50 protein-coding genes and 1 tRNA gene (1 of these 51 only partly in view) are annotated in these 56,490 nt (G+C 63.6%); 15 read left to right on the forward strand and 36 right to left on the reverse strand.

From position 1 onward, the window contains the following. Positions 1 to 704: 704 nt before the first annotated feature. From AC1RWL_RS13145 to AC1RWL_RS13160, 4 genes are all read right to left on the reverse strand, one after another. Positions 705 to 1,205 carry a TIGR00645 family protein gene (locus tag AC1RWL_RS13145; protein WP_069059874.1) on the reverse strand — a complete coding sequence of 167 codons (501 nt, stop codon included), beginning with the start codon at positions 1,203 to 1,205 and terminating at the stop codon, positions 705 to 707. 130 nt (positions 1,206 to 1,335) lie between these two features. Further along, positions 1,336 to 1,500, reverse strand: a complete 165-nt coding sequence (locus AC1RWL_RS13150; RefSeq protein ID WP_023514833.1) for a DUF1328 domain-containing protein — start codon at positions 1,498 to 1,500, stop codon at positions 1,336 to 1,338. 219 nt (positions 1,501 to 1,719) lie between these two features. Then, a complete protein-coding gene (locus AC1RWL_RS13155) occupies positions 1,720 to 1,917 on the reverse strand; it encodes a CsbD family protein (RefSeq protein WP_435267665.1) in 198 nt (65 codons plus the stop codon). Positions 1,918 to 1,999: 82 nt separating this feature from the next. Continuing rightward, complete coding sequence (locus AC1RWL_RS13160; protein ID WP_493094962.1) at positions 2,000 to 2,332, reverse strand: hypothetical protein; 333 nt, start codon at positions 2,330 to 2,332, stop codon at positions 2,000 to 2,002. Positions 2,333 to 2,511: 179 nt separating this feature from the next. Here AC1RWL_RS13160 and AC1RWL_RS13165 point away from each other — a divergent pair, with 179 nt between their 5' ends. Together AC1RWL_RS13165 and AC1RWL_RS13170 are read left to right on the forward strand one after the other, a co-directional pair. Continuing rightward, positions 2,512 to 2,667, forward strand: a complete 156-nt coding sequence (locus AC1RWL_RS13165) for a DUF3309 family protein (protein ID WP_256120656.1) — start codon at positions 2,512 to 2,514, stop codon at positions 2,665 to 2,667. 28 nt (positions 2,668 to 2,695) lie between these two features. After that, a complete protein-coding gene (locus AC1RWL_RS13170) occupies positions 2,696 to 2,956 on the forward strand; it encodes a YMGG-like glycine zipper-containing protein (protein WP_256120657.1) in 261 nt (86 codons plus the stop codon). A gap of 80 nt (positions 2,957 to 3,036) precedes the next feature. Here the strand turns inward: AC1RWL_RS13170 and AC1RWL_RS13175 are convergent, their stop codons facing one another. Beyond that, complete coding sequence (locus tag AC1RWL_RS13175) at positions 3,037 to 3,234, reverse strand: NepR family anti-sigma factor (RefSeq protein ID WP_439630149.1); 198 nt, start codon at positions 3,232 to 3,234, stop codon at positions 3,037 to 3,039. Between the two features lie 149 nt (positions 3,235 to 3,383). Between AC1RWL_RS13175 and AC1RWL_RS13180 the strand changes: the two genes are divergently transcribed. Further along, positions 3,384 to 4,184: a response regulator gene (locus AC1RWL_RS13180; protein ID WP_439615066.1), complete on the forward strand. Its 801-nt coding sequence runs from the start codon at positions 3,384 to 3,386 to the stop codon at positions 4,182 to 4,184. Between the two features lie 66 nt (positions 4,185 to 4,250). Here AC1RWL_RS13180 and AC1RWL_RS13185 read toward each other — a convergent pair whose 3' ends face one another. From AC1RWL_RS13185 to AC1RWL_RS13215, 7 genes are all read right to left on the reverse strand, one after another. Beyond that, positions 4,251 to 4,595, reverse strand: a complete 345-nt coding sequence (locus AC1RWL_RS13185; protein WP_256120660.1) for a RidA family protein — start codon at positions 4,593 to 4,595, stop codon at positions 4,251 to 4,253. A 106-nt stretch (positions 4,596 to 4,701) separates the two neighbouring features. Next, positions 4,702 to 5,190, reverse strand: coding sequence for a gluconokinase (locus tag AC1RWL_RS13190; protein ID WP_493095302.1), 489 nt, complete (start codon positions 5,188 to 5,190; stop codon positions 4,702 to 4,704). Positions 5,191 to 5,223: 33 nt separating this feature from the next. After that, positions 5,224 to 6,054, reverse strand: a complete 831-nt coding sequence (locus AC1RWL_RS13195) for a dipeptide ABC transporter ATP-binding protein (RefSeq protein ID WP_256120661.1) — start codon at positions 6,052 to 6,054, stop codon at positions 5,224 to 5,226. Next, positions 6,051 to 6,905, reverse strand: a complete 855-nt coding sequence (locus AC1RWL_RS13200; RefSeq protein WP_256120662.1) for an ABC transporter ATP-binding protein — start codon at positions 6,903 to 6,905, stop codon at positions 6,051 to 6,053. Before AC1RWL_RS13200 ends, AC1RWL_RS13195 begins: the two co-directional genes overlap by 4 nt. Then, complete coding sequence (locus tag AC1RWL_RS13205; protein ID WP_256120663.1) at positions 6,905 to 7,813, reverse strand: ABC transporter permease subunit; 909 nt, start codon at positions 7,811 to 7,813, stop codon at positions 6,905 to 6,907. Before AC1RWL_RS13205 ends, AC1RWL_RS13200 begins: the two co-directional genes overlap by 1 nt. A gap of 11 nt (positions 7,814 to 7,824) precedes the next feature. After that, positions 7,825 to 8,829, reverse strand: a complete 1,005-nt coding sequence (locus AC1RWL_RS13210) for an ABC transporter permease subunit (RefSeq protein ID WP_256120664.1) — start codon at positions 8,827 to 8,829, stop codon at positions 7,825 to 7,827. A gap of 102 nt (positions 8,830 to 8,931) precedes the next feature. Beyond that, entirely contained in the window at positions 8,932 to 10,527 is a 1,596-nt protein-coding gene (locus AC1RWL_RS13215; RefSeq protein ID WP_256120665.1) for an ABC transporter substrate-binding protein, read from the reverse strand. Positions 10,528 to 11,027: 500 nt separating this feature from the next. On the opposite strand from AC1RWL_RS13215, the gene AC1RWL_RS13220 reads away from it, so the two are divergent. Further along, on the forward strand, positions 11,028 to 11,735 hold the full coding sequence (locus AC1RWL_RS13220) for a helix-turn-helix transcriptional regulator (protein ID WP_256120666.1): 708 nt from the start codon (positions 11,028 to 11,030) through the stop codon (positions 11,733 to 11,735). Positions 11,736 to 11,868: 133 nt separating this feature from the next. Beyond that, positions 11,869 to 12,276, forward strand: coding sequence for a response regulator (locus AC1RWL_RS13225; protein WP_256120667.1), 408 nt, complete (start codon positions 11,869 to 11,871; stop codon positions 12,274 to 12,276). 30 nt (positions 12,277 to 12,306) lie between these two features. Here the strand turns inward: AC1RWL_RS13225 and rirA are convergent, their stop codons facing one another. Further along, on the reverse strand, positions 12,307 to 12,768 hold the full coding sequence (gene rirA / locus AC1RWL_RS13230; protein WP_256120668.1) for an iron-responsive transcriptional regulator RirA: 462 nt from the start codon (positions 12,766 to 12,768) through the stop codon (positions 12,307 to 12,309). A 197-nt stretch (positions 12,769 to 12,965) separates the two neighbouring features. Between rirA and AC1RWL_RS13235 the strand changes: the two genes are divergently transcribed. After that, the gene (locus AC1RWL_RS13235; RefSeq protein WP_439615062.1) at positions 12,966 to 14,009 is read left to right on the forward strand and encodes a Fe(3+) ABC transporter substrate-binding protein; all 1,044 of its coding nucleotides are present in this window, start codon (positions 12,966 to 12,968) and stop codon (positions 14,007 to 14,009) included. Positions 14,010 to 14,073: 64 nt separating this feature from the next. Here the strand turns inward: AC1RWL_RS13235 and AC1RWL_RS13240 are convergent, their stop codons facing one another. From AC1RWL_RS13240 to AC1RWL_RS13255, 4 genes are all read right to left on the reverse strand, one after another. Continuing rightward, entirely contained in the window at positions 14,074 to 14,544 is a 471-nt protein-coding gene (locus tag AC1RWL_RS13240; RefSeq protein ID WP_493094963.1) for a GNAT family N-acetyltransferase, read from the reverse strand. Positions 14,545 to 14,782: 238 nt separating this feature from the next. Then, positions 14,783 to 15,859, reverse strand: coding sequence for a M48 family metallopeptidase (locus tag AC1RWL_RS13245; RefSeq protein ID WP_493094964.1), 1,077 nt, complete (start codon positions 15,857 to 15,859; stop codon positions 14,783 to 14,785). Beyond that, entirely contained in the window at positions 15,849 to 16,940 is a 1,092-nt protein-coding gene (locus tag AC1RWL_RS13250; protein ID WP_435267660.1) for a YjgN family protein, read from the reverse strand. Before AC1RWL_RS13250 ends, AC1RWL_RS13245 begins: the two co-directional genes overlap by 11 nt. Positions 16,941 to 17,083: 143 nt before the next feature. Further along, positions 17,084 to 18,580: a CoA-acylating methylmalonate-semialdehyde dehydrogenase gene (locus AC1RWL_RS13255; protein WP_130516252.1), complete on the reverse strand. Its 1,497-nt coding sequence runs from the start codon at positions 18,578 to 18,580 to the stop codon at positions 17,084 to 17,086. A gap of 105 nt (positions 18,581 to 18,685) precedes the next feature. Here AC1RWL_RS13255 and AC1RWL_RS13260 point away from each other — a divergent pair, with 105 nt between their 5' ends. Beyond that, positions 18,686 to 19,567 (forward strand): LysR family transcriptional regulator, encoded by an 882-nt coding sequence (locus tag AC1RWL_RS13260; RefSeq protein WP_493094966.1) that lies wholly within the window; start codon positions 18,686 to 18,688, stop codon positions 19,565 to 19,567. Positions 19,568 to 19,570: 3 nt separating this feature from the next. On the opposite strand, the gene bcsN is transcribed toward AC1RWL_RS13260, so the two are convergent. The 8 genes from bcsN to AC1RWL_RS13300 all read right to left on the reverse strand — a co-directional run bounded on the left by bcsN (position 19,571) and on the right by AC1RWL_RS13300 (position 29,489). Then, on the reverse strand, positions 19,571 to 20,491 hold the full coding sequence (gene bcsN / locus AC1RWL_RS13265) for a cellulose biosynthesis protein BcsN (RefSeq protein ID WP_493094967.1): 921 nt from the start codon (positions 20,489 to 20,491) through the stop codon (positions 19,571 to 19,573). 7 nt (positions 20,492 to 20,498) lie between these two features. Then, on the reverse strand, positions 20,499 to 22,442 hold the full coding sequence (locus tag AC1RWL_RS13270; protein WP_493094968.1) for a bacterial transcriptional activator domain-containing protein: 1,944 nt from the start codon (positions 22,440 to 22,442) through the stop codon (positions 20,499 to 20,501). After that, positions 22,439 to 24,784 (reverse strand): cellulose biosynthesis cyclic di-GMP-binding regulatory protein BcsB, encoded by a 2,346-nt coding sequence (locus tag AC1RWL_RS13275; protein WP_493094969.1) that lies wholly within the window; start codon positions 24,782 to 24,784, stop codon positions 22,439 to 22,441. The genes AC1RWL_RS13270 and AC1RWL_RS13275 overlap by 4 nt, the downstream gene beginning before the upstream one ends. Next, complete coding sequence (gene bcsA / locus AC1RWL_RS13280; RefSeq protein WP_493094970.1) at positions 24,777 to 27,038, reverse strand: UDP-forming cellulose synthase catalytic subunit; 2,262 nt, start codon at positions 27,036 to 27,038, stop codon at positions 24,777 to 24,779. The genes AC1RWL_RS13275 and bcsA overlap by 8 nt, the downstream gene beginning before the upstream one ends. Before the next feature lie 155 nt (positions 27,039 to 27,193). Next, positions 27,194 to 28,120: a DMT family transporter gene (locus AC1RWL_RS13285; RefSeq protein WP_493094971.1), complete on the reverse strand. Its 927-nt coding sequence runs from the start codon at positions 28,118 to 28,120 to the stop codon at positions 27,194 to 27,196. After that, the gene (locus tag AC1RWL_RS13290) at positions 28,117 to 28,692 is read right to left on the reverse strand and encodes a TetR/AcrR family transcriptional regulator (protein ID WP_493094972.1); all 576 of its coding nucleotides are present in this window, start codon (positions 28,690 to 28,692) and stop codon (positions 28,117 to 28,119) included. Before AC1RWL_RS13290 ends, AC1RWL_RS13285 begins: the two co-directional genes overlap by 4 nt. A gap of 123 nt (positions 28,693 to 28,815) precedes the next feature. Beyond that, positions 28,816 to 28,892, reverse strand: a tRNA-His gene (locus AC1RWL_RS13295). 147 nt (positions 28,893 to 29,039) lie between these two features. Next, the gene (locus AC1RWL_RS13300) at positions 29,040 to 29,489 is read right to left on the reverse strand and encodes a phasin (RefSeq protein WP_256120680.1); all 450 of its coding nucleotides are present in this window, start codon (positions 29,487 to 29,489) and stop codon (positions 29,040 to 29,042) included. A gap of 243 nt (positions 29,490 to 29,732) precedes the next feature. Between AC1RWL_RS13300 and AC1RWL_RS13305 the strand changes: the two genes are divergently transcribed. Then, entirely contained in the window at positions 29,733 to 33,323 is a 3,591-nt protein-coding gene (locus AC1RWL_RS13305) for an ATP-binding protein (protein WP_493094973.1), read from the forward strand. Between the two features lie 181 nt (positions 33,324 to 33,504). Then, the gene (locus tag AC1RWL_RS13310; protein WP_493095303.1) at positions 33,505 to 35,082 is read left to right on the forward strand and encodes an ABC transporter permease; all 1,578 of its coding nucleotides are present in this window, start codon (positions 33,505 to 33,507) and stop codon (positions 35,080 to 35,082) included. Positions 35,083 to 35,331: 249 nt separating this feature from the next. Here AC1RWL_RS13310 and AC1RWL_RS13315 read toward each other — a convergent pair whose 3' ends face one another. Beyond that, complete coding sequence (locus AC1RWL_RS13315; RefSeq protein ID WP_493094974.1) at positions 35,332 to 37,281, reverse strand: acetoacetate--CoA ligase; 1,950 nt, start codon at positions 37,279 to 37,281, stop codon at positions 35,332 to 35,334. A 185-nt stretch (positions 37,282 to 37,466) separates the two neighbouring features. On the opposite strand from AC1RWL_RS13315, the gene AC1RWL_RS13320 reads away from it, so the two are divergent. Continuing rightward, positions 37,467 to 39,302, forward strand: a complete 1,836-nt coding sequence (locus AC1RWL_RS13320; protein WP_435267588.1) for an AsmA family protein — start codon at positions 37,467 to 37,469, stop codon at positions 39,300 to 39,302. 3 nt (positions 39,303 to 39,305) lie between these two features. Here the strand turns inward: AC1RWL_RS13320 and AC1RWL_RS13325 are convergent, their stop codons facing one another. From AC1RWL_RS13325 to AC1RWL_RS13345, 5 genes are all read right to left on the reverse strand, one after another. Further along, positions 39,306 to 40,124: an ABC transporter permease gene (locus AC1RWL_RS13325; RefSeq protein WP_256120684.1), complete on the reverse strand. Its 819-nt coding sequence runs from the start codon at positions 40,122 to 40,124 to the stop codon at positions 39,306 to 39,308. A gap of 3 nt (positions 40,125 to 40,127) precedes the next feature. Beyond that, complete coding sequence (locus AC1RWL_RS13330; RefSeq protein WP_435267587.1) at positions 40,128 to 41,039, reverse strand: ABC transporter permease subunit; 912 nt, start codon at positions 41,037 to 41,039, stop codon at positions 40,128 to 40,130. Between the two features lie 3 nt (positions 41,040 to 41,042). Further along, entirely contained in the window at positions 41,043 to 42,185 is a 1,143-nt protein-coding gene (locus tag AC1RWL_RS13335) for an ABC transporter ATP-binding protein (protein ID WP_256120686.1), read from the reverse strand. Positions 42,186 to 42,265: 80 nt separating this feature from the next. After that, a complete protein-coding gene (locus AC1RWL_RS13340) occupies positions 42,266 to 43,375 on the reverse strand; it encodes a polyamine ABC transporter substrate-binding protein (RefSeq protein ID WP_305112861.1) in 1,110 nt (369 codons plus the stop codon). A 169-nt stretch (positions 43,376 to 43,544) separates the two neighbouring features. After that, complete coding sequence (locus tag AC1RWL_RS13345; RefSeq protein ID WP_493094975.1) at positions 43,545 to 44,960, reverse strand: helix-turn-helix domain-containing protein; 1,416 nt, start codon at positions 44,958 to 44,960, stop codon at positions 43,545 to 43,547. Positions 44,961 to 45,179: 219 nt separating this feature from the next. Between AC1RWL_RS13345 and aceA the strand changes: the two genes are divergently transcribed. Beyond that, on the forward strand, positions 45,180 to 46,469 hold the full coding sequence (aceA, locus tag AC1RWL_RS13350; RefSeq protein WP_023516666.1) for an isocitrate lyase: 1,290 nt from the start codon (positions 45,180 to 45,182) through the stop codon (positions 46,467 to 46,469). A gap of 100 nt (positions 46,470 to 46,569) precedes the next feature. Next, a complete protein-coding gene (locus tag AC1RWL_RS13355) occupies positions 46,570 to 46,809 on the forward strand; it encodes an SMc00767 family acetate metabolism repressor (protein ID WP_319318536.1) in 240 nt (79 codons plus the stop codon). A 57-nt stretch (positions 46,810 to 46,866) separates the two neighbouring features. Here AC1RWL_RS13355 and AC1RWL_RS13360 read toward each other — a convergent pair whose 3' ends face one another. Continuing rightward, positions 46,867 to 47,739 (reverse strand): LysR family transcriptional regulator, encoded by an 873-nt coding sequence (locus AC1RWL_RS13360; RefSeq protein ID WP_493094976.1) that lies wholly within the window; start codon positions 47,737 to 47,739, stop codon positions 46,867 to 46,869. Between the two features lie 163 nt (positions 47,740 to 47,902). On the opposite strand from AC1RWL_RS13360, the gene AC1RWL_RS13365 reads away from it, so the two are divergent. Continuing rightward, the gene (locus AC1RWL_RS13365) at positions 47,903 to 48,070 is read left to right on the forward strand and encodes a hypothetical protein (protein ID WP_435267582.1); all 168 of its coding nucleotides are present in this window, start codon (positions 47,903 to 47,905) and stop codon (positions 48,068 to 48,070) included. 33 nt (positions 48,071 to 48,103) lie between these two features. On the opposite strand, the gene AC1RWL_RS13370 is transcribed toward AC1RWL_RS13365, so the two are convergent. The 4 genes from AC1RWL_RS13370 to AC1RWL_RS13385 all read right to left on the reverse strand — a co-directional run bounded on the left by AC1RWL_RS13370 (position 48,104) and on the right by AC1RWL_RS13385 (position 54,339). Continuing rightward, positions 48,104 to 49,951, reverse strand: coding sequence for a methyl-accepting chemotaxis protein (locus AC1RWL_RS13370; RefSeq protein ID WP_493094977.1), 1,848 nt, complete (start codon positions 49,949 to 49,951; stop codon positions 48,104 to 48,106). Between the two features lie 145 nt (positions 49,952 to 50,096). Continuing rightward, positions 50,097 to 52,625, reverse strand: a complete 2,529-nt coding sequence (locus AC1RWL_RS13375) for a methyl-accepting chemotaxis protein (protein WP_435267580.1) — start codon at positions 52,623 to 52,625, stop codon at positions 50,097 to 50,099. A 230-nt stretch (positions 52,626 to 52,855) separates the two neighbouring features. Next, positions 52,856 to 52,993 carry a hypothetical protein gene (locus AC1RWL_RS13380; protein WP_256120694.1) on the reverse strand — a complete coding sequence of 46 codons (138 nt, stop codon included), beginning with the start codon at positions 52,991 to 52,993 and terminating at the stop codon, positions 52,856 to 52,858. 164 nt (positions 52,994 to 53,157) lie between these two features. Beyond that, on the reverse strand, positions 53,158 to 54,339 hold the full coding sequence (locus AC1RWL_RS13385; protein WP_493094978.1) for a BaiN/RdsA family NAD(P)/FAD-dependent oxidoreductase: 1,182 nt from the start codon (positions 54,337 to 54,339) through the stop codon (positions 53,158 to 53,160). A gap of 167 nt (positions 54,340 to 54,506) precedes the next feature. Here AC1RWL_RS13385 and AC1RWL_RS13390 point away from each other — a divergent pair, with 167 nt between their 5' ends. Further along, positions 54,507 to 55,946, forward strand: a complete 1,440-nt coding sequence (locus AC1RWL_RS13390) for a glutamine synthetase family protein (RefSeq protein WP_256120696.1) — start codon at positions 54,507 to 54,509, stop codon at positions 55,944 to 55,946. Positions 55,947 to 56,043: 97 nt separating this feature from the next. Then, positions 56,044 to 56,490 carry the 5' end (the start) of an NAD(P)/FAD-dependent oxidoreductase gene (locus AC1RWL_RS13395; protein ID WP_493094979.1) on the forward strand. It continues 840 nt past the right edge of the window, so 447 of the gene's 1,287 nt are visible here — the first part of the coding sequence; it begins with the start codon at positions 56,044 to 56,046; the stop codon falls past the right edge of the window.

Below are 56,490 nucleotides of genomic sequence, written 5' to 3' on the forward strand. Positions count from 1 at the left end.
GAGAATTCAATCATTGGCATATAGTCAACGTTCTGAATCGACGAGAACTTCACACCTGTTCACTCAAGGCCAACCTTGCGATCAACCCGAGGAACCAGTGTAACGTCTCTTAGATAAAACGTGACCGCCAAAGTCTCTTTCCAAGACAGACCCTGAAGCCTGTCCGCGGACCCGCCGACCACGTTTCTCTTTCTTCTCTATTCAATTGTCAAAAAACCGACGGTCAAACCGTCCCAGTCTCAGTATCCAGTCTTACCCGAAGCAGCAAAATCCCCGAACCAGGTTCGGCTCAATTCTCACCAGCTCCGTCAGGAAACCTTGGAGCGAGTTCGTCGGCCGCCAGAAGCGCCGCCGCTCTCGTTCGATGAGCGGGTTATAAGCCCACCCACATGAGATCGTCAACAGCTCAAAACAAGAAAAATCAAAAAAGTTATAACGCATTGAAAATATAGGTGTTTCTCGGTTTGTAGAGGCTGAAAGGCCCTCGAAGACCCCTCGCAAAGCCCAAATCACTGCGGAAAACTTTGTCCAGATGGTCAAACAGAGGGGTGAGAGGCCGATATTGCGCCGCGGTACCTCAAAGGCACCCGGTGCATAAGGAGAATGTCGGGGAAAGCTCGACGGTTTCGCTTGACTTCGCGCCAAAAGAAAAGGGCGCCGGCGGATATCCGCGGCGCCCTCCCCTACCGGTCTTGGCAAGGCTTTCAGCCCTTCAGCTTGGACATGATCTGTTCGAGGAAACCGAGCAGCACGGCTGACACCACGAAGGCGAGGTGAATGAAGGTCAGCCACATCAGCTTGGTGTCCGTATATTGCTGCACATTGAGGAAGACCTGCAGCAAGTGGATCGACGAGATCGCGACGATGGAGGATGCGACCTTGATCTTCAGGCTTCCGGAATCGAGCTTGCCGAGGAAGGAGACATCCGCCTCCGCCTCGTCGAAGCGGCTGACGAAGTTCTCGTAGCCGGCGATCATCACCATCAGGATCAGGCTTGCGACGAGCGCTGCATCGATCAGTCCGAGCATGGCGAGGATCATCTCCGCATCGTCGAAGACGAAGACGTTCATCGCAACCTTGCCGAACTTGTAAAGGAACGACACCGCATAGACGGCAAGGGCGGCGACGAGGCCGAGATAGAAGACCACCAGGATCCAGCGGCTCGACAGGATGATGCGTTCAACCAGCAGTTCGAGGGATTTCATAAATTGGGCTCCAAGGATTCGGCATGATTAAGCGCTGATTAACCAATGCTCCAAAGCCTCGCAAGGCCTGCGCGGTAGACGCAAAAAGGGCGGCGTCCGCAAACGCCGCCCTTTCAAGGACACATCATCCTCATGCCCGACGGAACAAGCCCGCAATCAGCGACAGGACCAGAAGGGCCAAGAAGACGAAGAACAGGATCTGCGCAATACCGGCGGATGCACCGGCAATACCACCAAAGCCGAGCAGGCCGGCGACGAGCGCAATCACGAGAAAGACTACAGCATAATAGAGCATTTTGAACTCCTTCCTTGTATTGCTTGAAGAACGGCGGACGGTGGGAAAGGTTCCCGGACGTTTTATGGAATAAAACTGTTTTGTAACGACCGACTTTTCCATAAAACGATGCCGCCGCAGCCTTTCGGCTGCGGCGGCATGAGCGGTGACCGATGTGGTCGCGGACATCTACTTTGCGCAATTCTTGCCAAATCGTTTCCGATTCAGGCGGTCATGGCATTAGTGACGCTGCGCCCAATCGTCGATCTGCCGCTCGGCCTCCTCCTTGGCGAGGCCGTAGCGCTGCTGGATCTTGCCCGAAAGCTCGACCCGGCGGCCCTTGATGACATCGAGATCGTCATCCGTAAGCTTGCCCCATTGGGTCTGGGCCTTGCCCTTGTATTCGGTCCACTTGCCTTCGATGATATCCCAGTTCATGTCGCTGTCCTTTCAGTTCCTTGGAACGCCGTGGCGTCGACGAGAGGAAAACCGTTCAGCCTGAAAAAGGTTCCCGATTTGCTCAATGCATGACGGGACGACCGTCTGTTTTGGTGTTTTCGGCAACGATGACGCCCTCTGCCGGCGGGCTTACCTGGCGCACGTCGACCTCGAGACCTTGTCGGGTCATGCTCCAGCTGATCTCGACGTCTTCTTCGATCCAGGCCGGATCAATTGCCGCGCATTGGGCATGCACGATGCGCCTGCTGGCACCGGCGCCACCGAGCGCCGATGGCAGCGCGCTCTGACATTCTTCCATGGATTCGAACGCCACCTGGGGCGCTTGCAGTTCTTCACAGGCGAGGCTGCCATGGCTGCAGCCGACCAAAAGCATGATTGCGGCTATATGTTCCATTTCATGTCTCCATCACCTTCGGGCCAGACCCGTCGTGTCGGACAAAACAACGGACGCACAGGCCGGAAAGTTCCGGGCCGCCCTCATGACCTCGCTGTCACATTTTCGGGAACAAAATCCGTTGCGGCCCGTTGTCGGCCCATCGCTCGATAGCGAAGTGGACGTGAAAGGAAGCGCAGATGCTCAGCACCATACTCCTCGTGATTTTGATTTTGCTTCTGGTCGGCGCATTGCCGAACTGGGGATACAGCCGCAGCTGGGGTTATGGCCCGTCCGGCGGTCTGGGCCTGATCGTCCTTATCCTTCTCATCCTCGTCCTTATGGGACGTATCTGATCCCACAACCATTCCAGGAGCCGCAACAATGAAGAACACCATCATCGCGCTTGCCCTCGTCGCCTCCACCATCACCCTCACCGCCTGCACCCAGACTGAACGCGGCACCGCGATTGGTGCTGGCACGGGTGCCATTATCGGCGGCGTCGTGACCGGCCGTGCCGGCGGCGCGCTTGCAGGTGCTGCCATTGGTGGCGTGGCGGGCTATCTCGTCGCCCGCTCTGACCGCAATGGCTACTGCATCTATCGCGACCGCTACGGCCGCCGCTACGAAGCACGTTGCCGCTGACAGGCAGCCGGTCGATCGAAACGCGAAACGGGCCTCTCGGCCCGTTTCTTGATGTCATGAACTGGAATGGATGGATGCGTTCAGGAACCGCTCTTGGCCTTTTCCTCGGCCTCGTCGAGTTTTCCCAAAAGGTCCAGAATGCGATCGGGCACAGGCTCCGTCTCGATGACGTCGTAGAAGGATTTCAGCTTGCGGCCGATCGGACCGTTCGGGTCGAACGCAGCCTTGTGAGGCGCATCCCGACCAACGCGTTTCTTTTCCTTGCTGGGCTCGATCATGGTCTTGTTTCCATCGCGTGCTGCCCGCTATCTTCCTTTTGCCCAAGATACCAAATAGCAAGTTTGACTTAGCATGCTACCAATAGGTTTCCGCATAGTGAACTCTAGCGGAAACGGTTCCGATGCGGAACATATTCAGGGAGAACTAAATGTCACTTTCCACCCGTATCGCACCGCATCTCGCCTATCTGAGGCGGTTTTCCCGTGCCGTAACGGGCTCCCAGACGTCCGGCGACGCCTATGTCGCCGCCATGCTCGAAGCGCTCGTCGCCGATATCTCGCTTTATCCGGAGGGTCGCAACGACCGTCTGGCGCTCTATCGGCTCTATTGCACGCTGTTCGAGAACCTCGACGTGACGCTGCCGGCCAACACGTCGCCCTTCGGCTGGGAGCGGCAGGCCGCCGCAAACCTCGCCAACCTGCCGCCGGCCGAACGCAAGGCCTTCCTGCTGGTGTCCGTCGAGGGTTTTGATTTTTCCGAAGGCGCCGACATTCTCGATGTTTCCGAAGAGCGCTTCGGCGAATTGCTTGACGAAGCCTCGCGCGACATCTCCAGCCAGGTCGCGACCGACATCATGATCATCGAGGACGAGCCGCTGATCGCCATGGACATCGAGGATATGGTGAAGGGTCTCGGCCACAATGTAACGGGCATCGCGCGCACGCATTCCGAGGCGGTCGAGCTCTATCACCGCACCTCGCCGCGCATGGTGCTCGCCGATATCCAGCTTGCCGATGGCTCCTCCGGCATCGACGCGGTCAACGACATCCTGAAGAACAGCACGATCCCGGTGATCTTCATCACCGCCTTCCCGGAACGGCTCTTGACCGGCGAGAAGCCGGAGCCGGCCTTCCTCGTCACCAAGCCGTTCAACCCCGACATGGTGAAGGCGCTGATCAGCCAGGCGCTGTTCTTCGACGAACAGGCGCGGCTGTCCAAATCGGCCTGATAGGCGAAATGGCAACAAAAAGGCCCGCGCAAGCGGGCCTTTTCCGTTTCAGCCGTACGCCGCTGATCAGAGCGCGGCGACGACGATGACTTCGACCAGGTAATCCGGCGTGGCGAGCTTGGATTCGCCGGTGGCGCGGGCGGGCGTGTGGCCCTGCGGCGCCCAGGTGTCCCAGACGGCGTTCATCTTGGAAAAATCGGCCATGTCGGCAAGCCAGACCTGGGCGGAGAGGATGCGGGTCTTGTCCGTGCCGGCGAGCGCCAGCAGACGGTCGACTTCGGCCAGCGCCTGCTTGGTCTGCTCGGTGACATCGGAACCCGCCTCGCCGACCTGACCGGCCAGGTAGACGGTTCCATTGTGCACGACGGCCTGGCTCATGCGCGGGCCGGTTTCAAAGCGTTTGATGTCCATGTGTCGTTCCTGTCAGGTCTAGAAAATCTCCCGCGAAAGCGGTGTGCCGTCTATACGGGGCCACGCCCGGCGACGCCAGTGGCAGGCCGGCAAATTCCGTCGAAGGCTAGCGGAGCGCGGCCAATCCGGCGAACGCATCCGCGACGATCGCCTCGACGGCGGCATCGATATCGACGGTGACGACGCCGGGTTCGCCGGAGGGGTCCTCCAGCGTGGCGAGCTGGCTGTCGAGCAGGCTGACGGGCATGAAATGATCGCGCCGCGCCGCCATGCGGGTCATCAGCAGATCGCGGCTGCCCTTGAGGAAGACGAAGGCGAGCGTGCCGCCGGCGGCCTGGCGCAGGCGGTCGCGATAGGCTTTCTTGAGAGCCGAGCAGGAAACCACGACACTCTTGCCGCCGTTCAGGGTCTCGGCCATGGCGCGGCCGATCGTGTCGAGCCAGGGCCAGCGGTCCTCGTCGTCGAGCGGAATGCCCTTGGACATCTTTTCGACATTGGCGGCGGGGTGCAGGCTGTCGCCCTCGATGAAGGCGGCGGGAAGCGCTGCGGCAAGGCCCTCGGCGACCGAGGTCTTGCCGCAACCGGAAACGCCCATGACGACGATCGCGCGTGTCACGAGCGTTGGTCCTCAGGCCGCGCGCTTGCGGCGTTCGATGCGGGCGCGGATGGCGTCCACGTCGACCCGCGGCGTCGCGGCGAACAGGGTTTTCGTATAGGCGTGCTGCGGGTCCTCGAAGACCTGGTCGCGGCTGCCATATTCCACCGCTTCGCCGAAATACATCACCATCACGTCGTCCGCGATGTGGCGCACGACCGAAAGGTCGTGGCTGATGAAGACGTAGGTGAGGTGAAACTCGTCCTGAAGGTCGGCGAGCAGGTTCAGCACCTGGGCCTGCACCGACAGGTCGAGTGCGGAGACCGGCTCGTCGAGCACCAGCAGGCGTGGATTGAGCATCAGCGCGCGGGCGATCGCCACGCGCTGGCGCTGGCCGCCGGAGAACATGTGCGGGTATCGCCCGTAATGTTTCTCCTCCAGGCCCACCTTCTTGAGGATCGCCATGGCGCGGTCGCGCCGCTCGCCCGCGGGGATCTTGGTGTTGATGACCAGCGGTTCTGTCAGGATGTCGCCGATCTTCTTGCGCGGGTTCAGCGAACCATAGGGGTTCTGGAAGACGATCTGCACCTTGCTGCGCATTTCGGAGGTCAGCGGCTCGCTGGCGATATCGACCTTGCGGCCGTCGATCAGCATTTCGCCCTCGGTGATCGGGTCGATCATCGTGACCATGCGGGCGACCGTGGACTTGCCGCAGCCGCTTTCGCCGACGATAGCGAGCGTCTTGCCCTCTTCGACGTTGAAGCTCACGCCCTTGACGGCGTGAACAGTCTTGGCCGGTTTGAACAGGCCGCCGGGGATGTGATAGTCGCGCTTCAGGTTGCGCGCTTCGAGAACAGGGGTCATCGCAAAGCTCCCGCAAAAATCTCGGCGTCGGTCAGCTTTTCCGTGATCGTCGGCAGGCGTCCACCCACCGCGTTTTCCGGAAGCGCGGACAGCAGCGCCTTGGTGTAGACGCTCTTCGGATTTTCGAAGAGCGACAGCACATCGGCCGATTCGATCTGGCGGCCCTTGTATTGCACGATGACGCGATCTGCCGTTTCGGCCACGACCCCCATGTCATGGGTGATGATGATGAGGCCCATGCCGTATTCAGCCTGGAGCTTCATCAGGAGGTCGAGGATCTGCTTCTGAATCGTCACGTCGAGCGCGGTCGTCGGCTCGTCGGCGATCAGGAGCTTCGGATTGCAGGCAAGGGCCGTGGCGATCATCACACGCTGGCACTGGCCGCCCGACATCTGGTGCGGGAAGTGGCCGAGGCGTTCTTCCGGGGTCGGAATGCCGACCGACTGGAAGAGCTCGATTGCGCGATCGCGGCGCGCCTTGCGGCCGAGATCGGTGTGGACGCGCAGCACCTCCTCGATCTGGAAGCCGACCGTGAAACACGGATTGAGGCTGGCGATCGGTTCCTGGAAGATCATGGCGATGTCCTTGCCGATGATCTTGCGCCGGTCGCTGTCGGACATGGCCTGCATGTCGCGACCGTTGAAGGTGAGCACGTCGGCCGTCACCTTCGCCGTCCAGGGCAGAAGCCCCATGGCGGCGAGCATGGAGACCGACTTGCCGGAACCCGATTCGCCGACGATGGCGAGCACTTCGCCCTCGTCGACCTTGAGCGAGACCCCATCCACGGCGCGGAAGGGACCGGAGGCCGTCTGGAATTCGACGGTGAGGTTTTTGACTTCGAGAAGCGGCATCACGACCTCTTCAGCTTGGGATCGAGGGCGTCGCGCAGGCCGTCACCCATCAGGTTGATGGCCAGCACGGTGATGAGGATGGCAAGGCCGGGGAAGGTCACGACCCACCAGGCGCGCTGGATGAATTCGCGCGCTTCGGCAAGCATCGTGCCCCATTCCGGCGTCGGCGGCTGGGCGCCCATGCCGAGGAAGCCGAGTGCGGCCGCATCGAGGATCGCCGCCGAGAAGGCGAGCGTCGCCTGCACGATGAGCGGTGCGAGGCAGTTCGGCAGGATGGTCAGGAACATCAGGCGCAGCGTGCCGGCACCCGCAACCTGCGAGCCGACGACATAGTCCTTGGTCTTTTCCGTCATGACGGCCGCGCGCGTCAGGCGCACGAAATGCGGCTGGTTGACGAGCGAGATGGCGATCATCGCGTTGAGCAGGCCCGGCCCCAGAACGGCCACCAGCACGAGGGCCAGCAGCAGCGAGGGGAAGGCCAGGATGATGTCCATGATGCGCATGATGAAGGTGTCGACCTTGCCGCGGAAATAACCCGCGATGAGACCGATCAGCACGCCTGAGACCACCGACAGCGTCACGACGACGAGGCCGATGAAGAGCGAGAAGCGCGCGCCATAGATGAGGCGCGAGAGGATGTCGCGGCCGACGGCGTCGGTGCCGAGAATGTGCCCCCACATGCCGCCCTCCTGGAAGACCGGCGGCAGGAGAAGCAGTTCGCGGTTCTGGCTGCTCGGGGCGTGCGGCGCGACGAAGGGCGCGAAGACCGCCACGAACAGGATGATCACGAAGAACACGAGGCCGATGACGGCGCCCTTGTTGCGCGAGAAATAGAACCAGAATTCGGAGAGGCCCGACGGCGGCTTGCCGCCCGTCTTGACTTCCGTGGTGGTTGGAACAGCACTCATGAGATCGCCTCCTAATGCCGGATTCGCGGGTTGACCCAGCCGTAAAGCAGGTCGACCACGAGATTGACGATCATGATGACGGCGGCGATCAGCATCAGGCCACCCTGCACCACGGCATAGTCGCGCTTGAAGACGCTGTCGACCATCCACTTGCCGATGCCCGGCCAGGAGAAGATCGTCTCGGTGAGGATGGCGCCCGCGAGCAGCACGCCGACCTGAAGGCCGATCGTGGTGATGACGGGGATCATCGCGTTGCGCAGCGCATGCACGCCGATGACGCGGAACGGCGAGAGGCCCTTGGCGCGGGCGGTGCGGACATAGTCCTCACCCAGCACTTCGAGCATGGCCGAACGGGTCTGGCGCGCGATGACGGCGAGCGGGATCGTCGCGAGCACGACGGTCGGCAGGATCAGGTAACTGAGCGCCGACTTGAACGCGCCCGCCTGCCCCGAGATCAGGCTGTCGATCAGCATGAAGCCGGTGACCTGCGGGAAGAAGTACATCAGCGAGATGCGTCCCGAGACCGGCGTCCAGCCGAGATAGCCGGAGAAGAAGATGATGAGCAGCAGCCCCCACCAGAAGATCGGCATCGAATAGCCGACGAGGGCGACGCCCATCAGCGACTGGTCGAGCCAGGTTCCCCGTTTCACCGCGGCGAGCACGCCGGCGGGAATGCCGAGCGCGATGGCGACGATGATGGCGCAGAGCGAGAGCTCCAGCGTTGCCGGGAAGAGGTTGACGAAATCGTCGAGCACCGGGCGCTTGGTGACGATGGACGAACCGAAGTCGCCCGTCAGAAGACCGCCGAGATAATCGAAATACTGGATGTACATCGGCCGGTCGAGGCCGAGCTGGTGCATGAGCTCGGTATGCCGTTCCGGAGACATGACGCGTTCGCCCGACATCAGCATGACCGGATCGCCCGGCAGAAGTCGAATGAAGGAGAACGCGATGAGCGATACCCCGAGGAACGTGGGTATCAGGACGGCGAGCCGTCCGAAGATAAAGCGAAACATGGGAGCCAATCCCTTCTTTTTTGTGAAAAACCGGCGGCTCGAATGTCTTCGAGCCGCCGGCCAATGCACGCTCTTTGCGGCGTGCCTTTTTCGTAGCCGATATTACTCGGCGATGTCCACGCCTTCGAACACGAAGTCACCGAGCGGCGACTGTACGAAGCCCGAGACCTTCTTGCTCATCGGAACGACGGCAAGCGAGTGGTCGAGGGTGTTCCAGGGTGCTTCGCGCTTGAAGATGACCTGGGCCTCTTCATAGAGCTTCGTGCGCTCTGCAACGTCGGCGGTTTCCTTCGCCTTCGTCATCAGGTCGTCGAATTCCTTGTTGCACCACTGCGCACGGTTGTTGCCGCCGACAGCGTCGCAGCCGAGCAGGGTGTCGAGGAAGTTGTCCGGGTCGCCGTTGTCGCCGGTCCAGCCGAGGATGGCCGCGCCGTCGCGGTCCTTGGCGGACGAGAGCTTCAGGTATTCGGCCCATTCGTAGGAGACGATCTCGACTTCGACGCCGATCTTGGCGAGGTCGGCCTGCATCAGTTCAGCTGCACGGCGGGCGTTCAGCATGTAGGGACGCGCGACGGGCATGGCCCAGATCTTCATCTTGAGGCCCGAAACGCCAGCGTCTTCGAGCATCTTCTTGGCGGCTTCCGGATCGAACGCGTCATCGACGACGGCGTCGTTATACGACCACATCGTCGGCGGGATCGGGTTCTTGGCAACCGTTGCCGCGCCCTGGAAGACGGCATCGACGATGGCCTGGCGGTTGATCGCCATGTTGAGGGCCTTGCGGACCTCGACCTTGTCGAAGGGTGCAACCAGCGTGTTGTAGGCGAGGTAGGCGACGTTGAGGCCGGCCTGCTCGGAGATATGCAGGTTCGGATCAGCCTTCAGCTCGGCCACGTCAGCCGCGTTCGGGTAGGACATCAGGTGGCATTCGCCGGCCTTCAGCTTCTGCGCGCGAACGGCTGCATCGGTGGTGATCGCGAAGACCAGGTCGTCGATCTTCTGCTTGCCGCCCCAGTAATCCGGGTTGGCCTTGTAGCGGATCGCCGCATCCGGCTGGTAGGCGACGAAGGTGAACGGACCGGTGCCGAGCGGCTGCTGGTTCATCAGCTCCATCTTGCCGTCAGCCTGCAGCTTGTCGGCATATTCCTTGGAGACGATCGAGATGAAGGGCATGCCGAGGTTCGCCAGCAACGGCGCTTCGGGACGCTTCAGCGTGATCTTGACCGTCAGGTCGTCGACCTTCTCGATCTTGTCGAGAACATCCGGCAGACCCATGCCGGAGAAGTATTCCCAGGACGCGCCCGGAACGTACTTGTTCCACGGGTTGTCGGCCTTGTACTGGCGCTCGAAGGAGAAGATGACGTCGTCTGCATTCAGCTCACGCGTCGGCGTGAAATACTCGGTCGTCTGGAACTTGACGCCCTTGCGGAGCTTGAAGGTGTATTCCTTGCCGTCTGCCGAAATTTCCCAGCTCTCAGCCAGCGCGGGTTCGAGTTCCGTCGTGCCGCGCTTGAATTCCACCAGACGGTTATAGACCGTGTGTGCAGCTGCGTCGAAGGTCTGACCGCCCGTATAGAGGCCGGGGTCAAAACCTTCCGGCGAGGCTTCCGAGCAATAGACGAAGGTCTTCGACCAGGCGGCCGTTGCCATCAGTGAGGCAAGCGCCGTCGCTGCGAGAAGAGTAGTCAGCTTTTTCATAGTGAGCTTCCCAGGTTTGCTTTTTTGTTCTCTTGTTGCGGGCTCGGGTGCATTTCCTGCCCCGGCCTTGCGGGGATGGAACGACATTTGCCGCAGGATTGCAATAAGTCCGCGAACAAATTTGTCCAAACGGAAAAAACCACGGAACATTATTCTCCACAGCATTAGAAACGCCTTCAAAAGTGCCGCGAATCAGGCGCCGCGGGACCTGTCAATCCCCACCTGCCCCGATGGCGACGACACGGCAGGCGTGCCATATTAGGACATCGAGGCAAGGGAGGCTGCCCTTCGCTGTTTCGCACCGTGGCGGCGGAGCGAAACGTCAAAAGCGAAGGGCAGCCTCCCTTACATTTTTTCCCAATATTTTCAGTATCTTGGCAAGCGGATGGCAAAAAAGTGTCCGCTCTTCGCGAAATTGTCCGGTAAAACCCTTTGCCGCCAGAGATTGCGGCGCTAGATTTGCACGCGTGGAATCCGGGGGTAGAGACCACGTGCCTGTGTTGAACAAACATTACCGGCGATATGGCTTCGAAAGCGATCTTGAGAAAGCTCTCAATCGCGTCGACTTCTTTCGTATTTTCCATACGATGGCGCTGCGCTACGGCTTCGAGCATTTCGGCGTGCTGCAGCTCGCCAACGAGCACGAGACCAGCATGCTTTCGAGCCGCCTCGTGCTGCACGACCTGCCGGCCGGCCTTGCCGAGACCTACGACAAGCGCCACCGCATCAACGATTCCGCGATCTTCAAGAGCTTCTACAAGTCGACGATCTCGACCGTATGGCTCGGCACCGACGCGCCGGAAAACGGCGCTGCCGGCGTCGACTTCCTCGACCAGATCGGCTTCGACATGGCGCTCGCCATCCCCGTGCACTCCATCGCCGGCACGCGCTATGTCGTGCTGTTCCTTGGCGACGGCGAGGATATCGGCCGCACCGAACATCTGGAAATCGCCTACGAGGCGAACTGCGCCTTCGACTATTTCTACCGCCAGGTGCTCGCCAACAAGGCCGGCATGGGCCTGACGCCGCGCGAGACGGAAATCCTGCGCTGGATCTCCTACGGCAAGACGGCGAGCGAGATCGCCCTCATCGTCTCGGTTTCCGAGCATACGGTGAACTCGCACACGGCAACGATCCTCAAGAAGCTCGACGTGGTGAACCGCACGCAGATGGTCGCCAAGGCGATCCGCGAGCAGATTATTCAATGACGCTCATAAAACACCTGCGCAGTGCCACCGATAGCAGAGTTAGGGACTTGTTAATGGCCGCGGTCTGGATGAGAGTAACGGCGGTTTTTCGAGGCCGGCAGCCTCTTTGATGCAACCAGGTTCAGCTACGGCCATGACAGCAAAAGTGCATATCCTGCTCGTCGATGACGATCCTGCGGAAAACGTCATCCTCAGCGCGCTGATGCGCAAGGTCGCAAGCTATGCGATCACGCTCGACTATGTGGAAACGGTGGAAGGCGCGCTCGATTTCATCCGCTCGTCCGGCGTGCCGCTCGACATGATCCTGATGGACAACCGGTTGCAGCCGCAGGCGGATTTTCGCGAGACGGTGCCTGAGCTCCGGCGCGTTGGCTATATCGGCCCGATCGGCGTCATCTCGTCGTCGATCAACGACGCCTATTTCCAGAAGATCGACGACTACGGCGTCGACTTCCGCATCGACAAGGCCGAGCTCGATCCGACGGCCATCGAATTCATCCTGCAGGAATATGTAAAGCGCGACGTCAGCGCCGGGGAATGATCCCGGCGCCGTTGGTCAGGCGCCGGTCGCTCAGGCAGCGGGCTGCTGGACGAAGGCCGTTTCCAGGCCGAGAAGCATGCCAATCTGCGGGCGTGCCTTGACGAGATCGTCGATCGTGTACTGCTGAAGCACTTCGAAGAAGGCGTTCAGCGCTTTGCGCAGCGCCGAGTTGAGGCCACAGCTATCGACCAGCGGGCACTCGACCTCGCCGGCCTCGAAACATTCGGCCATGGCGAAGGAATCTTCCGTCACCCGCACGACGTCGAACAGGGTGATCTCGCTTGCGGGCTTGGGCAAGCGCACGCCGCCGTTGCGGCCGCGCACGGTCTCGATGATGCCGGCCCTCGTCAAAGGCTGGAGGATCTTGAACAGGAAAAGTTCCGAGACACCATAGGCCTTGGCGATTTCCGGAATACGGCTGAGCTTTCCACCATTCGCCGCGCAGTACATCAACATGCGCACGGCATAGTTGGTTTGTTTCGTCAAACGCATCGGGAACTCCGAATCCGGGTTTTGATAGGCATCACATATAGGGCAGATCGTCGTTTAGAACAATTCCAAAAACGCGCAATTTCAGAAAAGCGGAAAATCACAATCATGTTATGCCAGTGGTGACATGGTTGACTGCGAGGGGCAAGCCGCTAAACACGACTTTAGCAGTTAAGAATAAATGCACTCAGGAGGACACAATGCCACTGCTCAAGAACGCCCTCACCGCTCTCACGCTTTCCACCGCCGCCCTGGCGCTTGCGCTGCCCGCGCATGCGGAAGGTGAAGTCAACATCTATTCCTATCGCCAGCCGGACCTGATCAAGCCGCTGCTCGATGCGTTCACCAAGGAAACCGGCATCACCGCCAACGTGCTGTTCCTCGACAAGGGCCTTGTCGAGCGCATCCAGGCGGAAGGCGCGAACTCGCCGGCCGACGTCATCTTCACCGTCGATATTGCACGCCTGACCGAAGCCAAGGACGGCGGCGTGACGCAGCCCGTCGTGAGCGAGGTCATCAACAAGGACATCCCGGCGCAGTATCGCGATCCGGACGGCAACTGGTTCGGCCTGACCACGCGCTCGCGCGTCGTCTACGCCTCGAAGGACCGCGTCGCGCAGAACGAAATCACCTATGAAGAGCTTGCCGACCCGAAGTGGAAGGGCAAGATCTGCACCCGTGACGGCCAGCATTCCTACAATATCGGCCTGACCGCCTCGATGATCGCCCATCACGGCGAAGCGAAGGCCGAAGAATGGCTGACGGGCCTGAAGAACAACCTCGCCAAGAAGCCGGACGGCGGCGACCGCGACCAGGCCAAGGCCATCCTTGCCGGCGAATGCGACCTGGCACTCGGCAACTCCTACTATGTCGGCCTGATGCTGACCAACGAGAAGGAGCCGGAGCAGAAGGACTGGGCCGCCGCCATCAAGGTGCTCTTCCCAAACGCCGGCGACCGCGGCAGCCACGTCAACGTCTCCGGCATGGCGCTCGCCAAGAACGCCCCGAACAAGGACAATGCGCTGAAGCTGATGGAATTCCTGTCGGCCGGCACTGCGCAGCAGATTTATGCCGAGCAGGTCTACGAATATCCGGTCCTGCCGGGTGCGGAGCCCTCCGACGTGGTGAAGTCCTTCGGCACGCTGAAGGCCGACGAACTGCCGCTCGTCGACATCGCGGCCAACCGCAAGAAGGCATCCGAGCTGGTCGACAAGATCGGCTACAACGACGGCCCGTCGCAGTAAGCCACGGCTTTTTAGATATCGAAAAAAACGGCGGCCGGGTTCATCACCCGGCCGCCGAACTGTTTCAGGCCGTTGCCGCCTGCCAGCAGATTAGGGGACCATCCTCGGCGTCGATGCGCTCGCCGACCCGGACAAAGCCGTTGCGTTCGAGGACACGCTGGGACGCGATGTTCTCCACCCCGGTCTCCGCCGAAATGCGAAGGACGCGGGGATCGCCCCTCCCCCATTCGAGCAGGTGCCCGATTGCCCGGGTCGTATAGCCACGGCGCTCCCGCGTCGGGGCAACGCCGTAGCCGATGTGGATGTCCCCATCCTGCGGCACGCGCGTGATGGAGCAAAGGCCGACGATCTCGCCCTCCTCCACCATCATCCAGGCCGACGGCGAGAATTCGGCGCCGATGCCGGCGGCGAGCGTGCGCAGCATGTCCAGCACCTCCGGCGGCGCAAGCGCGCTGTCCGGCACGAGGCGCAGGTTTAAGGGCGCGATGCCATCCAGCAGCGCGTTAAAGTCACGTTCTGTGAGTTCGATGATCATGTGTATCTCGACATTGGAGATGCGCCGTTCCAGGCGCGTCAAGGTCGAGCGATAGGGTGAGGATCAGTCCCCGGCCATAATGCCGAGCGAAGCCGTCTCTACCGCCGCAACCGGTGAGTTCTTGATCGTCGCGACGGCAAACAAAGGCATTCTCCCATAGATGATGGGCGGACTATCCATCAGAACGGGCAAGACCGCAAGATGGTCCGGCGGCCGCTATGATCGGCCGCCGCTTGCGTCATTGCAGGTCCGGGTCCGACTGGCCGGAAATGATCCGGCTATAGTCGATGATGTCCTTCTTGCGCTGCGGCGTGCCCGGATGGGTGGAGAGGATGTTGGTATCCCCCTTGTCGCCGAGCTTTTCCTCCAGGAGGCCGAAGAAGCGGGCGATCGCGGTCGGGTCGTAGCCGGCCTTGGCCATCAGCTCCACCGACCGCCGGTCCGCCTCGGCTTCCGCGCTGCGCGAATAGGACAGCGCCAGAAGGCCACCGCCCTGCACCAGCACGTCCTCCACGCTGGAGCCAACATCGCCGGCGATCAGCATGATGAGGCCGGTCATGCCGGCGGCGCGATAGAATTGGCGCAGGCTGTGCTCCAGCTCGACATGGCCGATCTCGTGCGCGAGAACGCCGACGATCATCTCGGTGTCGCCGGCCGCCAGCTCGACGAGCTGGTCGGTGATGACCAGCGTGCCATCCGGCAGCGCGAAGGCGTTCGGGCCGATCAGGCCGCCATCGCGGAAATTGAGGTTATAGGCGCCGGCACCGCGCGGTGACTGCGCGGCGATGCGCGCAAAGCCCTCGGCGATTTCCTTGCGGCGTGTTTCGGCAAGCTTCGTCGGCGAAAAGGTCGTCTGGTCGAGCGCCTCCAGCGTGCCCTGCGCCATCAGCTGCGGCACGATCGGCGGGGTCGTCAGGATAGCGACCTCGACGAGGGCCGGCACGCCCCAGCGATAGACCGCGCCGCCAAGCAGGAAAGCGGCGAGCACGATGAGGATGAGGCGGAGCTTGAACTGCTCCAGCCAGTGCACGATGCCGGCACCGCCTTTGCCGCGCGCGGCGAGATATCGGTCGATGCCGTCATTGTCCCAGGTCTCGAAGACCGAACCGTCCGGAAAGGTCACACGGCGCGGGATGGCGCCGACGCGGCTGGAAATCTCCACCCAGGAGAGGCCGGCACCGGCAAGCGGCTTGTCGCCCCCCGCCGGCACGGCGACGATCTCGCCGGCCCGCTCGACGAGGCGGGCCTCGACCGAGCGGCTGGAACCGGCGGGATGCCAATCTCCGCCGGCTATGGCAACATTCTCAGAAGCCAAAATCGAACCCTTCGAAGTCCATGAACTCGGAACCGACGGCCGACCCCTGGGCCTCGATCCGGCTGAACAGCTCGCCGATATCGCCCGTGAAGGTGATGCCGGTGTGCTCCCAGGTATAGCGCGCCATGCGCACCGCCGCCCAGGGCCGCATCAGGCCGAAGGTCAGGATGGTGATCAGGACGTTGGAAATGGCGATCCAGGTGTAGCGGGTGCGCGAGACATCGCTCATCAGCCGGTGCTGGCCATCGAAGGTTGTGGCGGAATAGGCGATGTTGCGGACGCCCGCGCGGTAGAACAGGCCGGCAATGCCGAAGGTGGCGAAGAGCGTGATATAGGCGATGGTGCCCGCGATGAAGAGCGGGATCTGCTGCTCCGGCGTCAGCGCGCCGGGCGTCTCGATCATCGACAGGATGATCGGCAGGTTGAGGAAGGCCAAAAGCGCAATGATGCCGAGGCCAAGCACGACGATGAGCAGCGACAGGAGCCAGGACTTATAGATCGCGCCGAGCTGCGGATCGGTGTCGAAGGCCTTGCCGCCGTAGCGCAGGTTCGAGCCGACGTAACGCGAGACCCAGCGGCTGGCGAGTGGCGTCAGGATGCCGATGGTGATGACGGCGAGCAGGCTGCCGAGGATGAAGGCCTTGAAGGCACCGCCGGCACCGCCGACGAAATCGAAGCGCACGTTGCGGTAGCTCGTGACGCGCGCGGAAAAGCGCAGGCCCTTGGCGACGAGCCATGGCAGCGCGATCAGCACGACGAGCGTCGGCAGCAGCACCAGGATCGGCACAAGGGCTGCGATCACGTTGAGCACGACGAAACCGCCGAGCACGATGAGGCGGCCGATGAGGATCTGCAGGCCCTTGGCATGGTATTCGAAGGACCGGCCAAGCAGCACGGTATTGCCGTAGAAGTATCGATTGCGGCGCACCTTCGCCCAGGCCGAATAAATGCCGAGCGTGATGATCGTCAGCAGCACATTGACGATCCAGATGCCGAAATATTCAGACGCCCTGCCGGTGAACGTAATCCGGTGAAAGCCGCTCGCCTGTGCGGCGGGCTGCGCAGATGCTGCGAATGACATATTGTTTGCCCCTTCCAAATGCATAGAACACGAGGGCTTAACGGGCCGGGCTAGCCGGCTATTCTTCGCAAAGCACAAAAAATCGGCAATGCAAAAAGGGCCCCCGAAACGGGAGCCCCTTCAATTCCATCAGTGCGGAAGGATCACTTCATCGTCGGCATGACGAATTCGGCGCCGTCCTTGATGCCCGACGGCCAGCGGCTGGTGATCGTCTTGGTGCGGGTCCAGAATTTGATCGAGTCCGTGCCGTGCTGGTTGAGGTCACCGAAGGACGAGGACTTCCAGCCGCCGAAGGAGTGGTAGGCGAGCGGAACCGGGATCGGAACGTTGACGCCGACCATGCCGATGTTGATGCGGCTGGCGAAGTCGCGGGCCGCGTCGCCGTCACGGGTATAGATCGCGACGCCGTTGCCGTATTCGTGCTTCATCGGCAGGTCGAGGGCTTCCTCGTAGTTCTTGGCGCGAACGACGGAGAGGACAGGGCCGAAGATTTCGGTCTTGTAGATTTCCATGTCCGGTGTGACGTTGTCGAACAGGCAGCCGCCGACAAAATAGCCGTCTTCATAACCCTGGAGCTTGAAGCCGCGGCCGTCGACGACGAGGTTGGCGCCTTCTTCCACGCCCTTGTCGATGAGGCTCAGGATGCGGGCCTGGGCTTCCTTGGTGACGACCGGGCCCATGTCGGCCTTGTCATCGGTGTAGGGGCCGATGCGCAGGCTCTCGATCATCGGCGTCAGCTTTTCGATCAGCCGGTTGGCGGTTTCCTCGCCGACGGGGACTGCAACCGAGATCGCCATGCAGCGCTCGCCTGCCGAGCCGTAGCCGGCGCCCATCAGGGCGTTTGCGGCCTGGTCCAGGTCGGCATCGGGCATGATGATCATGTGGTTCTTCGCGCCGCCGAAGCACTGGGCGCGCTTGCCGTTGGCGGCAGCCGTGCCATAGACGTAACGGGCGATCGGCGTGGAGCCGACGAAGGAGACGGCGGCGATATCCGGATGCGCCAGGATGCCGTCAACCGCGCCCTTGTCGCCGTTGACGACATTTAGGATGCCGGCGGGCAGTCCCGCTTCGATCATCAGTTCGGCAAGGCGGATCGGCAGCGATGGATCACGCTCGGAGGGCTTCAGGATGAAGGCGTTGCCGCAGGCGATGGCGGGCGCGAACATCCACATCGGGATCATGCCCGGGAAGTTGAAGGGCGTGATGCCGGCGCCGATGCCGACCGGCTGGCGGATCGAATACATGTCGATGTTCGGGCCGGCGCCTTCGGTGAATTCGCTCTTGGAAAGATGCGGGATGCCGATGACGAATTCGCAGACTTCCAGGCCGCGGATGACGTCGCCCTTCGAGTCCTCGACGGTCTTGCCATGCTCGCGGGAGATCAGAACGGCGAGCTCGTCCATGTTCTGGTTCAGAAGCTCGACGAACTTCATGAAGACGCGGGCGCGGCGCTGCGGGTTGGTGGCGGCCCACTTCGGCTGCGCGGAAAGCGCGCTGTCGATCGCGGCCTGCAGGTCGGCATCGTTGGCAAGTGCGACCGTCGCCTGGACTTCGCCCGTCGCCGGGTTGAAGACATTCGCGGTGCGGCCGCTGGTGCCGGCGACCTTCTTGCCGTGAATGAAATGGCCGATCTCGTACATGGGGAGCTCCTCCGTTGTTGTGAGAGGATCATCGCACTTCAATTTGCACAACTCAATCACCTCATATAAGGAACCGTTGTGCAAAAATTGAAGTCGGAGGCCGGTATGAACTGGGATGACGCACGCATGTTCCTCGCCGTTGCCCGCACCGGCCAGATCCTCGCCGCCTCCCGCCGCCTCGGCGTCAACCATGCGACGCTGAGCCGCCGGGTGAGCGCGCTGGAGGAAGCGCTGAAGACGCGCCTCCTGATCCGCCGCACCAATGGCTGCGATCTTACGGCGGAAGGCGAGGTCTTCTTGCGCGCGTCTGAGCGGATGGAAACGGAAATGCTGGCGGCGCAGGCGAGCATCGGCCGCATCGACACCGCCGTCGCCGGCACCGTGCGCGTCGGCGCGCCGGATGGTTTTGGCGTTTCCTTTCTGGCACCCCGGCTCGGACGGCTGACGGCGCGGCATCCGGAACTCAAGATCCAGCTCGTGCCCGTACCGCGTTCCTTCTCCCTGTCGCAACGCGAGGCGGATATCGCGATCACGCTGGAGCGGCCGGAACAGGGCCGCCTCGTTTCGTCAAAACTCACGGATTATACGCTCGGGCTCTATGCGTCCCGCGACTACCTTGCGGAAAACGGCACGCCAGAGACGGTCGAGGACCTGAAGGCGCACCGGCGGGTCGGCTATGTGGAAGACCTGATCTTCACGGCCTCGCTCAACTTCACCGGCGAGATCATGCGCAGCTGGGATGCGAGCTTCGAGATTTCGAGCGCGACCGGCCAGACGGAAGCCGTGCGCTCCGGCGCCGGCATCGGCATCCTGCACGACTATATTGCGAGGCAGTACGGCGAACTCGTCCGCCTGCTCCCCGCCAACGCGATCCGCCGTGCCTACTGGACGACCTGGCACGAAAGCGCGCGGGATCTCGTGCGCGTGCGCACCGTGGCGGAATTCGTGCAGGAAATCGTGCGGCAGGAGCACGAGATCTTTCTCTGAGGCTTACTCTCCGGGCAGCGGCACCAGCGCGCTTTTCGCCCGCGCGGTCACCGCTGCCTCTTCCACCGGCTTTTCGACAACCGCGACCTTCACCTTTTCCTGCGTGGACTCGCCTGGCAGGGGAACGCGCACGGCATTGCGAATGATGGCCGGCTCCTCCGCCCGCTTCTCCTCCACCACGCGGCGTTTTGGCCTGCGGACCTCGACGTCATCCTCGACGATCGCCACGGGCTCGGCGCGGGTGAGCACCGGCTGGCTGCGGCCATAGCCGCTGCCGCCGGCATAACTCAGCATGTCGAACGTATCGCGCGTCACCGGCTTCAGCCGCATGCCGGCCATTAGCGACGCGATGCGCTCCTGCGGCATGGTCGGATGGCAGAAGCGCAGGCGGACCTGCGCGGAATAGTTGCCCGCCCCGATTCGGCCCATCGCCGTTTCGCGCACCGGCGAGACGCGCTTGGCGAACTGCCAGGCGTAGAGGCAGCTTCCGGACTTTCCGAGCGGGCCGGTGGCATAGCCGTAGATGCCGTGCATGTTCTGGCCGGGCGCGGCATCGATCGTCATGGCGACGCCGGGCAGCGCCTGCCGCATCTCCGCAAGGATGGCGCGGCGTGTCGGGGCGCGCAGGAAGGTCACGCCTTCGGAGGGCGTACCGATGCGCACGGTGAGCACATTTTCGCCGGCGGACGCCGTGGCGTTGGAATAGACGATCGCCTGCTCGAAGAACTCGCCGCGCACCGTCTGGCGCACGCTTTCGATGCGGCCGGAGATCGACGGCAGATAGGCGGCCGCGAATTCCGGCGACACTTCGGTCGAGATCGGCGGTGCATCCGGCCGGATGGCGCCCGTTTCGAGGAACGGGTCGTGCACCGCGGTGCAGCCGGTGGCGAGGAAGGGAAGTGCGGCAAGAAGCAGCCAGCGCATGAAGAACCTATCGGGTGGGGTAATCGGAGGAGATGGCGAGGCCGCGCGCGGCCGCCGGGTCATAGAGATGCGTGTTCAACCGGGCGAAGACGGCCTGCGCCTCGGCTCGGTGGCCGAGATGATAATGTGCCCAGCCGCGCAACTGGCTGAGATCGGCGGGTTCGGCGACGAGGCCGGCGCGCGCATTGAGCGCATCGAGCACGCGCTGGTACTGCTTGTGATCGAAGGCCGAGCGGGCGCGCTGGAAGTAGATTTCGGCCCGCACCTCGCGGTCCCGCTTTTCCGAGAGCGCATACATGCCGATCATCGCCTCGGCATCATCCGTCAAGCGGCCGCGTAGCAGGGTAAGTGCGGCGCCATAGGCGGCGTCCGCCTGCGTGCGACCATTGCCAAGCGCCGCCTCGAAGGCGTTGCGCGCGTCGGCGAGACGGTTCAGCCCGAGATGGCACCAGCCCTTGATGAGCATGGCATCCGCGGATACCGCGCCCCGCGCCTCCATGGTAGAAATGTCCTCAATGCAGGCGCTGAAGCGCTTCGCCTTGAAATGGGCGAGGTAGCCGGTGCCGCCGTCGGTGGAGGCGACCGGCATGTCGATGGCAATGCTGCGGCGGCCCTTCGGCGGGGTCGCGACCTTTATCTCCGCCCAGATATCCGGGTAGATGTCGCGATATTCGCCTTCCAGCGCCGCGTAGTCCTTCTTCTCGCCGAGCCGCAGGAGGCTGAGCGCCAGACCCTTGACCCGCACCGGCGCACTTTCCCAATCGATCGACTTTGCGAACCAGGCTTTCGACGCTTCGTACTGGCGGGAATTATAGGCGTACCAGGCGAGGATTTCCGCATGGTCGGCATTGGAGGTGGCGAGGATGGCGTTGCTATAGGCCGTGACGGTCTTCACGTCCGCATCCGGCTGGTCGGGCTTGGAAAAGCGCAGCGACAGCGCGTTCATCAGGAATTCCGGATCGCCCGAAAGGTCCTGCAGATACTGTTCCGCGACGGCATAGGCCTCGTCTTGCTTGTTCTGCGCGGCAAACGAGAGATAGAGGCCCTTGGCATCGTTCTCGTCGCGATGCTTGACGAGTGCCGCCTTGAACCAGCGCTCGGCGCTTTCCGGCGCCTTGAGCTTCAGGTCATACCAGCCGAGCAGCGCGAGGTCTTCGGGGCGGTCGCCCTTCTCCGCAGCCAGGCGCAGCTTGCCGACCTCGCCTTCGCCGATTGGCGTCTGGCGCTTCTCGTCGGCATTGAAATCGGCGACCTCCTTGCGGGTCAGGTCCAGCTCGACGGGCTGCAAGCCGGCCTGGAGCATCGGCGAGGTCGCAAGCAGGCCCATCGCCTTGCGCACGTCCTCCGCCGAAAAATCGCGCGTCGATTTCTGCAAGGTTGTCAGGAGCTGCTGGTCCGGCAGGCGCTTGTCGCCCTCGCGGAAGAGCAGGCCGCGATAGACATTGGTCAGTGCATCCTTGGCACCGGTCTGCGCATAGGCGTCGAGCAGCATCCAGACGAGATCGACTTCCGTTTCGCTCGATGGATCGAGCGTCTTGGCGACTTCGATGACGCCCATCCAGTCCTTGCGGGCGGTGGCGGCCATCATGTCGACGCGCTGCTTGCGGCGGGCGAGCTTGCCGGAAAAATCCTCGCTCGGGCGCCATTGCGGATTTTCCGACTGGCGGCGGCCGATTTCGGCATCGATGCCGAGGAAGTCGTTCTTCTCGTAGAGCGCCCAAAGCGTGCTTTCATCCACCTGCCGGGCGGCCGGCGAATATACGTCGGCGGGCACGACGAAATCCGGATATTTCAGCCGCAGCCGGTTCGTCTCGGCCTCCAGCCGATCCTGCTGTTTCTGCTCGGCATAATAATAGAGGGCAGCAAGCTCGACCTCGCCGGGGCCGGCTTTCGTTTCGCCGGCCAGCGCCGAGGAGCCGAGCAACAGGGGGACAAGGAAAAGCGCTCTCATCGGTCGGACCTCACGCCCTTGCGCGGCACCGTGATGCCGAGCCAGACGGCGAAGATGCCGAGGCAGGCGAGCACGAGCAGCACGTAGATCTGGAAATTGTCGGAGAACCAGGCGGCGGCGACACGGCGCAGGTTGCCTGGGCTGCGATCCTGGAGATCGGCGATGTAGCGCTCCGCCGCCGGCAGGCTGACGAGCGACAGGCTCGCCGTCTCGATCGTAGCGGTGCCGCCATCGAGATCCCGCCAGATGGCGGGCTCGACGAGCCGGTTCACGCCCGCCTCGATGTCGCGCGGCGCGCTCGCCTTGATCACCGTCCAGGTGGAGAGGCCATCGGGCGAGCGCATCTGCGAGAGCGTCACCAGCGACCCGGCGCCGTGCGGCGCGACGCGCGCGGTGTCGTCCCCCTGGTAGCTCAGCCAGCGGCCGAAGCTCTTCGTGGCGGCGGAAAGCCAGAGCTGTGCGCGCGAGCCGAAGGACAGGTCGCCGTCGCCGGGCGCCGTCGAATTGTGAAAGGCTTGCAGCAGGTCGGCGGTCTCGTTGCCGGTGGCGGTGTCCGAGACCGATGCGGTGACGACCGGATCGGGTTCCAGCAGGGCCGCGACGGAGGCGCTGATATCCGTTTCGCTCGGGAAGGATGCCTTGTCGGTGGCGCCGAGTTCGGCGAAATCGTTCTGCGACGAGACCACGAGCGCATCGCGGCCGGTGCCTTCCGCGGGGGTGCCGATGGCGATTTTCGCGGTCAGCGGCGCGCGGGCCGAAAGCGCGAGGCGCGACAGCAGGGTGAGGCCGGCACCGACCGACTGGCTGTCCGCCCGGTCGATGACGAGATCGAAGGGCTTGCCGCCGCCATAGGGATAGGCCTTGCCGGCCAGCGCCGCGAGGTCGGGAAGCCGGCCAACGCGGGCGAGTGCCGGAACCTCGATCGCCGTCGTGTCGAGCAGGATGAAGCGCGGCTTGCCATCGTCACGCTCCTCCGAACGGCAGGCGGCATCGGCGGCGACCGGCAGTTCGGCGAGCAATTCCACGCGGTTGACGCCGGGGCGGAAGGCGCGCAGCGGCAGCTCGATGCGCTTGCCATCGAACTGTTCGCCCTCGCGATTGCGGAACGGGTAGCTCTTCACGACCTTGTCGTTGACGCGGACGAGAAGCTGGGCGGTCTGGTCGAGGCCCGGCGAGGTCGCGGCATGCAGGCGCAGGTCCAGCGTCGCATATTCCGCCGCGTAGAAATCCGCCGGCATTTCGACGGCGAAATCGGTGCGCGACAGGCGGCCGGAGAAGACGCGGGTCTCGTAGCCCGCCTCCTTCAGCGTGCGCCGTTCGCCGGCATCGACCGCAAGCACGCCCATGCCCTTCTCGAAGATGCCGGACTTCAGTCCATCGGCAAGCGGCCCCTTCACGGCGGCAAGCACGGCAGCATTGACGTCATTGAGATTGGCGGCGCGCAGGACGACCGTCGCCCGGTCTGCCGTGGCACCGGCCTGGACGGAGAGGCCGCGCGGGGCGTTTGAAAGACCGAGCTTGGACAGCGTCGCGGCGCCACCGCGGTCCATCGCCATGACGAGATCGATGCCCGGGCCGGTGCCCGGCCTATCCGCAACCGAGACGCTCACATCGTCCCGGTTCAGGAAGAGGATGAGCGATTGCAGGACGGGCGCGACCTCGTTCAGCGCCTCGGCGCTCAAGGCGCCCTGGACGACGATGCGGACATCCGTTCGGTGCGCCGCATTGCGGCGGACGGCAAGCAGGCTGTCGAAATCGGCAAAGCCCGACGCGGCACCGGTAACGAAACCGCTCGATGCGGGATCGAACTTCGTCCAGAGCTCATAGGTCGCATCGAGCGAGCAATCGACGCGGTGGTGCTGCCGGGCGCGGAGGCGCACGACATTGCGGCCGGCCTTGAGGAATTCGGAGGCGACGGCGATCTTCTCCGTCAGCGTGCCGTTCGGCGAGGCGATGGCGAAGCTGCCGATATCCCGGCCGTTCACCTCGACATCCATCTTCGCCGTATCGGGCAGCACGGAGACAGCGTTGATATAGGCGAGGTTCAGCGTGCCGCCGGCGGAGACCTGCGGGCCATCGAGCGCGAAGGTGAAGGTCGCGACATCGTCCTCGCCGGCAAGCGTGTAGGCATCCGCCGATTGTTCGAAGGGCACAAGGGTCTTGTCCGCAGCCTGCTCGGCCTTCTTCGTCTCTATGGGTTCGGGAAGCAGACCGCCGGACAGCGCCGTGCCTTCGAGCAGCGGCTTGACGCTATCGGCCACCAGCCCTTCCGCCCGGCCGGCACCGGCCGAGGCGACGAGGAGGGAGAGCCCCAGCGTTGCGAGGAGAGATGTCTTAGCCATAGGCCTGGGTTCCTGTGAGGACCGGCGGCAGCTCGACGGCGCGGCCGGGGATCTGGGCATTGTTTTCCTTCACCACGATGGGGGCATCGGCGAAGGATTTGACGGCGCTTTCGCGGATGAGGCCGGCGGAATATTGCAGCGCGCGCAGCGTCTCGCGGATGCTCCACAGCGCGAAGCGCGAGGTGCCCCAGAAGAAGCTGCGGCGCACCTGACGACGTACGAGCCGCTCCTGGAGGACCGCCTGGTCGGAGAACATCAGCTCGGCGATCGCCATGAAGGTCTCCGGCGTGCGCTCCTTGTAGGCGAAGCCGTAGATGGCGCCCTCGCCGGCCGCGCGGCTGGAGCGGCAGATCACGTCGAAGGCGATGATCTGGCCGGCGCGGCGAAGCTGGATCGTCGCTTCCAGCGGGGTTTCGAGGTCGATCTCCGGCGCCTTGTCGACGAACTCCACCGAGATGCCGCCGGATGAGGCATCCTGGATGATGATGTTGTTGAGCTTGCCGTCGATCTTCATCAGCGCATGGCGCTTGACCGGCAGGCGCTGGTTGCGGCGCAGCTCACGGCGTTCGGCGACGACGCCCAGCGCCGCACCGGCGAGGCCGAGATTGATGAGGTTCCAGCCGGCAACGATGGTCAGGAGCTCGGTCGCGACCGGCTCCGTCAGGAAGCGGTAGCCGGAATAGAGGGCGGCGGCCAGTAGCACGAAGAAGATGATGAAATAGGGCCGTGCCAGCGGCGAAAGCATGCTGCGGTCGAGCGTCTGGCCCTTGGCGGTTACGTTGAAGGTGGGTTTGCGCGGATTGCGGATGACGCTGAGGATCGAGCCGAAGAGCAGCACGGACTGGACATATTCGTAAAGCTCGGAGACCCAGGGCCAGCGCACGCGGCCGTAGAGGTAGCTCTGCATGGCGAAGGAGCCGATGAGATAGGTCACCGCATAGGAGGCGAATTCGAGGATGTTCGCCTGGTAGATTTCCAGCGAGAAGAAGATGTAGAGCAGCGGCGAGAAGACGAAGGCGAGCCGCGACAGCGGGAACAGCCAGAACAGGTTGATGCCGGCATAGCAGATGCGCTGGGCAAGCGTCAGGCCCTTGGCGAGGAACGGCCGGTTGAGGATGAGGATCTGCAGCATGCCCTGGCACCAGCGGGCGCGCTGGCCGATGAAGGACACGAAGGTCTCCGGCTGGAGACCGGCGATCAGCGGCTTGTCGACATAGATGCTGTGCCAGCCCTTGGAGTGCAGCGCCAGTGCCGTCTCGCAATCCTCGGTGATCGACTGGCCGGAAAACCCATTCGCCGATGCCAGCGCCGAGCGGCGCAGAACCGCTGCCGAGCCGCAGAAGAACGAGGCGTTCCACTTGTCGAGCCCGCGTTGCAGGATCGAATAGAACATCTCGTTTTCGGACGGCATGCGCGCGAAGGTCTGGAGGTTCTTTTCCAGCGGATCCGGGTTGAGGAAGTAGTGCGGCGTCTGGACGAGGAACAGCTTTTTATCCTCGCGGAAGAAACCGACCGTCTCGCGCAGAAATTCGCGCACCGGCGCATGGTCGGCGTCGAAGACGACGACGAGTTCGCCGTTCGAGACCTTCAGGCCCTCGTTGAGGTTGCCGGCCTTGGCGTGGTCATTCTGCTTGCGGGCGTGGTAGTGCACGCCGAGCGAGGCGCAGAGCGCCTTCAGCTGCTCGTGGCGGCGGATCGCTGCGATCGCGATGCGCGGGTCCTTATGGTTGCGCTTGGCTTCCGTGCCGCCGTCGTCCAGCAGGTAGACGTTCAGCTTGTCCTTTGGATAGAGCAGCGATTTTGCCGCGGCGAGCGTGCCGGCGAGCAGTTCGGGCTCCTCGTTATAGGACGGGATGAAGACGTCGACGGTGGGCAGGCTTGCGGCCTCGCCCGGCTCCGGAGTTTTGCGCTTCAGGGGATCGGCCAGCATGAAGAAGCTGATCGCCAGCATGGCGAGGCAGTACATCTCGGCCAGATACAGGATCAGGCCGGGGATGAAGTTCAGCGGTTCGTAGATGCTCGGCAGCGTTTCCGTGGTGCGCCAGAACGCGTAGCGCATGGCGAGGATGCCGGCAAAGGTGAAGGTGACGAGCCGGAGGGTGGTGTTGGCCGGGCGCGTCATTGCCAGGAACATCACGCCGAGCACGGCGAAGGAGAGAATGAGCTGGGCCTGGAGGCTGATCGGCAGCCAGAGAAGGAACAGCCCGAACATGCCAGCGGGAACCGCCAGCCACTTGACGCACGTCATGTGCATATGAAAACCCCATTTGCATCGCGGCAGCGCGTCATGCGGACCGGTTCCACACAGGAACAGGTCAGACCCTAGGGTTCAGTGGTCAACGGATTCCTAATACAGTGCCAAATCGGGACTGCGGTCAAAAGCGTGGTAAATGAAGGGTTTACACTGCCCTAGGAATGGGCCGGCGCTTGCGATTTCGCAACGATGAGGATGCCGACGAGGGACACCGCCAGGCCCACCGCCATCGCCCAGGAAAGCGGCTCGCCGAACATCAGCCAGGCCCAGATCATCGTCACCGGCGGGCTGAGATAGAGGATGGCCGTGACCCGGGCGGGAGAGGATTTCTGGAGTGCCAGATAATATAGGCTCCAGGCGGCGAAGGTGGCGATGAAGACAAGCCAGAGGATACCGCCGATGAAGCCGGCATTAAGGACCGGCAGCACGCCGCCTTCGTGCCATGCGAGCACGGCGAAGATCGCCGCGGCCGACAGGCACTGGATGCAGAGACTCTGGTAGACCGGCATGGCGCTCGACGCACTGCGCTTCTGCAAGAGTGTCGCCAGCGCCAGCGACAGGGTGCCGAGCACGGGCAGGCCATAGGCCCAGAGCGGCACATTGCCGACATCCAGCGACCAGCCGGAGGCGATGATCACGCCGGCGAGCCCGATGAACGAACCGATCCACTGCCGGGCGGTGAGCGCCTGCCCGAGAATGGGCCAGGAGAGGAAGGCTACGGCAAGCGGCAGCATATCGGTGATGAGGGCGACGAGGCCGGTGGGTACGCCGAAGGAGATCGCCAGCGCAAAGCCCGAGAGGTAGCCGGCCATGGCAAGCGCGCCGAGCAGCATGTGCAAGGCGATGTCTCTGCCGCGGATTTTCGGCCCCATCGTCAAAGCGAAGGGCAGCAGCACCAAGCCCGAGACGAGGCTGCGCCAGAGCAGGATGAGGAAGATCGGCGCATGATCGTGTGCAAAGCGAACGCCGATGAAGCCGGCGCTCCAGCTCACCACCAGCGCCGCTTCGAGAAGCACGAGGACAAGGATCGCCCAAAGCCGGGTGGCCGGACGGGGCGCCGTCGCGAGATCCGCGGCGCTCATAGGCTGTCCATGACGGAAATGGCGATCCTGCGCGCCGCCTTCAGCCGCCCGTCATGCCCGTCGAGCCCTGCACGCGCCATGGCGCCTTCGAGCACGAAGGACAGATGTTCCGCCGTCTCATCGATCGCGGCTCCGCCATCGGGTTTCATTTCGCTCAGATATTGCCGGAAGAGCTGCTCCACCTCTTCCTTCTGCAAGGCGACGGTCGCCCGGCCAGGATCGGCGATAGACAGTTCAGCGGCGGCATTCAGCAGCCCGCAGCCGCGAAAACCCCAGCCATAAGCGAGTTCGGCATGGTCGACATAGGAATCGAAGACCGCCAGCAGGCGCTCGCGCGGCGAGGCGGCGCTGGCGAGCCGCTGCCGATACAACTCGTGCCACTCCTCCAGCCGCGCATCGAGATAGGCCTTCACCAGCTCGGACTTGGAGGAGAAGTTGTTGTAGAGGCTCATCTTCGCGACGCCGGCATGGGCCGTGATCGCATCGATCCCCGTCGCCCCTACCCCGTCCCGGTAAAACAATTCCGCAGCCGCCTTCAGCAGCCGTTCCCGTGCCGGCACTCTTTCGGTCATCGCGCACCTCGATTCAATATGTAGACCGATCTACCTATTTTCTTCGTGAGTCAAGCGACGGCCACGCAAAAGGGCGCAGAAATCATCTACGCCCGGAACCGATCACATTTTGAAGAGTGGAAATGGTACGGTTGGGGGGTCTCGAACCTCCGACCTCAGGTGCCACAAACCTGCGCTCTAACCAACTGAGCTACAACCGCACAACAGCGCATCGACCGCGCTTGGTGCGTCACATACGGGCAGCCGCACCATTTTTCAAGCGTTTTTTGCATGCTTGCACATACGAAAATGGCCGGGCTCATGCCCGGCCATTTTATCATGCCGTGTAAAACCCTGCGAAGCGGGGCTTAGGCGGTCTTGAAGGACTTCATGGCCTTCTCGGCGGCGGACTTGCCGGGAGCCGAGACCTTTTCGGCAACCTTCTTGGAGGTTTCCTGAAGGGTGCGGGCCTGTTCGACGACGACTTCAGCCTGCTTGCGCAGGAACGCGGTCTGCAGTTCAAACAGTTCGGAGACCGACTTCACGCCGAGCAGGGCTTCCATGTGGGAAAGCGAGTTTTCGGCATTGGTGCGCAGCGCTTCGATGGCCTTGAGGCCGAGTTCGACGGAGCCGGCCTGGGCGCTTTCGAGCGTCGCTTCGACAGTCTTGGTCGCGTCTTCGGCGGCTTCCTTCATCTTGGCATAAGCTTCCTTGCTCTGAGCGGCGCCCTTTTCGGCGAACTCGCGGAAGCTTTCAGAGACCTTGCTGGGGTCGATGGATGCGATGGAGAATACGTCGTCGGTCTTCTTGGTAGCCATTGTCTGCGCTCCTTGGTTTGGCCCTCTCTAGAGGCGCCGTGTTCTTGGATGAGCCGTATATAGACGATCTCTTTTCGCATTGCAACAAAATTGTGCGGTGCACAATAATTCGAAGCGGCGTTAACCCTTCTGCCCGAAAGCCCGGGCCTTTGCGGGCGAGGCGCTGGACCCTCCGCACATGCACCGCTATTAATAAAGCGTTAATCGAAAGCCGGGGACCCGGAAGCAGACACAGGCCTGAATATGTCCGCAAAGCAGTATCCCTTTATCGACGTCGCCGTCCATGAACGGGTGCGCCTGCCCTTCGCCCGGGGCGAGGCGGTCGTGCTGTTTTCCAAGGACATGGCGCGCGTGCTCTGGTCGAACGGCCGCGGGGCCGCTCTCTTCGGTCACGACAATATCTACGATTTCCTCGATGCCGGCCCGGACCGCGCGGATGTCGCCTTCCGCCAGCTTTCCGCCACCGCCCAGCAGGTGCAGGCGCCGGGCGAGCGCCGCAGCTTCATCATGCGCATCGGCAGCGGGTTTCGCAGCGTCCCGGTAAGTGCGGCCGTCGAGGGTGTCACCATCCGCCCCGGCGACGAGGCGATCCTGTTCAGCACGCCCGTCAGCGCCGGCCGACAGAGCCAGCAGGACGCCGCCGCCGCGATGCTCACCGGCTTCGACGATCCCGACACCCACATGGCCGTGCTCGACGGCGACGGCACGATCATCGCCGCCTCGGCGGATTTCGAAAGCCTCGCCGTCAGCCCGGAAACCCGGCGCGCGCTGGTGGAGGCCGCCGGGCGCAGCACGGAGCGCCTCGTCAAGCGCCCGATCGCCACCGGCCGCGGCAACCTGCCCGCCGCCATCGGCCGCATCGCCACCGATCCGGCGCTGCACCTGCTCTTCGCTGTCGAAACGATCCTCGGGCATCTCGATCCGGATGAGGAGGAGGCGGAGCCGTTGGCTGTAGCCGCGGTGGAAGCCGAGGTCGTGCCAGAGATCGAGACCCCTGTGGCGGAGGAGTCGCAGGTCGAGGACGTGCTGGAAGCCGACGCGGTTGAGCCGGTTTCCCAGCCAGAAGCGGTCGTCTTCGTCGAGGAAGAGCGCGCAATCGAGGACGTCGCCCCGTTGGAAAGCGCCGACGAACCGGTTGCGGAAGTGCTGCCGGAAATCGTTGAGCCGATCGCGGAAGCTGTTGCCGAAGACGTCGTTGCGGAAACCGTGGAAGAGGCCGAACCGGCGCTTGCGGAAGAGCCCGACGCCGCCGAAGCGCCCGTGGAAAAATCCGGCTTCGTCTTCAATCCGCAGGGACGGCCGATCCGTTTCGTCTGGAAGATCGATGCGGAGGGGCGGTTCAGCGAGATCTCGGAAGAATTCGCCGCCGCCGTCGGGCCGCATGCCGCCGCCATCTCCGGCGAGCGTTTCACCGATGTCGCGGCCCGCTTCGATCTCGACGCCGAAGGCAAGATCGGCGACCTGCTGCGCCGCCGCGATACCTGGTCGGGCAAGACGATCCTGTGGCCGGTCGAGGGCACGGCGCTCATCGTGCCGGTCGATCTCGCAGCACTGCCCACCTATTCGCGCAACCGGGAATTCGATGGTTTCCGCGGCTTCGGCATCGTGCGCATCGCCGATTCGAGCGAGGACCCTCATGCGCGCGGGCTGACGCTCAGCCACATCATCGAGGCGGCCGAGGAAGAGCAGACCGTCCTGGTGGAGGAGGTTCTGGCCGAAGAAGCCGGTACGCTGCTGGAGGACGCGGCGGAAGGGCTGACCGAAACGATCGAGATTCCGGATCATGCCTCTGCGCAGGTGACGGACGAAGCGGTGACCGAGACGACCGAAGAGCCCGTCGAGGACGAAGAAACCGTAGACACCTCCCCGGCTCCGGAAGAAGAAACAACGCCGGTCGTGCCGGTCGATGACGAACAGGATGCCTTTCGCGGCGAGCGCCCGGCGCTGCGCCTGGTCGAAAACCCGGCCCGCCGCCAGTCCGACAAGGTGGTGCAACTCGAAACCCGGCGCAATCGCGGCGGTCTTTTCGACGGCCTCTCGACCGGCGAGCAGGCGGCGTTCCGCGAGATCGCCCGCCAGCTCGGCGAGACCTTTGGCAAGCGCAAGCCGGAGGACCGTCCGGCAGGTGACCGCGCTGCCGAGACGCCGGCGGAGACGATCCGCGACGACGAGCCCGAAATTGCAGCCGTCGTGCCCGCGACAGGCGAGAACGATGCGGAAATGCCGGGCCTCGAAATCGGCCCGCATGCCGACGACCTCCTGAGCGAGGACCATGCCGAGGCGCGCACGGCGATCGCCCCGCCGCGCCGGCAGATGGATTACGGCCTCACCGCCGCCGTGGTCGACGCGCTGCCCGTGGCCCTGCTGGTGCATGTCGGCGACCGGCTGATCCATGCCAATCCCGAATTCTTCCGCCTGACGGGCTATTCCAGCCTCGACGACCTCGAGGCCTCCGGCGGGCTTGAAATCCTGCTCGGCGGCCCGGACGAGGACGCCGGCGATGGCGACGGCACGATGGCGCTGCGCCATGCCGACGGCGAGAGTGCCAGCGCCGTGCGCGCCCGCCTCCAGTCGATCCGCTGGGAGGACGGCACCGCGCTGATGCTGGCGCTGACGCCGATCCAGGCCAACAAGCCGACCCTTTCGCTGGTCGAAACGGCGCCCGCGCCCATCGAGACAGAAGAGCGGAACGCCGACCAGGCGGCCGCCTCAGCACTGCGCATCGAGGTCAGCGAGCTGCGCTCTATCCTCGAAACCGCGACCGATGGCGTCGTGGTGGTCGGGCAGGAGGGCGACATCCGCTCGATGAACCGCTCGGCAAGCGCCCTCTTCAACTATGACGAGGACGAGACGCGCGGCCGGCCGTTCGCCATGCTCTTCGCCCATGAAAGCCAGAAGGCAGTGCTCGATTATCTCGCCGGCCTGGCCGGCCATGGCGTCGCGAGCGTGCTCAACGACGGGCGCGAGGTCATCGGCCGCGAGGCTTCGGGCGGCTTCATCCCGCTGTTCATGACAATGGGCCGCCTCTCCTCCTCCTCCGGCTACTGCGCGGTCATCCGCGACATTACCCAGTGGAAGCGCACCGAGGAGGAGCTGCGCAACGCCAAGCGCGCGGCCGAGACAGCGAATGCGCACAAGAGCGATTTCCTCGCCCGCGTCAGCCACGAGATTCGCACGCCGCTCAACGCCATCATCGGCTTTTCCGACATGATGGCGACGGAACGCTTCGGCCCGATCGGCCATCCGCGCTACATCGAATATGCCAACGACATTGGCCGCTCCGGCCGCCATGTGCTCGATATCGTCAACGACCTGCTCGACATTTCCAAGATCGAGGCGGGCGAGATGGAGCTGGAATTCACCGCAGTCGGCCTGAACGAGACGATCGCGGAAGCCGTTTCGCTGGTGCAGCCGCAGGCGAACGGCCAGCGCGTCATCATCCGCACCTCGCTTTCGGCCAATGTGCCGCAGATCGTCGCGGACCTGCGCTCGATCAAGCAGATCGCGCTCAACATCCTGTCGAACGCCATCCGCTTCACGCCGGCCGGCGGGCAGATCGTCGTATCCACCGCCTACGAGCCGAACGGCAGCGTCGTGCTGCGCATCCGCGACACCGGCGTCGGCATGACGCGCAGCGAGCTGGAACAGGCGATGAAGCCCTTCCGGCAGGTGACGACGGGCGCGCGCAAACGGGGAGACGGCACCGGCCTCGGCCTGCCGCTCACCAAGGCGATGGTCGATGCCAACCGGGCGAACTTTTCGATCAGCTCCACGCCGAACGAAGGCACGCTGGTCGAAGTGAGCTTTCCCTCGCCGCGCGTGTTGGCAGATTGACCCTATTGGGCTAGACCGGGAAAAACGCTTCCCGGCGCCCCTGCCCCGGCAGGGATTGCCGCATCGTCGAGGTAAAGCCTTGCAGGTCCTGTCTGAAAGCGTGCCGGCGCGCCGCCGATCCGGCGCCGCCCGCCACCCGCTGCTCTCAGTCACCGCCGTGCTTGCGGCCCTCATCGTGCTGATGCCGGCGATCGCCATCGTCGTCATCGCCGCGACGGGCGGCATGGAAAGCTGGCCGCATCTCATCAGCAATGTCATTCCGCGCGCGACCCTGCGCACGCTGATCCTGCTGGCCGGCGTCGGTACCATCAGCGTCGTCGTCGGCGTGGTGACGGCCTGGCTGGTCGCGAGCTGCGAGTTTCCGGGCCGGCGGCTGCTCTCCGGCCTGCTCGTGCTGCCGCTTGCCATACCCGCCTATCTCGGCGCCTATGCCTTTGCAGAATTCTTCTCCTTCACCGGTCCGGTGCAGACGGCCTACCGTGGCCTCTTCGGCTTCCAGACGAGCCGCGACTACTGGTTTCCGGAGGTGCGCACCACGGGCGGCGCGATGCTGGTGCTGTCCAGCGTGCTCTATCCCTATATCTATCTCTCGGCGCGCTCGATGTTCCTGATGCAGGGCCGGGCGGCGGCGGATGTGGCGCGCACGCTCGGCGCCGGTCCCTTGAAGGTTTTCGCGAAAATCCAGATCCCGATGGCGCGGCCGGCGATCATGGTGGGGTTGACGCTCGTTGCCATGGAAACGCTGAACGATATCGGCGCGGTGGAATATCTCGGCGTGCAGACGCTGACCTTCTCGATCTTCGATACCTGGCTCAACCGCGGCAGCCTCGCCGGTGCCGCGCAGATCGCCTGCGTCATGCTGGTCTTCGTCGTCTGCCTGATGCTGGTGGAGCGCGCCGCCCGCCGCCGGCAGCGTTTCGCCAGCCAGAAGACCACGGCGGCCGTGCATGATTCGGTGCGTCTCAAGCTTGCCGGCTGGAAGAAATGGGCGGCCAGCCTCGCATGCCTCGCGCCGCCGGTCGTCGGTTTTGCCATTCCGGTCTTCGTGCTCGGCGGCTATGCCGCACGCCGGTTGGAGCAGTTCGTCTCGACGCGGCTGCTCTCCGCGCTCTGGAACAGCGTGCTCGTCTCGGCATCGACGGCGCTCGTCGCGGTGCTGCTCGCCTTCCTGCTCGCCTATGCCGCGCGCACCACGCGCTCGCGGCTCAATGCGGCCGCCGGACGTTTCGCCTCCTTCGGCTATGGCGTGCCGGGCACGGTGCTTGCGATGGGCGTGCTGATCCCGCTCGCCAATTTCGACAATGCGGTCGATGCCTTCCTGCGCGCCCAGTTCGGCATCTCCACCGGCCTGCTGCTTTCCGGCACCGGCTTTGCCATCATCTATGCCTGCACGGTGCGCTTCCTCACCATGGCGGAAGGCACGATCGATGCGGGCTTCCACAAGCTCTCGCCGCATCTCGACATGGCGGCGCGCACGCTGGGGCGCACCAGCGGCCAGACGCTGCGGAGCGTGCTGTTGCCGATGATGCGGCCGGCGACGCTGACGGCGGCGCTGCTCGTCTTCATCGAGACCATGAAGGAACTGTCGGCGACGATCATGCTGCGCCCGTTCAACTTCAACACGCTGGCGACGCTGGTCTACGAGGATGCTTCGCGGGCAAAGGTGGAGGATGCCGGAGTGCCGGCCATCATCATCGTCGCGGTCGGGCTTATTCCCGTCTTCCTCGTCTCGCGCTCGCTCGACCGACATACCGGGTAAAAAAGAGGGCGGCAAAAGCCGCCCCGATAGTTTGAATGCTGTCCAACGTAAGCGTGGGTGAACGGCCTCATGCCATCGGGGTCGGGTGCGACCGGAACGCCCATCATCGGGCGCGCTCAAGTTGGCACGACATTGCCTCAATGCGGTTTAACAAATCCTTACCTGGCCGGTTCCGGCACAAAGGTTTCGTTCACAACTTCGCGAGTTTGGTTAATACGGCCGGTTCGAAATCGCGAGCGCCGCTCACCTTCATGACTTCAATGCATCCAGTCCCGCAAAGAGCGCCAGCGCCTCCGGATTGGCGAGCGCCTCCTGGTTCCGGACCAGCCTGCCGTGCACGACCTCGCGCACGGCAAGCTCGACGATCTTGCCGGATTTCGTGCGCGGGATATCGGCTACCTGGATGATCTTCGCCGGCACATGGCGCGGCGAGGCTCCGGTGCGGATCTTTGTGCGGATCGTCTTCTCCAACGCCTCGTCCAGCACCGCGCCGGGCTGGAGGCGCACGAAGAGCACCACGCGCACATCGTCGTCCCAGTCCTGGCCGATGCAGAGCGCTTCGGCGACTTCGTCAAGCTGTTCGACCTGGTTGTAGATCTCCGCCGTGCCGATGCGCACGCCGCCGGGGTTCAGCGTCGCGTCGGAGCGGCCATGGATGACGATGCCGCCATGGCGGGTCCATTCGGCGAAGTCGCCGTGGCACCAGATATTGTCGAAGCGCTCGAAATAGGCGGCGCGGTATTTTTCGCCCGCCGGGTCGTTCCAGAACATGACCGGCATGGAGGGGAAGGCCCTGGTGCAGACCAGCTCACCCTTTTCGCCGCGCACCGCATGGCCGTCCTCGTCCCAGACGTCCATGGCAAGGCCGAGGCCCGGCCCCTGGATCTCGCCGCGCCAGACGGGCTTCAGTGGAATGCCGAGCACGAAGCCGGAGACGATATCCGTGCCGCCGGAGATGGAGGCGAGCTGCACGTCCGGCTTGATGCCTTCATAGACGAAGCTGAAACTTTCCGGCGAAAGCGGCGACCCCGTCGAGGCCAGTACGCGCAAGCTGGAGAGGTCGTGCGTCGAGAGCGGTGTGAGGCCGCTTTTGCGCACGGCGTCGATATATTTGGCGGAGGTGCCGAGTACGGCGAAGCGTTCCGCAGCCGCATAGTCGAACAGCACATTGCCGTCCGGATGGAAGGGCGAGCCGTCGAACAGACAGAGCGTGGTGCCGAGCGCGAGGCCGGAGACCAGCCAGTTCCACATCATCCAGCCGCAGGTGGTGAAGTAGAACAGCCGCTCGCCCTCGACCAGGCCGCAATGCAGGTGATGCTCCTTCAGGTGCTGCAACAGCGTGCCGCCGGCCGAATGGACGATGCATTTCGGCACGCCCGTAGTGCCGGAAGAAAACAGGATGTAGAGCGGGTGGCGGAAGGGAAGCTGCACGAAGGTGAGCGCCTTTTCCGCATAGGGCGCCGTCAGCGCCTCCAGCGTGCGGCCATCCGGCAGCGACGCGGCGAGCGCTTCGGCATCGCCCGCATAATGCACCACCACGACCGGCACGCCGAGCTTGCCGGCGATGGCCCGCACCTTGGCGGAGACATCCTGGAGCTTGCCGGCATACCAATAGGCATCGCAGGCGATGAAGAGTTTCGGCTCGATCTGGCCGAAGCGGTCGAAAACACCCTGCTCGCCGAAATCGGGCGAACAGGAAGACCAGATGGCGCCGAGCGAGGTGGCGGCGAGCATGCAGGCAATGGTTTCCGGCATGTTCGGCATCATGGCGGCAACGCGGTCGCCCTCGCCGATGCCGAGCGCCGCAAAGGCCTGCTGGAGTCTGGAAACGCGGGCGCGCAGCTCGTCCCAGGACCAGCGGTACGCCACCTTGTCCTCGCCACGAAAGACGATCGCATCATCCGGACCGGCCTTCTTCAGCAGGTTCTCCGCAAAATTCAGCCGCCCCTCGGGGAAGAAGCGGGCCTCCAGCATGCGGTCGCCGTTTTCGAGCGCCGTGCCGCCCTTCTCGCCGATCACGCCGCAATCGTCCCAGACCGCGGTCCAGAAGGCCGCCCGGTCTTCCACCGACCAGGCGTGGAGATCGTCATAGGATGTGAAGGCGCGCCCGGCGATACGGCCGGCCGCCTTCATGAACAGGGCCATCGGGCTCGTCGCCAGGATTTCCGCCGAGGGTTCCCACAGGGGCATTTCCGACATCACGCTGTCCTCCACTCCAGGGCCATTCTACAACATGTTGCACCGCAGTATAATGCGGCGAATGCCGGTTCGCGCCGTTGCCGAACGCAATTCCGCCATGCCGCCATTTGATTTCTTGGCCCCAAGCGCCTATCCCCGTTCGCTTGAAGAGATGTGACCGCTGCCGGTAGAGGACCCGCCCCCGAATGACGCTTTCCCGTTTCATGCAATCGCGGCTTCTGGTGCGGGGATTCCTGGTCGTTCTGGCACTGTTCGTCGCCGGGCGCGTCGGCTTTCCCTTCCTCATCCAGACGGACACGGTCGGTCGGGAAATCGAGGAGACGCTGGAGGCGTGGACGGGCGCCGATGTAGAGATCGGCCGCGCGGCAGAGTTCTCCTTCTGGCCCTATCCGCGCGTAACGCTCGGCAATGTGCGGGTCGTCACGGGAGGCAAGCAGGAACTCGCGCATATCGAGGAAATATCGGCAAGCTTCGACCTGGTCGGCGCCGTGCGCGGCAAGCCTGTCTTCAGCGATTTCGATCTCGTGCGGCCGACGGTCCGCGTGGGCTGGGACGCCGAGGGCGTGTTCAACTGGCGGCACAGCGGCTGGCTGATCCAGGCGATCGACGCCACCGCCTCCGCCCCCGAAGGCCAGGCGATACCGGAACTGCCGGAAGAGCGCATCGGCACGATCAATGTCGTCGACGGCATCGTCGAGGTGGCACAGGACGACGGGGCCACGCCCTATCGCATCTCGGATATCAACGGCAATATCGACTGGCCGGCGCTACGGCGCCCGCTGGATCTGACGCTCTCCGGCGTCGTCAATGGCGAGATGACGCGCTGGACCTTCGATTGCGACCAGCCTTTGGCGCTGCTGGCCGGGCACAATGCCAATATGCGCACCAACCTTTCCGCAGATCCGACCACGGTGAACTTCGAGGGCGTCGCCAATCTGTCGACCAACGCGTTCGTGGCCGGCAACATGATGCTGTCGACGCCTTCGCTCGGCCACCTGCTCGCCTGGCAGGGCAAGGATATTCCCTCGGTCGGCAATCTCGGCCATGTCAATGTCGAGGCGAAGGTGACGACGGCCGGCTATTCGGCCAAGCTCGAAAACGTCAAGCTGACGCTGGACAATGCGCAGGCGACCGGCGTGCTCGACGTCGACATGCCGCCGGATGGCGTGCCGCAGGTCGGTGGCACGCTTGCCTTCGACCGGATCGACCTGCGCGCCTTCCTTTCCGCCTTTTCGCCGGGCGCCGAGCAGAATGCCGCGAGCATCGACACGGCCTTCCTGCACCAGTTCGGCATGGACCTCCGGCTTTCCGCCAAGACGGCGGATTTCACGCCGTTCTCGCTTCAGGAGCTTGCCGCCGGGGTGCGCGTCGAGAACGGTCGCGCCTCCTTCGATGTCGGCGACAGCGGCTTCATGGACGGGCGCATGACGGGCCGCATCGCGCTCACCGAGCAAGGTTTTCGCGGCGGCGGGCGGTTTCAGATGTCGCTCAGCAATGTCGATATCGGCGCGATCGTCAACACGCTGGCGCTGCCGGGGCCACTGCCTTCGGGGCGCGGCTCGGCCGATTTCGAGCTTTCGACCGACCGGCCGCTCTGGGCGACGACGGCCTCCGACATGTCCGGCCAATTCCGCTTGAACATGGGCTCGGGCACGCTCACCCATTTCAACCGGCAGGCCTTCGAGGAGCGCGCGGCGAAAAACGCCTTCTTCAATTTTTCCGAAGCAGCCGACGGCTCGTTCGATTTCGTGCGGGCCGACGTGGAGGCCAAGCTCGACCGCGGTCTTGCGGAACTGACCAAAGCGGAGATCGAGGGCAACGAGAAGCTTCTGACGCTCTCCGGCATGATCCCCTATCGCAGCGGCAGCGTGGCGCTGGCCGGCGCGCTGTCCGACCGCCCGCAGGCGGAGGCCTCGGCGGTCGTCAATCCGGCGATCAGCTTCTTCGTCGGTGGCTCCTGGCCGGAGCCCGTGATCTCGCCGCTTTCGATCCTGACGGGGCAGCAGCCCCGCCAGGAATAGGCTTCAGCGGCCGGCGAAGGCCGCCTGTTCGTCGCGCTGGCGCTGCACTTCGCGCCGCTTCGTCATGATGGACGCAATAACGACCCCAATGGCGACGAGGCCGATGAGCAGGGTGCAGGCCGCGTTGATTTCCGGCGTCACGCCAAGGCGCACCTGACTGTAGATCTTCATCGGCAGCGTCGTGGCACCCGGGCCGGAGGTGAAGCTCGAGATGACGAGGTCGTCGAGCGACAGGGTCAGCGCCAGCATCCAGCCCGACAGCACCGCCGGCAGGATGACCGGCAGCGTCACCTCAAGGAAGGTGCGGACCGGCGTGGCGCCGAGATCGAGCGCCGCCTCCTCGATCGAGCGATCGAAAGAGAGCAGTCGCGACTGCACAACCACCGTCACGAAGCACATGGAGAAGGTGATGTGCGCCAGCGTCACGGTGACGAAGCCGCGGTCGAAGCCGATGGCGACGAAAAGCAGCAGCAGCGACAGGCCGGTGATGACTTCCGGCATGACGAGCGGTGCATAGACCATGCCGGAAAACAGCAGCCTTCCGCGGAAGCGGGTGTAGCGCGTCAGCGCCAGCGCCGCCATGGTGCCGAGGATGGTGGCGATCGTCGCGGACAGCAGCGCCACGCGGATCGTCACCCAGGCCGCATCCATGAGGCCTTGGTTGTTGAAGAGCGCGACGTACCATTTCGTCGAGAAGCCGGCCCAGACCGTCACGAGCTTCGACTCGTTGAAGGAGAAGACCACCAGCAGCACGATCGGCAGGTAGAGGAAGGCGAAGCCGAGAACGACGGAGACGATGTTGAAACGGGACCAGTTGCTCATGGTCTACCTCCCCTGCTCTTCGGCCTTGGCCTGCGCATTCTGGAAGAACACGATGGGCACGACCAGGATGAGGAGCAGGATGGTGGCGACGGCAGCGGAGACCGGCCAGTCGCGGTTTGCATTGAACTCGTTCCACAAGGTCTTGCCGATCATCAGCGTCTGCGACCCGCCGAGCAGATCCGGGATGACGAATTCGCCGACGGCCGGAATGAAGACGAGCATGCAGCCCGCGACCACGCCCGGAAGGGAAAGCGGGAACGTGATCTTCCAGAAGGCGGAAATGGGCGGGCAACCGAGATCCTTTGCCGCCTCGATCAGCGAATTGTCCATCTTCTCCAGCGCCGAATAGAGCGGCAGGATCATGAAGGGCAGATAGGAATAGACGATGCCGATATAGATCGCCCAATTGGTGCCGATGATGATCAGCGGCTGGTCGATGACGCCGATGCTGAGCAGGAACTGGTTGAGCAGCCCTTCCGGCTTGAGGATGGCGATCCAGGCATAGACGCGGATCAGAAAGCTCGTCCAGAACGGCAGGATGACGAGCATCAGCAGCGTCGGACGCAGCGTGCGCGGCGCCTGCGCCATGCCATAGGCGATGGGGTAGCCGATCAGGAGCGTGATGAAGGTCGAGACACCGGCGATCCAGATGCTCGACAGGTAGGCGTTGAGATAAAGCGCATCCTCGGTCAGCCAGATATAGTTTGCGAAGCTGAACTGCCCCACCTTGCTGAAGAAGCCGGAGAGGCCATCCGCCAGCGCAAAGACCGGCTCATAGGGCGGCTGCGCGATCGCGGTGGTGGAGAGCGAAATGCGGAAGACGATGAAGAAGGGAACGAGGAAGAAGAACAGCAGCCACGCATAGGGAAGAATAATGACAAGGCGGCTGAAGATGGCGGAGCCGAGCTTGTTCATCGGTCAATCCTTCAAGACGACGCCGGCGGTTTCGCCGAAGGAGACCCAGACCTTCTCGTCATAGGAAATCGGGTCCTCCACCTCGCGCAGCGCGTTCAGCATGGAGGCCTTGACCACCTTGCCGCTGTCGAGCTTGACGTAGAAGACCGTCATGTCGCCGAGATAGCCGATGTCCCAGATTTCGCCCGGCGCCGCATTGACGGAGGCATCGGCGGGAGCGGCCCGCGTGACCTTCATCTTTTCCGGCCGGATGGCGAAGCCCGCGGCACTGCCCGGCGTGGGGCCGTTGGCGGTCGCGGTGCGGATGGTGAAACCCTCGTTGACGGCAAGCTCGATCTTGCCGTTGCCGTTGGCCGAAACCTTGCCGTCGAGGATGTTGACGTCGCCGATGAAGTCCGCGACGAAGCGCGAATTCGGCGCCTCGTAGATTTCCGCCGGTGTGGCCACCTGGATGACCTTGCCGTGGCTCATCACCGCAATGCGGTCGGCCATGGTCATCGCCTCTTCCTGGTCGTGCGTGACGACGACGAAGGTGAGGCCGAGTTCCTGCTGCAGGTCCATCAGTTCGAACTGGGTTTCCTCGCGCAGCTTCTTGTCGAGCGCGCCGAGCGGCTCGTCGAGCAGCAGCACCTTCGGGCGCTTGGCGAGCGAGCGGGCAAGCGCCACGCGCTGGCGCTGGCCGCCGGAAAGCTGGTGCGGCTTGCGCTTGGCGAATTGTTCGAGCTTGACGAGCTTCAGCATCTGCGAGACGCGCTCGGCGATCTCGTTCTTCGGCATGCCGTCCTGGCGCAGCCCGAAGCCGATATTGCTCTCCACCGTCATGTGCGGGAAGAGCGCGTAGGACTGGAACATCATGTTGACCGGCCGCTTGTAGGGCGGGATGCCGGCAATGTCCTGGCCGTCGAGGATGATTTCGCCGGAGGTCGGCCGCTCGAAGCCGGCGAGCATGCGCAGCAGCGTGGACTTGCCGCAGCCGGACGCGCCGAGCAGGGCGAAGAACTCGCGGTGATAGATATTCAGGGTGAGATCATCGACGGCGGTGAAATCGCCGAACCTCTTCGTGACATTGCGGAACGTGATGAATGGTTTTGCGTCCGGATCCGTCCACGGCGCGAAGGAACGACGGATATTGCCGAGAGATTTCATTACCTGTCCCCATCTCTTTTTTCTGGCAGTCAAAATGAAATTGCCCGGAAGAGACTTCCGGGCAATTCGTCCTGTGCCGGTTATTGGCCGGTCACGATTTTGGTCCACGCCCGTGTGAACAGGCGCTGCGTTTTTGCATCCAGCGTCGTGTTGGTGAAGAGCTTTGCCAGCGTCGCCTCATCCGGATAGATCGTCGTGTCCTTGATGATCTCTTCCGGCATGATGGCCTGGGCCGCCTTGTTGCCGTTGGCATAGTGGATGTAGGTCGAAGCCTTGGCGATGACTTCCGGGCGCATGATGTAGTCGAGGAAGGCATGCGCCTCTTCGACATGCGGTGCGTCGGCGGGGATCGCCATCTGGTCGAACCACATCTGCGTGCCTTCCTTCGGGATCGTGTAGCCGATCTCGACGCCGTTGCCGGCCTCTTCCGCGCGGTCGCGGCCCTGGAAGATATCGCCCGACCAGCCGACCGCGATGCAGATGTCGCCGTTCGCCAGGCCGTTGATGAATTCGGAGGAGTGGAACTTGCGCACGAAGGGGCGAATCTTCTGGAGCGCTTCCTCGGCCTTGGCAAGATCGGCCGGGTCGTGGCTATCCGGGTTGAGGCCGAGATAGGCGAGCGTCACCGGGATGATGTCGGTCGGCGAATCGAGCAGGTTGATGCCGCAATCCTTGAGCTTTTCGGCGTTTGCCGGGTCGAAGATCGCCGTCCAGCTGTCGATCGTGTCCGTGCCGAGGGCTTCCTTGATCTTGGCCTTGTTATAGCCGATGCCGATCGTGCCCCACATATAGTTGATCGAATATTCGTTGCCGGGATCGAAGGGCTGCATGCGGGTGGCGACCATGTCCCACATGTTCTTCAGGTTCGGCAGCTTCGACTTGTCGAGCTTCTGGTAGACGCCGGCCGAAATCTGGCGTTGCAGGAAGGTGTTGGTCGGCACCACCACGTCGTAGCCCGTACCGCCGGCAAGCAGCTTCGTCTCAAGGATCTCGTTCGAATCATAGACGTCGTAGACGACCTTGATGCCGGTTTCCTTGGTGAAATCGTCGATGATCGAGCTATCGATATAGTCCGACCAGTTATAGACATTAACGACTTTTTCCTGCGCCAGCGCACCACCTGCACCAAACAGGGCGACCGTGGCAGCCGTCGCCAAAAGAGTACGTCTTATCATTGATTTATCTCCCAGTTTTTTTCCGTGCCTATGAGTTGCTATGAAAGAACAGTCACCGATTATGGATGTTTTTCGAGAGGCGACAAGCTGCATTCTACGCATAGACAGGGCGATTTTTGATATCACATTGTTCCCATTCCTATCATATTTGAAGCCCTATCCGCGGCGGAAATCAAGCGAAAATTCACTGGAAGTCGAAAAGGCTCAATCCCGCAACCATTTCGTCCAGTCCGAGGGGGCGCGTGACGGGCGGTTCGGCGCGCGCCAGACAGCCCTGCCGCTCGCACAACCGACAGGCCGTGCCGACCGCAACCGTGCCGTCCCTGCGTACCGCTTCGGCATAGACCGTCTCTTCCGCATGCGCCGCATCGCAGCCGATGAGCAGTGCCGTGCGGCGCACCCGCTCCGCAAAGGCGCCCTGCGGGCCTTCGAGCGTTCGCGAGACCGTCAGGAAGGCGGCGCCGTCCGGCATCTCGACGCGATCGACTAGGATCTGCCCCGGCTGGGAGAAGGCGGAGTGCACGCCGAGCTTGGGACAGCCGCCGCCGAAGCGCGCCTGCGGAAAGCCTGACGCGCCCGCCCGGCGGAAGCGGTGGCCGGCATTGTCGATCTCCAGCATGAAGAAGGGCACGCCCGGCTTGCCCGGCCTTTGCAACATGGTGAGCCGGTTTGCCGCCTGCTCGTAGGAGACGCCGAAGCGCGAGCGCAGGATATCGACATCGTAGCGCGCGCGCTGCGCCGTCGCGTGAAAGGCCTCGTAGGGCATCATCAGGGCATGCGCCGCATAGCGCGCCAGTTCGAAGCGGGCGATGCGCTTGGCCTCGGCATTCGAGAGGGCGAGCTGATCGAGTTCGGCAAAGATCTCGTCCTGAAGCGCCAGTTGCACCGTTTCCATGGCGATCTCGCGCATCTGGTCGAAGGGCGACAAGCGCTCCGACAGGAAGAGACGCATGGAATGCCGGTCGAAGCGGCGGCGGAGGTTCGGCATGGTGTGCACGGGCAGCAGCCGCACGACGACGCCGTGCTCCTTGCGCAGCCACCCCTTCAGCGCCGCCGCTAGGTCGTCGCCGGGCGCAAGCGCCGCATGAAAGCGCTCCGCCGCCTCATCGATCGCGCCAAAATAGTTCGGGCGGTTCTCCAGCTTGTCACGAACCTCGTCCATCGGCAGCAGCGCGCCGGAGAGTGTGGTCGCATGGCCTTCGCGGGCGAGCAGGTCGGCGAGATCGGTGAGGCGGGCGGCCTGTTCGCGATAGGCGCGGTAGAGTTTCAAAATGCCGCTCGCGACATTCGGCGCGGCATCGGCGATCTCGACAAGCTCATGATCGCCCGGCAATTCGCCGGCGAGCAGCGGATCGGCGAAGACTTCGCGCAGCTGGCGCGCATTGCCGGCGCTTTCGCCCTGAAGCTCGTCGAGGTCCACCTTATAGACGGAGGCGAGCCGCAGCAGGAGCTGCACTGTCAGCGGCCGCTGGTTGCGCTCGATGAGGTTGAGGTAGGACGGCGAGATCGACAGGCCTTCCGCCATGGCCGTCTGGGTGAGGCCGAGCGTGTTGCGGATGCGCCGGACTTTCGGGCCGGCAAAGATCTTGTTCTCCGCCATATGTCACATCCTTTACACGATTGTCCGCTGCTAGAAATTTACAATCTTTACTTTTTTACAGACGCCCCTTGTCAAAGGCAAGACATCGTTACCCGATTACGCCGCTGGTTTTCCGGTTTTCTCTCGCCCTATTGTGCGCTGCGATGTAAATACTGTCACATGAAATCGGGCGACAAAGAGAGCCAAGCCCGATCCCGAGACATCGCATTGGAGGATACTATGACCGATTTTTACAATCTCGTTCCGAGCGCGCCAAAAGGCCGGTTCGACGGCATCGAGCGCCCCTATACGGCCGAGACGGTCGAGAAGCTGCGCGGCTCGGTCCAGATCCGCCATACGCTCGCCGAAAACGGTGCGAACCGCCTCTGGAAGCTCATCCACGAGGAAGATTTCGTCAATGCGCTCGGCGCGCTCTCGGGCAACCAGGCCATGCAGATGGTCCGCGCCGGCCTGAAGGCGATCTACCTGTCCGGCTGGCAGGTCGCCGCCGACGCCAACACGGCCTCTGCCATGTATCCCGACCAGTCGCTCTACCCGGCAAACGCCGCTCCGGAACTTGCCAAGCGCATCAACCGCACGCTGCAGCGCGCCGACCAGATCGAGACCGCGGAAGGCAACGGCCTTTCGGTCGACACCTGGTTTGCCCCGATCGTCGCCGACGCGGAAGCCGGCTTCGGCGGCCCGCTCAACGCCTTCGAGATCATGAAGGCCTTCATCGAGGCTGGCGTCGCCGGCGTTCACTTCGAGGACCAGCTTGCGTCGGAAAAGAAGTGCGGCCATCTCGGCGGCAAGGTTCTGATCCCGACCGCAGCCCATATCCGCAACCTCGACGCAGCGCGCCTTGCCGCCGACGTCATGGGCACCTCGACGCTGGTCGTCGCCCGCACCGATGCCGAGGCCGCGAAGCTTCTCACCTCCGATATCGACGAGCGCGACCAGCCCTTCGTCGACCGGGACAAGGGCCGCACGGTCGAAGGCTTCTACCAGGTCAAGAACGGCATCGAGCCCTGCATTGCGCGTGCCATCGCCTATGCACCGCATTGCGACCTGATCTGGATGGAAACCGGCAAGCCGGACCTCGAACAGGCCCGCAAGTTCGCCGAGGCCGTGCACAAGGCGCATCCGGGCAAGCTGCTCGCCTACAATTGCTCGCCCTCGTTCAACTGGAAGAAGAACCTGGACGACGCGACGATCGCCAAGTTCCAGCGCGAACTGGGTGCGATGGGCTACAAGTTCCAGTTCATCACGCTCGCCGGCTTCCACCAGTTGAACTACGGCATGTTCGAGCTGGCCCGCGGCTACAAGGATCGCCAGATGGCGGCCTATTCGGAGCTGCAGGAAGCGGAATTCGCCGCCGAGATCAACGGCTACACCGCGACCAAGCACCAGCGCGAAGTCGGCACCGGTTACTTCGATGCTGTCTCGATGGCCATTACCGGCGGCCAGTCTTCGACGACCGCCATGCACGAATCGACCGAGCACGAGCAGTTCCGCCCGGCCGCTGAATAACCTGACCCGTCAACCCTTCAAGAACCCCCATAGAGCCCGCATTCCTGCGACGGCAGGTGTACCACCTGCCTGCAAATGCTCAAAAAAGAGGAGAAATGCCATGACAGTCCAGACCCGAGTCAAGGAACGTGCGGAAGAACAGGCATCCGCCATGTCCCCCGACCAGCAGGCCATGATCCGCATGGTCGCCAACGACCTGCACCGCCTCAACCAGTCCGTCATGAAGGCGGTCGAGGCCGGGGTTTCGGTGGAGCTCGTCCGCTCCGCCCGCCACCACGGCGGAGAGGGCAACTGGGGTGACCTGCTGATCCCGGTCATCGTGACGCAGGGTCGCGGCTGACAGGCAAGACATCCAGTCGAAACAAGGTCCCCGGTGCTCCCTGCGCCGGGGACCTTTTTACGTGCGGCTCGGCCGCTTGCCGGCGAAGAGATCGGCGTGGCTGCGGAGCAGCCGGAACAGCCGGTCGGAGACGGTGCGGATATCGCGCCGGTGCCGATCCTCGCTGTTGGTGACGACCCATTGGTGGTGCCGCAGCGCGCGGATCTCCTCGCCTGCCCGCTCCAGCGCCGGGTCGAGATCGCCGACGAAACAGGGCAGCACCGCCTGCCCGGCCCCGGCACGCACGAGATCGAGCAGCGAGCGCGGCCGGCTGACGAGGACGGCAATAGTGCCCGCCGCACGCTCATGCGGCCAGCGCAGGTAGGCGGAGACCGCATCCTCCTGCGACACCGCCAGCCAGCGGCCGGCGAGCGCGTCGCCGGAATTCTTCCGTCGATAGGCCGCATAGGCCACCTCGCCGGCATGCCGGCTGATCAGGCTCGGCTCGGTCGGTTCGACCGCCCGGATGCCGACATCCACCTCGCGGTGGGTCAACGTGGCCCGGCGCTCGGAGATGGACAGGTCGAGGCGGAAGGGGTCGCGCTCGGTGCAGATCGCGGAAAAATTCTCGCAGAGGAGCCACGTCACCCAGGTGCCGGCCATCAGCCGCACGGTGCTAGCCCCCTGCCCCTCCTGCCGCCAGCTTTCCACGCCGCGGGCGATCGCCTCCATGCCCTGTAACTGCTCGAACAGCGCTTGGCCCTCGCTCGTCAGCCGGTAGCCGGTCTGGCTGCGCAGGAAGAGCGGGCGGCCCATCGCCTCCTCCACCTGCAGCACACGCCGGCCGACCGTCGCGGGGCTCAAACCCGAGACCTGCGATGCGCCGGTGAGCCCGCCCTGCCGGGCGACTTCGAGGAAGATGCGGTAGGATTCCCAGGACACGTCTTTCATAAATAAAAAACATAGTGCGATTTCTGCTGTTCGTGAATGCGGATTTGAAGGGTAATTTCCCCTCGTCAAACACGGCGCAGACAGCGCCACCCACGCCATTCACCGCTACGGCGCGCCCCTCCCGGCGCCACGGCCGGCTGTTGCCTAGAAAATGGAGACAGGCATGCAGGATATGTACGGACTCGCGATCCTCTTCGAACTTTCACAGAAGCAGAGCGGCCGCCGCAAACACGAATTCGACCATCTGCGCGAAACCGCGCCGTTGCGTGCCGGCCTGCTGCGGCTGTGGCGCCGCCTGCGTCCTCTCCGAAACACGAAAGGCCCGGCATGACCGGGCCTTTCTGCAACAGGTATGCAGTGCTTATCAGGCCGCGCGCGAAGAGCGCATCGCCTGGGCTTCCCGCTCCCTCTCGAAACGGAACTGGGCGATGAGCGCCATCAGTTCGTCGGCCTGCCCGGCAAGGTGGCGGCTGGCGCCCGTCGTCATTTCCACCATGGAGGCATTCTGCTGGGTCATCTGGTCCATTTGGTTGACGGACCCGTTCACCTCCTGCAACGCGGCCGACTGGTCGCGGCTGGCGGTGGCGATCATCGCGACATGATCGCTGATGCCGACGATCTGCTGGCTGATGGAGGCGAGCACCGCGCCCGTCTGCTGCACGAGGCGCGAACCGGTGCTGACCTCCTGCGTCGATTTGTCGATCAGGCCCTTGATTTCCTTGGCGGCCTCCGCCGACCGCTGGGCAAGCTCCCGCACCTCCTGCGCCACGACCGCAAAACCCTTACCGGCTTCCCCGGCGCGCGCGGCCTCGATGCCGGCATTGAGCGCCAAGAGGTTGGTCTGGAAGGCGATGTCGTCGATCACCTCGATGATCTGCTCGATCTGGCGCGAGGCCTCCTCGATCCGCCCCATCGCCTCGATGGCGCTGGTGACGACCGCGCTGGAATTGTCGGCGCTGGCCTTGGTTTCGGCGACCTTGGTGTTCGCCTCCTGGGCGCGCTCGGCGGACGAGCGCACCGTGACGGTGATCTCGTCGACCGCGGCCGCCGTCTCCTCAAGCGAAGCGGCCTGCGCTTCCGTGCGGCGCGACAGGTCGTCGGCGGAATGGCGCATCTGCGTGCCGCTCGACTGGATCGCTTCCGCATTGCTGCGGATGCTGCCCAGCGTGTCCTGAAGCCGCGCGAGCGAGCCGTTGAAGTCCTGCCGGAGCTGTTCCAGGCGGCCGGAGAACGGCGTGTCGATGGCCTGCGAAAGATCGCCCCGCGCAAGGCGTCCAAGGCCGGCGGCGAGCTCGCTGACGGCAAAATCGATCTGCCGGTCGGTTTCGCGCTTTTCCGCGTCGCTCAGCTCGCGCTCCGCCGCTGCCTGTTCGTCCTGGCGCTGCGCGATGTCCTCCATCTCGATCTTGCGCTGGGCATTCTCGCGGAACACTTCGAGCGCGCGCGCGATCTGGCCGAATTCGTTCGCCTTGTCGCGGCTCGGAATATCCGTGTCGAGGCGCCCTTCGGCAATGCCCCCGACGGCTCCGATCAGCGCGCGCAGCGGCCGCGTCGCCCGCCGGACGGCGAAATAGGCGAGCGCACCGAAGACCAGCATCGACAGCACGCCGGCAAGGATCGCGCGGACCTGAAGGTCATGGATCTTCTGGAAGTAGATCTCCATCGGGATGCCGATGAAAAGGATGCCGACATTGGCGCCGGCGGCGTTCTTGACCGGGAAATAACCGGTCATGAAGTCGCGGCCGAAGAGCTGGGCTGGTCCGAAATAGGGCTCGCCCTTGGCAAGAACCGCCTGTGCGGGATGCTCGGGCGCCAGTTTCGTACCAACGGCCCGCGACCCGTCCTCCTTCTTCACATTCGTCGAGATGCGCACATAGTCGGCGCCCTGCTTGGCGAAAACCGTCGCGACGCCGGCAATCGAGCTGGCCGTGCGATCGACGAGGTCATGGTTGGCAAGCTCCGGCATCGCCTCGCTATGGATCGCCGTGAGCCCGCCATCCTTCAACGCAACGGAGGCGTCTTCGATCGCCGCACCATAGAGAACGGCCATGGCGCGCGTGGCATCCCGCGCATCGTTGGCCGCGTCCTCCAGCACATAGCTGCGCAGGTTGTAGTGCATCACGCCGACGATCACCGCGGCGCTGAGGAAGATGAAGGCAAAGGTCATCGCCGCATACTGATAGGCGACGGAAGATCTGAAAATCCTGATCATGTCGGACTCCTCTTGTCCGCAAATAATAAGAATCAAATATATAAGAAAAGCTGAAAATTCGCTGCAATAACCCATAAGAAACAGGGGTTTTTCAAGCAAAAAGGCCTGGAAATCCAGGCCTTTTCTTGGTTAACGGCAACTCATTCTACGCCGCGCGATAAAGGCCCTGGCCGTCCCGGTCCTCTTCCAGGCGGAACTGCTCGACCAGCATCATCAGCGTGTCGGCTTCGCTGGCGAGCTTGCGGCTGGCGGCGGTCGTCAGGTCCACCATCGAGGCGTTCTGCTGGGTCATCTGGTCCATCTGGTTGACGGAGCCGTTGACCTCCTGAAGCGCTGCCGCCTGATCGCGGCTGGCGGTCGCCATCATCTCCACATGGTGGCTGACGGTGACGATCTGCTGGCTGATCGAGGCCAGCACCGAGCCGGTCTCCTGCACGAGGTGCGATCCCGCGCTGACCTCGCTCGTCGACTTCTCGATGAGGCCCTTGATCTCGCGGGCAGCACTGGCGGACCGCTGGGCAAGTTCGCGAACCTCCTGCGCGACGACGGCAAAACCCTTGCCGGCTTCGCCGGCGCGGGCGGCCTCGATGCCGGCATTCAGCGCCAACAGGTTGGTCTGGAAGGCGATGTCGTCGATCACCTCGATGATCTGCTCGATCTGGCGCGAGGCACCCTCGATGCGGCCCATCGCGGCGATCGCATTGCTGACGACGGAGGCGGAGCTGTCGGCGCTGCGCTTGGTGGCGCCGACGACGACATTCGCCTCATGCGCCCGCTCGGCGGAGGAGCGCACGGTCACCGTGATCTGCTCGACAGCGGCGGCGGTTTCTTCCAGCGACGAGGCCTGCGCCTCGGTGCGCTTGGCAAGCGCATCGCCGGAGCTCAGCATGTCCGCGCCGCTGCGCTGGATCGACAGCGCATTGTTGCGGATCTGGCCGAGCGTGTCCTGAAGGCGCACGAGCGAGATGTTGAAATCCTGCCGAAGCTGTTCGAGGCGGCCGGAAAAGGGCGTGTCGATCTGGCGCGACAGGTCGCCCTGTGCCAGGCGGCCGAGGCCGGCGGCAAGCGCGTTGACGGCGAAGTCGATCTGCCGGTCGAACGCCTGCTTTTCGGCATCGTTGCGGGCGCGTTCGGCTTCCGCGGCGCTGCGCTGCTCCTCGCTTTCCGCCTCGATGCGGATCTTCGACAGTGCGTTCTGCTTGAAGACGCCGAGCGCGCGGGCCATGTCACCGATCTCGTCGCGGCGGCCCTCGCCGGAAATGCCGGTATCGAGGAAGCCATCGGCGAGGCGGCGCATGGCGCCGGTGATCTGGCCGATCGGCCCCTTCAGCGTCAGAACCAGCGCGATGCCGGCCAGCACAGCGATCGCGACGCCGGCGACGGTCGCCAGCACCGAGACCTGGTTTGCCTTTTCGCGCTCGCTGCCGGCGCTGGTCTTCTGCTCCTCGGCGAACTGGCTCAACAGATTCCAGATCGTGTCGATGGACTGGCCGGCAGCGTCGAAGTCGGCGGCGCGCTGCGTGCTGATCGTCACGAGTGTGGCGCTGTCCGCATCCATGCGCTCAAGCACCGGCGCCAGCGTTTCATCGACCGTGTCGAAGAAGGCGAGGCCGCTGGCGCTGCCGCGCAGGCCGCTCATGTCGCTGCGCAGGAGGGAGAGATTGCTGAGCAGCTTGGTGCGATTTTCAACCGATGTCTGGCCGAGGAAGCGGGCGGCGATGATTTCGATGTCATAGATCGAATTGACCAGCTTGCGGGTGGCCGAAAGGATGGCTTCGGATTTGATGATCGGCTCGTCGAGTTCGCCGAAGATGCGGGTCGCCTCGCGCATCTTCTCGCCGGCGGCGCCCTGAAGCTGGATGGCGACCTGGCGGAAGCGGTTGATGCGGCGCGCGATTTCCGGAACGGTGACATCCGCCGGATCGGTCGAGGAGAGGAAACCGCCGAGTTCATCCACCGTGTTGCGGATGGTCGTGGAGACGACCTTCTGGCTCTTCGGCAGGATCATCGAGATGGAACGGTCGGTCTTCGAGATGGAGGGGTAACGCTCCTTGACGAGCTTCAGCTTGTCGTCCGGCGTGGCTGCTTTCGTGAAATCGGAGAGGAAATCGGCGAAGAACTTGCTGGCATTCGTCAGGCGGTCGGCCTCGCGCAGCATGCTCTTGGCGGTGTTCTCGTTCTGGCGCACCGTGCGCTGGAGCTTGGTCGCCTCTTCCAGGATCTTGCCCTGCTCGGCCGCCAGATAATTGAGGTTCTTGCCCATCGCTTCATGCAGCTTCGCCTCGCGAACATAGAGCAGCCAGAGCCCTTCCATGCGCGCTTCGATATCCTTGGTCTGCTTCTGGGCTTCGAGGAGCTTGGAGGCGTCGACATCCGGCGTCAGGCCATCCATCGTCACCCGCAGAAGCGCCACCTGCGCCTTCAGGCGCTCGTTCACCGCGTCGCGGCTTTCCTCGCTGGTGTTCTGCAGGAACCGGTTCATGCCGGCATAGACATCCTTGAAGCCGCTCAGCGACTGGAGGACGCTGTTGGAAATCTCCATCCTGCCTTGCAGGAGGCCCGAGGCGTAAAGCCCGGTAAAGCCCACGGCGCAGATGCTGAGCACGAAGGGCAGAATGAAGACCAGAACCTTTGTCTGGATCTTGAAACGCGCGAGGATCTTATCAATGAACATGGCGGAACATCCGTTGTCGGCGTGTCCCACCCCTGCCCTAAGAGAGCCTCCCAAGGATTCGGACCGCCGGATTACCGACTTTCATGCGGCCGCAATGCCGCTGATCCGGGGGAGCACTCATTGCCAGCCGCGTTGCATCCGTCATGGGACGCGGCTTCCGGAACCCTATCCGGAAATCATCGACGGCAAACTTTAAAATTCCATCACTTTTTAAACCGATTTATGACGGCTCAAAGGGCGGCGATGGCAAGGCCGGCGACAAGGATGGCGGCGAGCGCGCAATTGATGCCGATCGCGACGAGGCGGCGACGGCTTTCCTCGGCGGCAGCAATGGCGATGGCGCGGGCGGGGCGGCTTTTTGCAGGCATGCGGCGATACTCCGTTACGAGATACTACGGGCACCCGGATGATCCGGCCAGCCGGCCCACATCATGTTGTCTCCACGCGAAGGCGCGCGGAAAATGCCGACATCGTGAGAGCATCCGCCGCGAGGTCTTAAAGGACGGTAAACGCCGCCTAGCAGTCCTCGCGATCAGGCGTCCTGGCCGGCCGCGTGGCCGGACGCCCAGGCCCACTGGAAATTATAGCCGCCGAGCCAGCCGGTGACATCCACCGCCTCGCCGATGAAATAGAGCCCCGGCACCGCCTTCGCCGCCATGCTGCGGGAATCGAGTGTTGCTGTATCGACGCCGCCAAGCGTGACTTCGGCCGTGCGATACCCTTCGGAGCCCGGCGGGCGGAAGCGCCAGTCCTTGAGTTTCTGCACCAGCGCATCGGTGCGCCGCGCCGGCTGTTCGGCGAGCGGGCCATCGATGCCGAGTTCGGTGACGACAAGCTGCGCAAGCTTCTTCGGCATGTGCTCGGCAAGCACGGTCTGCACCGCCTGCCGCCCGTTTTCGCGCCGGGCGGCGGCGAGCACGGCGGCGAAATCAACGTCCGGGCGGATGTGGAGCGCGATCTCCTCACCCTCCCGCCAATAGGAGGAGATTTGCAGGATGGCGGGGCCACTTAAGCCCCGATGGGTGAAGAGCGCTGCCTCGCGAAACTCCGTCTTGCCGTGGCTGGCGATGACGTCGACCGCGACGCCGGGCAGGCCCTCATGGGCCGCAAGTGTTGCCGGGTCCAGCATCAGCGGCACGAGGCCGGCGCGGGTTTCCACGAGCGGCAGGCCGAATTGCTCGGCGATGCGGTAGGCAAAGCCCGTCGCGCCCATCTTGGGGATCGACTTGCCGCCGGAGGCCATCACCAGCGAGGCGGCCTCGATGGTGCCGTTCTCCGTGACGATGCGAAAGGACGATCCGTCGTGTTCGACGGCGCTGATGGACGTCGAGAGCCGCAGCTCGGCACCGGCCGCCTTCATCTCGGCGAGCAGCATCGCGATGATGTCCTTCGCCGAGTTGTCGCAAAAGAGCTGGCCGAGCGTCTTCTCGTGCCAGGCGATGCCGTGGCGCTCGACGAGATCGAGGAAATCGCGGGGCGTGTAGCGGGCGAGCGCCGACTTGCAGAAATGCGGATTGGCCGAGAGGAAATTCTTCGGGCCGGCGTGGATATTGGTGAAGTTGCAGCGCCCGCCGCCGGAGATGCGGATCTTTTCGCCGGGTGCGCGGGCATGGTCGAGCACGAGCACGCGGCGCCCGCGTTTGCCCGCTTCGATGGCGCACATCAAACCTGCCGCGCCCGCTCCGATAATGACGACGTCCCGCCGCTCTGCCACGTATAATATCCCCGTTCGCGTTCTCCTTTCGGCCATCCCGGCCGAAAGTCAATCGCTGCGATAAAACAGATTTTCCGCGAAGATTCGCGATTTCTACCCCCCGGGGGGAGCTAGTAAAGGGCCAAACACCGGCTATGATGCGCCATCGTCAACAACCCCGGTGTGTCATGCCGTCCAAAAAAAAAGTCGTTACCCCCACCATCGAGAAAGCCGCACGCTCTACTAAAATCCCTCCCGCCATCAGCGTGCCACGTGGGGTAAAGACCTGGAAGGACGCCGCAGACTGGCTGAGGGCCCGTGGCATCGAGGATATCGAATGCATCACGCCGGACCTCGCAGGCGTGCCGCGCGGCAAGATGATGCCGTCCTCGAAATTCACCTCGAACACCTCGCTGGCGCTGCCGTCGGCGCTCTATCGCCACACGATTTCCGGTGACTATCCGGAAGAGACCGGCAATTTCCGCTACGAGCCGCGCGACAGCGACCTGAAGCTGTTGCCGGATCTGTCCACGCTCTCCGTTGTGCCGTGGGAAAGCGACCCGACCGCGCAGGTCATCTGCGACATCGTCGGCTCGACCGGCGAGAACGTGCCCTATACGCCGCGCAACGTCCTGAAGAACGTCGTGAAGATGTATAGCGATCGCGGCTGGCGCCCGGTCGTCGCACCGGAAATCGAGTTCTATCTCGTCGCGATGAACGAGGACCCGGACTATCCGCTGCATCCGCCGAAGGGCCGCTCCGGCCGCGCCATTCTTGGCGGCCAGGGCTATTCGATCGCCGGCATCAACGAGTTCGACGAACTGATCGACGACATTTACCACTTCTCGGAAAAGCAGGGTCTCGAGATCGACACCCTGATCCACGAGGAAGGTCCCGCACAGCTCGAAATCAACCTGCGCCACGGCGATCCGATCGAGCTTGCCGACCAGGTCTTCCTGTTCAAGCGCACGATCCGCGAGGCGGCGCTGAAACACGGCATCTACGCCACCTTCATGGCCAAGCCCATGCAGGGCCAGGCGGGTTCGGCCATGCATATCCACCAGTCGGTGGTGGAGATCGCGACCGGCAAGAACGTCTTCTCCAATCCGGACGGATCGGCCTCGAAGGAGTTCTTCCACTTCATCGGCGGCATGCAGACCTATGTGCCGAAGACGCTGGTGATGATGGCGCCCTATGTGAACTCCTACCGGCGCCTGACCCCCGAAATGTCGGCACCGGTCAACAATGCCTGGGGCTACGACAACCGCACGACGGCGTTCCGCGTGCCGGTTTCGGATGCCGCCGCACGGCGCGTCGAGAACCGCCTGCCGGGATCGGATGCCAATCCGTACCTGGCGCTGGCGGCCTCGCTCGGCTGCGGCCTGCTCGGCATCATGAACGAGATCGAACCGAGCGAACCCACGGGCGACACCGCCAACGAAGGATCGATCGACCTGCCGCGCGGCCTGCTTGAGGCCGTGTCGCTGCTCGAATCGGACTCGGCGCTTGCCGACGTGCTCAGCGCGGAATTCATCGGCCTTTATGCCGGCGTGAAGCGCGGCGAGTTCGAGACCTTCATGCAGGTGATCAGCCCCTGGGAACGCGAGTTCCTGCTGCTCAACGTCTGAGCGGCCCCGGCGGTCCGGGCCGCCCGACGAGATCAGATCCTGAGAGCGGCCGGCGCCCCGGCGCGCCGCCGCATCCTCTTGAACATGAGAGTGTGCAATGCCCTGGCAAAGCCCGATTTCCCCCGGCGTCTCCTGGTATGAGGCGAGCGTCGGAGACCGTCCCGAATATGCGCCCCTCGACGGTTCCGTCGAGGCCGATGTCGCTATCGTCGGCGGCGGCTTCACCGGCCTCCAGGCCGCCTACAATCTCGCGAAGAAAGGTGTCCGCGTCGTGCTTATCGAGGCGCACCGCTTCGGCGACGGCGCCTCCGGCCGCAATGGCGGCCAGCTCGGCACCGGCCAGCGCACGGACGCGGAGACGCTTGAGGCCGAGATCGGTTTCGAGCGCGCCAAGGCGCTGTTCGACCTTGCGGAGAATGCCAAGCGGCACATCCACGCTTTCGCCGCCAGCCAGAACCTCGACATCGACTATGTTCCCGGCCAGCTGAATGTGAGCCACAAGGCAAGCTACGAGAAGGAGTTTCGCGATCACATCGAGATCGCC

Source organism: Shinella sp. GW821-FHT10F02, from assembly GCF_058809275.1.

Excerpts from the sequence above, each read along its gene's own strand:
- AC1RWL_RS13145 (WP_069059874.1), bottom strand. The coding sequence starts at position 1,205 with ATGAAATCCCTCGAACTGCTGGTTGAACGCATCATCCTGTCGAGCCGC.
- AC1RWL_RS13150 (WP_023514833.1), bottom strand. The coding sequence starts at position 1,500 with ATGCTCTATTATGCTGTAGTCTTTCTCGTGATTGCGCTCGTCGCCGGC.
- AC1RWL_RS13155 (WP_435267665.1), bottom strand. The coding sequence starts at position 1,917 with ATGAACTGGGATATCATCGAAGGCAAGTGGACCGAATACAAGGGCAAG.
- AC1RWL_RS13160 (WP_493094962.1), bottom strand. The coding sequence starts at position 2,332 with ATGGAACATATAGCCGCAATCATGCTTTTGGTCGGCTGCAGCCATGGC.
- AC1RWL_RS13165 (WP_256120656.1), top strand. The coding sequence starts at position 2,512 with ATGCTCAGCACCATACTCCTCGTGATTTTGATTTTGCTTCTGGTCGGC.
- AC1RWL_RS13170 (WP_256120657.1), top strand. The coding sequence starts at position 2,696 with ATGAAGAACACCATCATCGCGCTTGCCCTCGTCGCCTCCACCATCACC.
- AC1RWL_RS13175 (WP_439630149.1), bottom strand. The coding sequence starts at position 3,234 with ATGATCGAGCCCAGCAAGGAAAAGAAACGCGTTGGTCGGGATGCGCCT.
- AC1RWL_RS13180 (WP_439615066.1), top strand. The coding sequence starts at position 3,384 with ATGTCACTTTCCACCCGTATCGCACCGCATCTCGCCTATCTGAGGCGG.
- AC1RWL_RS13185 (WP_256120660.1), bottom strand. The coding sequence starts at position 4,595 with ATGGACATCAAACGCTTTGAAACCGGCCCGCGCATGAGCCAGGCCGTC.
- AC1RWL_RS13190 (WP_493095302.1), bottom strand. The coding sequence starts at position 5,190 with ATGGGCGTTTCCGGTTGCGGCAAGACCTCGGTCGCCGAGGGCCTTGCC.
- AC1RWL_RS13195 (WP_256120661.1), bottom strand. The coding sequence starts at position 6,054 with ATGACCCCTGTTCTCGAAGCGCGCAACCTGAAGCGCGACTATCACATC.
- AC1RWL_RS13200 (WP_256120662.1), bottom strand. The coding sequence starts at position 6,905 with ATGCCGCTTCTCGAAGTCAAAAACCTCACCGTCGAATTCCAGACGGCC.
- AC1RWL_RS13205 (WP_256120663.1), bottom strand. The coding sequence starts at position 7,813 with ATGAGTGCTGTTCCAACCACCACGGAAGTCAAGACGGGCGGCAAGCCG.
- AC1RWL_RS13210 (WP_256120664.1), bottom strand. The coding sequence starts at position 8,829 with ATGTTTCGCTTTATCTTCGGACGGCTCGCCGTCCTGATACCCACGTTC.
- AC1RWL_RS13215 (WP_256120665.1), bottom strand. The coding sequence starts at position 10,527 with ATGAAAAAGCTGACTACTCTTCTCGCAGCGACGGCGCTTGCCTCACTG.
- AC1RWL_RS13225 (WP_256120667.1), top strand. The coding sequence starts at position 11,869 with ATGACAGCAAAAGTGCATATCCTGCTCGTCGATGACGATCCTGCGGAA.
- rirA (WP_256120668.1), bottom strand. The coding sequence starts at position 12,768 with ATGCGTTTGACGAAACAAACCAACTATGCCGTGCGCATGTTGATGTAC.
- AC1RWL_RS13235 (WP_439615062.1), top strand. The coding sequence starts at position 12,966 with ATGCCACTGCTCAAGAACGCCCTCACCGCTCTCACGCTTTCCACCGCC.
- AC1RWL_RS13240 (WP_493094963.1), bottom strand. The coding sequence starts at position 14,544 with ATGATCATCGAACTCACAGAACGTGACTTTAACGCGCTGCTGGATGGC.
- AC1RWL_RS13250 (WP_435267660.1), bottom strand. The coding sequence starts at position 16,940 with ATGTCATTCGCAGCATCTGCGCAGCCCGCCGCACAGGCGAGCGGCTTT.
- AC1RWL_RS13255 (WP_130516252.1), bottom strand. The coding sequence starts at position 18,580 with ATGTACGAGATCGGCCATTTCATTCACGGCAAGAAGGTCGCCGGCACC.
- AC1RWL_RS13260 (WP_493094966.1), top strand. The coding sequence starts at position 18,686 with ATGAACTGGGATGACGCACGCATGTTCCTCGCCGTTGCCCGCACCGGC.
- bcsN (WP_493094967.1), bottom strand. The coding sequence starts at position 20,491 with ATGCGCTGGCTGCTTCTTGCCGCACTTCCCTTCCTCGCCACCGGCTGC.
- AC1RWL_RS13270 (WP_493094968.1), bottom strand. The coding sequence starts at position 22,442 with ATGAGAGCGCTTTTCCTTGTCCCCCTGTTGCTCGGCTCCTCGGCGCTG.
- AC1RWL_RS13275 (WP_493094969.1), bottom strand. The coding sequence starts at position 24,784 with ATGGCTAAGACATCTCTCCTCGCAACGCTGGGGCTCTCCCTCCTCGTC.
- bcsA (WP_493094970.1), bottom strand. The coding sequence starts at position 27,038 with ATGCACATGACGTGCGTCAAGTGGCTGGCGGTTCCCGCTGGCATGTTC.
- AC1RWL_RS13285 (WP_493094971.1), bottom strand. The coding sequence starts at position 28,120 with ATGAGCGCCGCGGATCTCGCGACGGCGCCCCGTCCGGCCACCCGGCTT.
- AC1RWL_RS13290 (WP_493094972.1), bottom strand. The coding sequence starts at position 28,692 with ATGACCGAAAGAGTGCCGGCACGGGAACGGCTGCTGAAGGCGGCTGCG.
- AC1RWL_RS13300 (WP_256120680.1), bottom strand. The coding sequence starts at position 29,489 with ATGGCTACCAAGAAGACCGACGACGTATTCTCCATCGCATCCATCGAC.
- AC1RWL_RS13305 (WP_493094973.1), top strand. The coding sequence starts at position 29,733 with ATGTCCGCAAAGCAGTATCCCTTTATCGACGTCGCCGTCCATGAACGG.
- AC1RWL_RS13310 (WP_493095303.1), top strand. The coding sequence starts at position 33,505 with ATGCCGGCGATCGCCATCGTCGTCATCGCCGCGACGGGCGGCATGGAA.
- AC1RWL_RS13315 (WP_493094974.1), bottom strand. The coding sequence starts at position 37,281 with ATGTCGGAAATGCCCCTGTGGGAACCCTCGGCGGAAATCCTGGCGACG.
- AC1RWL_RS13320 (WP_435267588.1), top strand. The coding sequence starts at position 37,467 with ATGACGCTTTCCCGTTTCATGCAATCGCGGCTTCTGGTGCGGGGATTC.
- AC1RWL_RS13325 (WP_256120684.1), bottom strand. The coding sequence starts at position 40,124 with ATGAGCAACTGGTCCCGTTTCAACATCGTCTCCGTCGTTCTCGGCTTC.
- AC1RWL_RS13330 (WP_435267587.1), bottom strand. The coding sequence starts at position 41,039 with ATGAACAAGCTCGGCTCCGCCATCTTCAGCCGCCTTGTCATTATTCTT.
- AC1RWL_RS13335 (WP_256120686.1), bottom strand. The coding sequence starts at position 42,185 with ATGAAATCTCTCGGCAATATCCGTCGTTCCTTCGCGCCGTGGACGGAT.
- AC1RWL_RS13345 (WP_493094975.1), bottom strand. The coding sequence starts at position 44,960 with ATGGCGGAGAACAAGATCTTTGCCGGCCCGAAAGTCCGGCGCATCCGC.
- aceA (WP_023516666.1), top strand. The coding sequence starts at position 45,180 with ATGACCGATTTTTACAATCTCGTTCCGAGCGCGCCAAAAGGCCGGTTC.
- AC1RWL_RS13355 (WP_319318536.1), top strand. The coding sequence starts at position 46,570 with ATGACAGTCCAGACCCGAGTCAAGGAACGTGCGGAAGAACAGGCATCC.
- AC1RWL_RS13360 (WP_493094976.1), bottom strand. The coding sequence starts at position 47,739 with ATGAAAGACGTGTCCTGGGAATCCTACCGCATCTTCCTCGAAGTCGCC.
- AC1RWL_RS13365 (WP_435267582.1), top strand. The coding sequence starts at position 47,903 with ATGCAGGATATGTACGGACTCGCGATCCTCTTCGAACTTTCACAGAAG.
- AC1RWL_RS13370 (WP_493094977.1), bottom strand. The coding sequence starts at position 49,951 with ATGATCAGGATTTTCAGATCTTCCGTCGCCTATCAGTATGCGGCGATG.
- AC1RWL_RS13375 (WP_435267580.1), bottom strand. The coding sequence starts at position 52,625 with ATGTTCATTGATAAGATCCTCGCGCGTTTCAAGATCCAGACAAAGGTT.
- AC1RWL_RS13380 (WP_256120694.1), bottom strand. The coding sequence starts at position 52,993 with ATGCCTGCAAAAAGCCGCCCCGCCCGCGCCATCGCCATTGCTGCCGCC.
- AC1RWL_RS13390 (WP_256120696.1), top strand. The coding sequence starts at position 54,507 with ATGCCGTCCAAAAAAAAAGTCGTTACCCCCACCATCGAGAAAGCCGCA.